We start from the raw sequence: 57,671 nt of genomic DNA on the forward strand, positions 1-57,671 counted from the left end.
GAAGGCGCCCTTGACGCACACCGCCCCGACTAGCACCATCACGCAGCGGAGACCGCGAAACCACGACCCGTCTCCCCCCCAAAACCAACCCGCTCCCAAACCACCGGCAGAACCTCACGCACGAGATCAGGGGGCAGTCGTACGGCGGTGGGCGGCGATGGCTCGGTGGGCCTCGTGCCACCAGAGCAACAACGTGGTGAAGGAGGCGGCGGCGAGGCCCCAAGCGGCGCCTTCAGGGCCGGACAGGTAGGCGCCGCCTACGCCGCAGACGATGAGGATGACTGAGGAGATCAGGCGGACGCGGAGGCCGCGGGTGGCGGCGGCTAGGGCTCGCATGATGGCGAAGGCGCCGGCGTTGGAGGCGCCGAAGGCCTGGAGCAGGATGACCGGGACCATGACGGTGCTGGCCTGCGCCCATACGCCCGGGCCGAGGAGTTGCTCCCCGACGACCTCGGGCAGCAGCAGGAAGACCGCTCCCCACGCCAGCGCACCCGCTCCCACTCCAAGCGAGATCGCCAGACCGACCAGCCACAGCCTGCGATACGAATGCCGCAGCGCCCGCGCCGCTTCCGGGACGGAGATCATCCGGATGCCCTGGTTGAGTACGTTGACCGGGCCGAGCAGGACCTGCGCACCCCGGATACCCGCGGTCGCGGCCAGACCAGCGGCGGCCGTGATGCCAAGCATGTACACCTGGATCGTGCCCGACACCGCGAGCATCTCCCCCATGTACTTCGGGGTCAGATCCCAATGCGTCCGCACCCACTCGCGGATCAACTGCCGCCGTGGTGACACCCCCGCCTGGAACCGCCCGGCCACGGCAGCGATCACCGCGCCGAGTCCCCATCCGAGCGTCAGCGTGAACGCGGACGCCGCCCCGGTGAGATAGAGCCCGCCGAAGATCGCGAGCATGGCGACCAGCCAGATCAGGTCGTTGACGAACGCTCGATGTCCTTCACCAACGACGAAGAACGCCCACCGCCAAGCGTCCTGCAGCAGCAACCCGGGCATCGTCACCGCGAACGCGATCAGCACACCCCTCGACGGCACCCCCGGTACGGCCGCGATCGCGAGGCCGATCAGTAGCCCGACGAAGCCCATCAGCAGTGCGGTCGCCGTACTGGCGCGAACTGCTCGTTGCCACGCCGGACTGCGCTCACCCGAGTACCGGACAGCCAGTGGCTCGGTGGAGACGGCCCGGGAGACGTTGAGGGCGATCGTGTAGCCGCCGAAGGCGAGGGCGTAGACACCGAAGTCAGCGACCGTACTGGAGCGCGCGACGACCACGCCGACAGCGAGGTTGCTCAGACTGGACAGGGCCTGGTCGGCCATCCCCCAGCCCGCCCGGCCGGCCGGTCCGGCCAGTCGCCGGAGCTTCGGCCGCCGGGGGAACTTCACCGCAGCACTCTAGACGGGCCTCGGCGGATTGCGGAGGATGCCGAACAGGAAGCGCGGGATTCCCAGCACGTACCGGCGCCACAGCCGCCGGGGCTCCTTGTAGAGCCGGTAGCTCCACTCCAGCCCGGACCGCTGCATCCACAGCGGGGCCCGGTCCAGGCGCCCGGTGTGGAAGTCGAACGCGGCGCCGACACCGATCAGGATCGCGGCGTCCAGCCGGTCGCGGTGCTCGGCCATCCAGCGCTCCTGCTTCGGAGCGCCGAGGCCGATCCAGATGATGTCCGCCTTGGACGCGTTCATCCGCGCCACCACCTCGGCGTCCTCGGCCTCGGTCAGCGGGCGGTACGGCGGGCATTCGACACCGTTGACCTTCAACGCGGGGTGGCGTTCCTGGAAGGTGTCGCGCAGCTCCTCGGCGACCGTCTCGGCCCCGCCGTAGAAGTACTGCGTCCAGCCACGCTCAGCCGCCTCGGCCATGACACGCTCGAGCAGGTCCGGCCCGGCGACCCGGCCCATCCGGTCGAACCCGGCCCGCTTCCCAGCCCACACCAACGGCATGCCGTCGGGCACGGTCAGACCGGAGGTGTTGAAGACCTCGGTGAGCTTCTCGTCGGCGCGAGCGTGCAGCAGCGAGTTCATGTCGGTCACGCAGACCAGGTGCCGCTCGCCGCGGTCGATCCAGCGCACGAACGTCTCGACCGTGTCGTCCAGGTCGGTCACGCTGACATGGATGCCCAGCACATCGACCCGGTCGGCCGTGCTGGTCCCGCGGGTCGTCTCCACCTGCATGTCGGTCATCCGTCAGTCTTCTGGGGTCAGCGCGGCCAGATCCGCGTCGACCATGATCCGGACCAGCTCGGGCACGTGAACCTGGGCCTTCCAGCCGAGCTCGGTATTGGCTTTGGACGCGTCCCCGATCAGCGAGTCCACCTCGGTCGGACGCTCGTACCGCTGGTCGTAATCGACGTACTCCTCCCAGTCCAGCCCGACGTGGTCGAAGGCCAGCGCGACGAAATCCTTCACCGAGTACGACGTCCCGGTCGCGATCACGTAGTCCGACGGGGTGTCGTGCTGCAGCATCCGCCACATCCCCTCGACGTACTCCGGCGCATAACCCCAGTCCCGGCAGGCATCCAGATTCCCCAGATACAGCCGCTGGTCCAGGCCGAGCTTGATCCGGGCCACCGCACGGGTGACCTTGCGCGTCACGAACGTCTCACCACGCCGCGGACTCTCGTGGTTGAACAAGATCCCGTTCACCGCGAACATGTCGTACGCCTCGCGGTAATTCCGCGTCATCCAATACCCATAGAGCTTCGCCGCGCCGTACGGCGACCGCGGATAGAACGGGGTCTCTTCGTTCTGCGGCGGCGGTGTCGCACCGAACATCTCCGACGACGACGCCTGGTAGAACCGGCAGTCCAGCCCGATCATCCGGATCGCCTCGAGCAACCGCGTCGTACCCATCCCGGTCGTGTCACCGGTGTACTCCGGTTCATCAAAGCTGACCCGCACATGCGATTGCGCTGCCAGGTGATACACCTCAGCCGGCTGGATCGACGCCAGCAACGTCACCAGCCGCGACCCATCGGTCAGGTCCCCGTAATGCAGGAACAACCGCTTGTCCTCAGCCTGCGGACCCTCGTACAGATGATCGATCCGGCGGGTGTTGAACGTCGACGCACGGCGGATCAGGCCGTGCACCTCGTATCCCTTGGCCAGCAGCAACTCGGCCAGGTACGAACCGTCCTGGCCGGTGATCCCGGTGACGAACGCCTTCTTCATGAGACATGCTCCAGGTACCAGGCGTACGTGGCGGCGACACCGTCTTCGAGGGACACCGACGGCTTCCACCCCAGCGCGTTCAACCGGCTCACGTCGAGCAGCTTGCGCGGGGTCCCGTCCGGCTTGGACAAATCGTTGCTGATGGCACCGGTATAGCCGACGACGCGAGCGACCAGCTCGGCCAGCTCACGGATCGTCACGTCCGCCCCGACACCGACGTTGATCGGCTCCGGCGCGTCGTAGTGGTCCAGCAAGTGCAGGCACGCGTCGGCCAGATCGTCCACGTGCAGGAACTCGCGCCGCGGCGTACCGCTCCCCCACAGCACAACGTCAGAAGCCCCGGTACGGCGAGCTTCGTGGAACCGGCGGATCAACGCCGGCAGCACGTGGGAGCTCGTGGCATCGAAATTGTCGTTCGGACCGTACAGGTTCGTCGGCATCGCCGAGATCCACCGCAGCCCGTACTGCCGCCGGACCGCCTGGACCTGCATGATGCCGGCGATCTTGGCGATCGCGTACGCGTCGTTGGTCGGCTCCAGCTCACCGGTCAGCAGACTCGACTCGCGGATCGGCTGCTCGGCGTACTTCGGGTAGATGCAGGACGACCCCAGGAACAGCAGCCGCGGCGTGCGGACCTCCAGCGCGGCATCCATCAGGTTCACCTGGATGCGCAGGTTGTCGCTGAGGAACTCGGTCGGATGGTCCCGGTTCGCCAGGATGCCGCCGACTCGGGCCGCCGCATCGATCACCACGGCCGGCCGGTGCTCGCGCAGGAACGCGAACGTCGACGCGCGGTCCCGAAGGTCCAGCTCGGACGACGACGCACCGATCAGGTGCTGGTAACCGGCCGCCTCGAGCCGACGCCAGATCGCCGAACCGACCAGGCCACGATGGCCGGCCACGTAGACGGGTGCATGAAGGTCCATCAGTACGCTCCCGCACCGTAGATCACCGCGCGCACGGTCTTCCAGAGGATCAAAAGGTCCAGCGTCATCGACCAGTTGTCGACGTACCGCAGGTCCAGCCGGACCGACTCGTCCCAGGACAGGTCGCTGCGGCCGCTCACCTGCCACAGGCCGGTGATCCCGGGCTTGACCAGCATCCGCCGGGAGTCGTCCGCGGCGTACAGGGCGACCTCTTCCGACAGCGGCGGACGCGGGCCGACCAGGGACATGTCACCGCGCAGCACGTTGAACAGCTGCGGCAGCTCGTCGAGCGAGAAGCGGCGGATCCACCGGCCGAGCGGGGTCATCCGCGGGTCGTCGCGCATCTTGAAGATGACGCCATTGCCGTCGCTCAGCGCGTACAGATCACCGAGCCGCTGCTCGGCGTCGGCGTACATGCTGCGGAACTTCAGCATGGTGAACTCGGCACCCGCGCGCCCGACCCGTTGCTGCCGGAAGAGCACCGGCCCGGGGCTGGACAGCCGGACGGCGATGGCCAGGCCGATCAGCAGCGGCGACAGCAGGGTGATGAGACCGAGCGCGACGACCCGGTCGAAGACGGCCTTCATCAGGTGCGGCCCGCCGCTGACCGACGGCCGCTCCAGGTGCAGCAGGGACAGGCCGGCCACCGGGCGGACGGAGATCCGCGGGCCGGCGACCTCGATGATGCCCGGCGACACGATCAGCTCGATACCGCGCTGCTCCAGCGCCCAGGACAACCGGCGCAGCGACTGCCCGGCCAGCTCGGGATCGGTGGCGATGGCAACCACTTCCACCGCGTGCCGGTCGGCGGCGGCCAGGATGTCCGGCTCGTCCAGCTCCTCCGGCTGGATCGGCCCGGTCGAGTGACCGTCGCCGCGCGGCCGGCAGGTCGCCACCACCCGGAACCCGTCCGTCGGCCGGCTCTCGAGGTGCTCACACAAGGTCGCGGCCGGGCCACTACGCCCGACCACGAGAACCCTGTGCATACAGCGACCTCGGACCCGATGCCGATGCAAGTCCTTTCGGAGCGCATAACGCAGCACCAGCGCCGATCCCACCATCACCGGAATCGCCAGTACGACGAAGCCGCGAGCGATCTCGGTCTTGGTCACGTACGACGCCATCGCGACGGCGGCCGTGAGACCGACACCGGAGCGCAGCAGCGACCGGAACTCGTCCGGACCGGCGCCGAAGTAGCGGGTGTCGTACCCCTTCGAGAGGGCGACCGCACCCACCCAGGCCAGCGGAAGCACACTGCTGACGAGCAGATAGCTGCTACCGACGTGGTAGCCGAACCGGGTCAGGAGAGCGATCGAGACACCGAGCATCGCGGCCAGCAGGTCGCCACCGACGGCGGCCCAGCGGTAGACGCCGACCCAGTGCGGCTCGGTCGACCGCGACGGCAGCGGAACGATCGCGGGCACCTCGTGCGGCACCACCCAGAGCGGCCGGCGGCCATCGACCGCGTCAGGCGCCTCTGCTCCGCTCACTCCGACCTCTCGTCTCGCGCTGCGACAACCTGGACACGGTGCGTGTCCGGCGCAGTCTGCAGTCTTCCTGTCTCTACTGTCAAACGGTGATCGCCACGCAAGGTGACGGCAAAATCATGCCTGCCCCACAATCCCCAGAGTTCACCCGCGCGTCGGCGACAAGACATCGCAGATTACTACGCGGGCAGGGTCGCGGCGAGCGACGACCCGAATACCTTGTGGAGAACTTGCACAGGCCGGTGACCGACTGGTCAGACCAGCGACTTCTCGGTCCGGATCCCGGTCTGCCGGAGGAAGCTCAGCAGCCGCCGGCCGACCACGTCGGCGGCGAAATCGTGCTCGAACCGGGCCCGTGCGGCGACCGCCATCCGGGCCTGCCGCTCCGGGTCTTCCATCAGCTCGATCAGCACCCCGGCCGCGGCCTCGACGTCATCCAGCGTCCAGAAGAGTCCCTCAGTCCCGGGCTGCACCACGTCGGGCACTCCACCGACGGCCCCGGTGATCACGGGCAGGCCTTCGGCCATCGCCTCGACCAGCACGATGCCGAAGCTCTCCATCGTCGAGGTGTGGCAGTAGACCCGGTGCTCCCGCATCAACGGCCGTGGCTCCGGCTGGTACCCGAGGAAGCGGACCTGGTTCGTGATGCTCAACTCGGCAGCAAGTGCTTTCAGCGACTGGCGCTCAGGCCCGTCGCCCACGATCGAGAGCGTGTAGCGGTGACCGCGATCAGCGACGGCGCCGAGGACCCTCAGCAGATAGTTGTGGTTCTTCCGCGGTTCCAGCCCGCCGACGGTGATCAGATCCGCGACCGGCTCCGGCCGCTCCCCCACAGCCCCACTCTCAGGCACCGGGTTGGGTACGACGGCATTCGGCACGTCTCGCAATGCCGGGATCCGCTCCTCCAGCTCGGTCTTGTTGAACCCGGAGACGTAGACGATCCCGTCGAGCTCGCTGAGCACGCTCTCCTCGAACGACCGGATCGACCGGAACAGAGCGCCGTACCGCGGGATCTCGCCCTTGTCGGCCCACTCGTCGGCCTGGGAGATGTTCAGGTGGGCCACCATCACCACTGGCTGGGTGGTGCGGACCCGCAACGCGACCGCAGTGGAGATCGGGCACTGGGTGTAGATGACGGCGTCGGGTCGCCCGGCGAGGTGCCGGCGCAGTGCGTGCTCGAGGTAGTGGGCGTGCCAGTGCTGGTGCCACCACACTCCGGCCGGCCGGTTGACGCGGCGGATGCCGACCCGGGCGGCGAACATCGGCAGTACGAACGGCGAGCGGGCAGAGAACGGGCTGACGATGCTGACCGGCTCGGACGCCGACCGCAGGTACTCGTCGAACGTCCGGACATGGCTCTGCAGCCCCGACGGCCCGTGCAGCTTCATCAGCGTCGCGATGACTACCTCGTTCACGCCACTGCCTCCTCGTGATGAGCGAAGTGCTCGTGCTGGGCCTTCCGCAGCCGGCTCCACCAGATCCAGATGCCGACCACGGAGGCGATCGCTGTGCCCCAGACAGCGCCCTGCGCGTCGAGGAGGATCGCTCCGACCGCGGCCAGTCCGACGAACAGTCCGGTCACGGTGAGCTGGCACTGCATGGTCAGGTCGGCCCGGCCGAGAGCACGCAGACCCGCGGACGGTCCGACGTGCATGCAGCCCGCCGCGTAGCTGACGATCACGCCGAAGGTGAGCACGCGCGCATCCGGCCAGACAGTCCCGAGCACCAGCTCGCCAGGTCCGAACGGGAAGATCACGACCACCACGAGGCCCCAGGCCACGCCCATTAGCGCCAGGCCACCGCTCAGCGCGAGGCAGAGCCGCGCCAGCGGCCGCCGCCCGCGGGTGAGTGCCCGGGCCGCCTCCGGTACGGCGACCTGCCCGACCCCCATCAACAGCGCGGCCACCGGACCGATGAGCATCTCGGCACCGCGGATCGCACCCGCGGCCGCCAGACCGCCGGTCGCCGCGACCACGAGGGCCCGGATTTGACCGCCCGCACCGAGGACGACGTTCTCGATCAGGAACCGGACGCCGAGATCGCGATGGCTGTGCAGCCAGCTGAGCGCATGGGCCGGTCGCGGCAGGATCCGCGCCTGCCAGGCACCGAAGACCCCGGCCACGGTCGCCGTTCCGCCGAACACCAGTACGGCGAAGGTGATGCCACCACCAAGGTCGGCGGCAGCACCCAGCGCCAGGAGGCTGATCAGCAACACGGTCCACACGGTGTCATTGACGAATGTCTTCGCACCCTCGCCCGCCGCGAAGAAGGCCGACCGCCAACTGTCCTGCAGCATCAGGCCAGGCAGAACGATGCCGAGCGCAATGAACGCCTTGGCCGCGTCGGAGCCCGGCGAGTGGTGTTGCCAGACCAGACCGGCCGCCACACAGAGGGCACCGCCGACCGCGCCGACCAGCAGCGCGACACCGGTCGCGGCCGCCACCGCACTCCGCCAGCTCTCCTTGCCGGCGGCACTGAAGCGAACCATCACCGCGTCGGTGGCCAGCGCCCGCGAACAGTTCAACGCGATCGCATAGGCAACGAAAGCCAGTCCGAGCGCGCCAAGGCTGGTGGCGCCGAGCAACCTGGCCACGAACACACCGAGCAGGAAGTTCCCCAGGCTCGACACCGCCTGGTCGGCGATTCCCCAGCTCAGCCGGCGAGCGATCTGCCGCCGGATCCCCGCAGCGTGGTGCGGCCTCGGTCCGGCGTGCTGGGCCCCCAGTGCAGCGTGCCGGCCGGTCATCGGGTTCTCGCCGGGTGGGCCTCGAACAGTACGGCGGTCAGCTCGGCGAACTGCTCGTGGAGCCGGTCCCGATTCACCTGGTTCCTCTCGGCCAACGTCTGAGTGATCTCGTCGCGGTCGGTCCAGAGGGCGGCGAACTGCTGCTCGAGCAGGTCCACGTCGAGTTCCTGGATCTGCTGGATCCGGTCGCCGACACCCATCAGCTCCATCAGGGCGACATGCTTTTGGCCGTAGCAGATCGCGACCGTGGGCTTGCCGAGCTTCAGCGCCACCTGCACGGTGTGGTACCGCGTGCCGATCACCGACTCGACCGTGCTGAGTTGCTGCATCAGTTCGTCGACGGACGAGAACGATTCGTACACCACCGGTGCCTCGCCCGGCCCGGACCAGTGCGCCCGCGCGTCCGCGAGGACCTCGAGGGCAACCGGTTCGTCATCCTCGTCACCGATCAGCAGCCGGACCCGATGGCCGTCATCGAGCAGCCGGCGGACGAACAGGCTCATCTTGTCCGTGTACTCGGCCTGGATCTCTTCGGCTCGGGCCCGGTCGTCCGGCGCACCGGAGTACGCCATCACGCCGACGCCCACGGCCCCGGTCGCTCGCGGCGTACCGGGTGGGGACGGCAGCGCGAAGACGAGGTCGGGATAGACGTGGTCGTTGGCACCGGCCATGCCCATCTCGCGGGCCGCCTCCAGGGACGCCTCGTCGCGGAAGGATCGGTAGTAGGCCAGCTTCGCCGACTTCGCCAGCAACCAGCCGGTCAGCCGTTGCCGGACGACCGTCGCGCCCGCACCGACGAACGCGACCTTCGTGCCGAACACCCGGCCCGCCAACGACATCAGGAACTGCGAGTACGGCAGCTCCCAGGGCCGCTGCGGCAGGCTCGACTCCAGCACGCCCATTCCGGGCACGATCACCACGTCGTGGCGTCGTACCCAGGCAGGGATCCGCCAGGTGTCGATCAGCACGCCGAGGCCGATCCGCGCGGCCGTCAGGCCGACGTTCAGCAGGCGCGACCGCGCCGGTTGCCGCGGTCCGTGCAGCCAGTTCAGCTGGGCGGCCGGCAGACCGTAGCGCTCGGTCACTCGCTCGGGTCCGGAACACAGGCTGTCCAGCACCGCCTCAGGCCGCTCCGCCTTCAGGTAGGCGAGCACGGCCTCGAGGGTCGCGTCGTTGCCGATGTTGCCGGAACCGAGCCGCCCGAACAGGCCGACCCGCGGCGGGTGATCCGCCACCTCAACTCCCTTCCTGGCCGGCGACCACAGCGCGCACCGACAAGGCGTCGACGGCGCCGAAGTCCTCGATGGGCGATGGGCCGGAGCGGCCGGGGAGACGCCGGGTGATCCGGCTCGCCAGCCAGCTGCGGATCTGGCGGTTGCACGCGCGCCGCTCGGCCGCCGACAGCGGAGCCCGACGTACGGCGGCGAAGTAGCCCCAGATGTATTCGGCGACGAGCCGCGCGGGCGGGTGGATCAGCTTGTTGGACCGCCGTGGGTCGAGGTTCCGCGACCAGCTGCTGATGGTCGGGTTGGCCTGCAGCGCGCGGCCGTCGTGGTGGCGGCGGAAGTACAGCCAGTCCGGCACCTCCAGGAACCTGCCGTGCAGCACGAGCTCGGCCATGAACACCTGGTCCGCGTGGTAGAAGCTGTCGTGCGGCTTCACCCGGCGCAGCACGTCCGCGCGCATCACGCCGTAGAAGTCGTCGGCCCGGATCGCGCCGGGCAGATCGCCGTCGAAGAGCATGCTGCGGAGTCGCTCGGAGGCATCCGGCGCGTCGGTCGCGAGCGGGTACTCCAGGGCCTGGATGACGTTGTCCTCGCCGTCGATCGCGGCGGTCCACGTGTGCGCCAGGATCGCGTCCGGATTCTCGTCCAGCAAGGCGATGCAGCGGGCCACCAGGTCGCGCGCCCAGAGGTCGTCGCCGGAGGCCCACTTGAACAGCTCGCCGTGACTCTTGCGGAAGACGAAGTCGTGGTGCGGCGCCGCACCGATGTTCCGCTCCTGCCGGTAGAACGTGATCCGCGGGTCCTGCTTCGCGTACTCGCGGCAGATGTCGTCGGTGCCGTCGGTGGACGCGTTGCTGGACAGGATCAGCTCGAAGTCGGTGTAAGTCTGGCCGAGGACCGCGTCCAGCGACTGCGCCAGGTACTCCTCGCCGTTGTAGACCGGCAGCCCGATGCTGAGTCTTGGGTGAGTGGTCATGTCGGACTCCCAACTGAATCGACTGCCGTAGGTCGGCCGGTCCGGTGCACCGGGCCGAGGAAGTATGGAGAGCTCGCCAGGACGACGACCGGCACGGCCAGCAACCCGCCGCTGACCACGTCGGTGAACCAGTGCATCGACAACAGCAGCAGCGACAGGCCCATGGTCAGCTCGGTCAGCACGACCAGGAGCCAGGCCCAGACCGGCGGGTGCTCGCTGAGCACCAGCAGAGCGCCGCCGAGCGAGATCAGCAGGACGACCATGTGCCCGGACGGAAAAGCACCGCCCAGCGAGCTGGTGTCGCCATGCGGGTCAGGGCGCTGGATGACCGCTTTGGACACCACGGTGAGCAGTACGGCGATCGCGCCGAGCACCGCGACGAACCAGAGCGGACGCCACCGGCGCCGCCGGATCGCGGCGTACAGGCCGGCCGCCCCGAGCAGGGCTAGTGCGACCGGCGGCATCAGGCCGTCGACCACGTTGCCGAAGATCAGTTGCCAAATGCCCCAGACATCGTTGGGACGGAACACCTGGCGGAGTTCGGAGTCCATCCGAGCGGTGGTGTCGTCCGTGACGAGAACGGCGAGCACCAAGAAGGCCACCGTGCTGACCACTGCCAGCAGATGTGCCCACGTGAACCTCCTGAACAGCACAGGCTCCCTCTCAGGCGTACTTGCGGAAGACGGGCTGCACCGGGCGACCGGGCAGGAACGCCGTCACGTCCTGGGCGTCGAGTGCCTTCCGGTAGACAGTGCAGGCCTGGGCGACCACCTCGACCGTGCGGTCGATGTCGGTCTCGGTCAGGGCACTGCTCACCACGAAGGACGGGCCGATGACACCGCCGAGGATCAGCTCTCGGAGGAAGAGCGTGCGGTAGGGCTGCGACGGGGCGAAGTTCTCGTCGAGCGTGGCGAACACGAGGTTGCTGGCCCGGCCCCGGACGACGACGTGCTCGTCGACGCCGGCCGCCGCGGCGACCTCCCGGACGCCCGCGGCCAACCGGTCACCCAACCGGTTCAGCCGGTCGGTGATGCCTTCTTCCGCGTAGACGTCCATCACCGCGATGGCCGCGGCGAGTGCGTGCGTCTCGGCGCCGTGCGTGGTGGACAACAGGAACACGCGCTCCCGGGTGTCCCGCAGGCCGCCGAGTTCCATCAGGTCGCGCCGGCCGGCCAGTGCCGACACCGCGAAACCGTTGCCCAATGCCTTGCCGAACGTGGAGAGGTCGGGCGTCACGCCGTACAGGCCCTGGGCGCCGGCTGCCGACCAGCGGAAGCCCGTGATCATCTCGTCGAAGATCAGCAGTGCGCCGTACCGGTGGGCCAGGTCGCGCAGGCCTTCCAGGTAGCCCTCCGGCGGGTCGTGCTGCGTTGCCGCCTCGAGGATGAGGCAGGCGACCTCACCGTTGTAGCGGCACAGCATCTCCTCGGTCGCGGCCAGATCGCCGTACGGGAAGGCCACTGTCAGGTCGCCGATCTCGTCCGGGATGCCCGCGGACATCGGCGTCCGGGCGATGAACCAGTCGTCGATCGAGAAGAACGCGTGGTCGGAGCAGATCGCCACCAGCGGCCGGCCAGTGACGGCCCTCGCCAGCTTCACCGCCGCGGTGGTGGCGTCAGAGCCGTTCTTGGCGAACTTCACCATCTCCGCGGTCGGCACCGAGGTCAGGAACCGCTCGGCGGCCTCCAGCTCGACGATGCTCGGCCGGACGAAGTTGCTGCCCCGGTCGATCTCCCGCCGGACCGCCTCGAGCACCCTCGGGTGCGCATGGCCGAGGCTGACCGCGCGCAGGCCGGAGCCGTACTCGATGTACTCGTTGCCGTCGACATCCCAGACGTGGGCACCCTCGCCGCGGGCGATCACCGGGGCCATGTCGGCCGGGTACTGGTCCTCACCCTTGGCGTAGGTGTGCGCCCCGCCGGGGATCAGGTCGTGCAGCCGCTTGTTGGCCGCGACGGAGTTACGGAACGACTTGGTCATGAGAGCCTCGCGGTGGCCAGGGCCAGTGATGGTGCCGCCTTGTCCCGGTCGGACATCAGGCTGACCGGCAGCGGCCACGGGATGTCGAGGTCCGGATCGTCGTACGCGATCGAGACGTCCTCGGAGGGGTCGTGCGCCCGGTCGATCCGGTACGACACGTCGGCCGGCTCGGTCAGCGCCTGGAACCCGTGCGCGCAGCCGGCCGGTACGTAGACCGTCACCTGGTTCTCCCCGGTGAGGTCGAAGAACTCACGGTTCCGGTACGTCGGCGAGTCGGGCCGCAGATCGACGACGACGTCGAAGACCGCGCCGTACGAGCAACGCACCAGCTTAGCCTCGCCCGCCCCGGACCGGACGTGCATGCCGCGGACGACACCCTGCCGCGACCGCGAGATGCTGTCCTGCACGAAGGCGTCCGGGTCGAGCCCGGCCGCCTTCACCACCTCGCGGTCGAAGGTCCGGGAGAAGAACCCGCGCTCGTCGGCGTGCGGGGTCGGGCGGAACAACAGCGCTCCCGCGATCCCCGGTACCTCGACGACGTCCATGCTCACCGCCCCATCTCGTGCGGCTCGGGCAGCGGAACCAGGTACGTCGCACCCCAGCCGCCATCGGCCTCGAGCTGCGAGATCACCTCGTCGGCGATGTCCCAGGTGAGCACCAGTACGACGTCCGGCCGCGCGGCCCGGAGTTCGTCGATCGGCCGGATCGGGACCATGCAGCCGCCAGGGATCCGGCGGCCGTGCTTGCCGGGCGCCATGTCCACGGTGAACGGCAGCAGGTCCGTGGTGACCTTGCTGAGGTCCAGGAGCACAGGTGCTTTCGAGGGAGCGCCGTACCCGAGGACTGTCCGGCCGGCGGCCTTGTGGCGAGTGAGCTCGTCGTGCAGCGCGCCGGCCGCGTGCCAGGCGGCCTCTTGCAGGCTGGCCAACTGGACCTCGTCGGCGATGCCTGCGGCGTCCTCGTCCTCGAGCAGCACATCGACCGACGCATCCGGTACGGCGTCCGCGGTGTGCCGGAGCATCACCATCAGGCTGCCGCCGAACATGTCGACCTGCTTGACCGACTCGACCGTCAGGCCGTGGAGCGCGCCGAGCCGCTGCACCGCCCGGAGCGACAGGTAGGACCAGTGGCCGTGCCGGATGGTGTCGAACTGGTTGCCGATGAACAACGGCAGCAGGTGGTGGAACTCCATCACCAGCAGCCCATCGGGCGCGAGCCGCTCGGCCCGCACCTTCAGCAACTCCCCGATCGCGGGCTCGTGCACGATGCCGTGGACATCCACCACCAGATCGGCTTTCTCGCCGTCACCGGCCAGCCGGCACCCGGCGGCGTACAAGTGCTCGAGCCACGATCCGCCGTGGTGGCTGGCGAACTCGAAGACGACACTGCCGCTGAGCTCCGGGTAGTCGCGCAGAATCTCCTTCACCGAGGACTCCGCGTGCGCGATGCTCGTCGCGGACTCGACCGCCAGCGGCTCCTCGGGCAACTGCGCCTCGACCGGGCCGAGCTGGACCAGCGTGCAGTCGCGGCACAGCCACAGCTCCAGGGGCCAGCGCGGATCGGGACCTGGGGTGTCGGCCGTCGGGAAGTAGTCGGCACACGGCTGCGCACCGATGTCCACCACGGGTACGACGTTCTCGCCCGCGCACCCACGACACTTGAAGATCACTTGTTCCCCCTCGGTCACCATGTCAACGTCGCTTTGGCCGTGGTGAACGCTTCGGCGTACTGAGCCCGGCATTCCATCCCGCGCAGCCTGGCCAGCCCGGCGAACACCTCTTCGTCGAACCAGTCGTGCGGGACCTGGGACGGGAAGGCCTTGTGCAGCCGCGCGATCTTCTCCCGCAGCAGCTCCTCGGTCAGGTCGACGTACAGCCACGGCCGGCTGATGTCGCCGTCCCACTTGGGGATCTCGTAGTGCAGCACCAAGTGGTTGCGCCACACCGTCGGCGCCAGCTCGGCGATCAGCCGGTGGTCCTGGTGCGCGTCGGTCCGGCTCGGTGCGAACACCAGGTCAGGCTTCCGGTCCCCCCGGGCCGTTGCCTCGAGCAACTCTTTGGTCTCGTTCCAGTACGACGGCAGCCAGCCGTCCGGCAGCTCGGCCGAGGTGACGGTCACCTCGCACTCCGGCAGGAACAGCTCCGCGGCGCGGCGGGCCTCGTCGAGCCGGTGCGGACTGCCCGTCGCGATGACGAACTCGGCGGTCAGCTCCGGGACCGACTCGGCCAGCTTGAGCAGCGTGCCGCCGCAACCGATCTCGATGTCGTCCGGATGAGCGCCCAAGGCCACCAGGTGGACCGGACGCTCGATCAGACCGAGCTGGAACGGGAGCATCAGATCGCCACCACCATGGGCGCGTCGTCGCCCTGGAGCTCGAACGGCTTCTCCAGCACCTGCGTGCGCTGCTCGCGGCTCTCGTGGCTCCACAGCGCCCACGGCTTCTTGCCGGAGCGGTACAGCTCCTCGAGCTGGCTGCGCTCCTTGAGTGTGTCCATCGGAGCCCAGAACCCGTGGTGCGGGATCGCCTCCAGCCGGCGCATCGCGGCCAGCCGGGGGAACGCGTCGCCGACCAGATCCTCGTCCTCGTGCAGGACGTCGAAGATCTCCTTCTTGATCACGAAGTACCCGCCGTTGATCCACACGTTCAGGTCGGCCGCCGACCGCAGCCCGGTGATCCGGGAGTCGGTTCCGAACTCGACCACGTGGAAGGACGCCTGCGGCGGCACCGCGAGCAGGCTGGCGGTGATGTCGCTGGTCATCACGTGGTCGACGATCTTGTCCATCGGCGCGTCGGTCAGCACGTCGCCGTAGTTGGCCAGGAACGCGTCGTCGTCCTCCAGGTACGGCCGGACCCGGCGCAACCGCTCACCGATCGAGGTGTCGATCCCGGTGTCGACGAAGGTGATCTTCCACTCGCTGATGTCGGAGTCGAGCAGCTCGATCCGCTGCCCGCCCTTGGTCATCACGAAGTCGTTGGAGACCGTCTCCTCGTAGCGCAGGAAGTACTCCTTGACCGCGGATCCCCCGAACCCGAGACAGAGAATGAACTCGGTGTGCCCGAAGTGTGCGTAGTAGCGCATCACGTGCCACAGGACCGGCCGGTCGCCGATCGTCATCATCGGTTTCGGTGCGGAGTCCACCCCGCTGCGCATCCGCAGCCCGAACCCCCCACAGAAGATCACGACCTTCATTGACTTTTCCCCTCCCCCACAACGAACGCTGTCGTGTTCAGATCACTTCGAGGCGCGGGATGGGTACGACGAACTTCGCGCCCCACTCCCGTGCGTAGCCGAGCTGGTGCACGATCTCCTCGCGCAGGTTCCACGGCAGGATGACGATGTAGTCCGGGCGCACCTCGGCCAGCCGCTCCGGTGCGTAGATCGGGATGTGCGTGCCGGGCAGGAACATGCCGTGCTTGTGCGGGCTGCGGTCGACCGTGAACGGCAGCAGGTCCTCGCGGATACCGCAGTGGTTGAGCAACGTGTTGCCCTTGCCCGGAGCGCCGTACCCGGCGACCGTCTTGCCGTCGCGCTGGGCCTGGATCAGGAACTCGACCAGTTCGGCCTTGATGGTGAAGACCTCGCGCGCGAAGCCCTCGTGTCCCTCGACCGTGTGCAGCCCGGCGTCTGCTTCGTCCTTCAGGACCTTGAGCACCAGCTCCGACGGCTCCCCCGCCGTCTCCACCGGCTGCGACATCAGGCGCAGCGACCCGCCGTGGCTGGCCAGTTCCTGTACGTCGACCACCTTCAGGCCGGCCTTCTCCAGCGCGAGCGCGGCGGTCCTGAGGGTCAGGTACTGGTAGTGCTCGTGGTAGATCGTGTCGTACTGACGACGCTCGATCAGCCGGAGCAGATGCGGGAACTCCAGCGACACCAGGCCGTCGTCCTTCACCAGTGCCCGCAGGCCCTTGGCGAAGTCGACGATGTCCGGGACGTGCGCGAACACGTTGTTGCCGACGACAAGGTCCGCCTTGCCGTGCCGGGCGGCCGCGTCGGTGCCGGTCTCCTCGCCGAGGAAGTAGCTCTCGGTCCGGATGCCCTTCTCGTTGGCGATCTCGGCGATGTTCGCGGCCGGCTCGATGCCGAGCACCGGGATGCCGAGGGCCACCGCGTGCTGCAGCAGGTAGCCGTCGTTGCTGGCCGCCTCGACGATCAGGCTCTCGGCACCGAGGTCCAGCCGCTCCTGCATGTCCACCACGAACCGGCGGGCGTGCTCCACCCAGCTGGTCGAGTACGACGAGAAGTACAGGTAGTCGCTGAACACGTCGTCGGCCGCGACGTACGCCGGCAGCTGGACGAGCAGGCAGTTGTCACAGATCCGGACGTTCAGCGGGTAGAACGTCTCACCGCTGTCCAACTGGTCGGCCCGCAGGTAGCTCTCGCACGGCGGCGACATCCCCAAGTCGACGAACGTACGGGTCAAAGGCTCGCCGCACAGGCGACAGCCGAGAGATTCCCCCATCAGTGCTTCCCCTCGAAAACAGATGCCCCCGGTCCCGGGAACTGGTCATCGGTCTGCCGGCGCAACTGGTCGTCCACCAGTCCCGCCGACAGGAGCTGCTGGATCCGGCGCAACCGGACGAACTGCGCCGAGTCGAAGTCCTGCTGCGTCAGGCCGTGCCGCTCGTACGCGGCGGCCAGCTCGTCGACGCCCTTGCGCACCGTCCACTGCAGCTGCAGGTCCGGGAAGGTGTCGTTGAGCTTGGCGAAGTCGACCTTGTAGTTGCGCAGGTCCGGGCCGGCCCCCTCGGCGATCGACAGCGTCGACCCGGGGACGGCGTCGCGGACCATCTCGGCGATGTCGCGGACCTGGACCACGTCCTCTGACCGGCCGACGTTGAACGCCTGGTCGTGGATCACCTCGCGCGGGGACTCCAGCACCTTCAGGAACGCCCGGCTGATGTCCTCGATGTGCACCAGCGGCCGCCACGGGGTCCCGTCGCTCTCCAGCCGGACCTGGCCGCTGGTCATCGCGATCGCGGTCAGGTTGTTCACCACGATGTCCAGCCGCAGCCGGGTGGAGGCGCCGTACGCGGTGGCGTTGCGCAGGTAGGTGGGGCTGAAGGTGTCGTCGGCGAGCTTGGCCAGTTCCTGCTCGGCCAGCGCCTTGGTCTCGCCGTACGGCGTGACCGGGAACATCTCGGCGTCCTCGGCGACCGCTTCGGAGCCGGCCGCGCCGTACAGGCTGCAGGAGGAGGCGAACAGGAACCGCTCGACCCCGGCGTCCTTGGCCGCCTGGGCCACCTTGAGCGTGCCGTCCAGGTTGACCGAGTACGTCGCCTCGCGGTTCAGGTGACCGAGCGGGTCGTTCGAGAGCGCGGCCAGACAGACGACGGCGTCGTACCCCTCGAGCTCGGCCGGGCCGACGTCGCGCATGTCGCGCGGCCGGCGGTTGCCGATCGGATCCGGACCACCGAGCAGGTCACAGCCCTCGTAGAGCCCGGTGTCCAGCCCGTCCACCTGGTGCCCGGCGTTCCGCAGGAACGGCACCATCACCGCACCGATGTACCCGCGATCCCCGGTGACCAGAACTCTCATCCGCCCGCTCCTCCGCTCGGCTCTGTCGTCGCTACAACAGATCACCGAGCCGGGCGCCTGATACATCGCGCGCGGATCGGATTCCGGCCAATTCGGTGTATCAGCGTCGGGCCGTCGCTGCTCCATAGAGGGCTGAAGCAAGCACCGGGGGCCATATCAAGAGCAGGGCCACGCTCAATTGGGGGGCGTTATGAAGGTTGCCGTATTCGGCCTGGGCTACGTGGGGTCGGTGACGGCCGCGTGCCTGGCCGCCAACGGCCACGACGTCTGGGGGGTCGATGTCGACACTGCGAAGGTCGGTCCGATCACGGAGGGCCACAGCCCAGTGGTCGAGCCTGGTCTGGACGAGTTGGTGGCGGCGGGGGTCACCGCGGGCAGATTGCACGCGACCACCGACCCGCGACTGGCGCTGGACGGAGCGGACGTCTCGCTGATCTGTGTGGGCACGCCGTCCACCGCCAGCGGCAGTACCGATCTCACCTACATCCGGCGCGCGGTCCGTGACATCGCGGAGGCGGCCAGTGTGGTCGCACCGCCGTCGTCGGGCTTCCACAGCATCGTCGTCCGCAGCACCGTGCCGCCGGGCACCGTCGACGAGGTCGTCGAGCAGGTCCTGCGTGACGTGCCCGACTCGGGCGACTTCACCTTCGGTACGGCGATGTGCCCGGAGTTCCTGCGGGAGGGATCCGGACTGGCCGACTTCTACGACCCGCCGTTCGTCGTGGTCGGCACCAGGAACCCGAGAGTCGGTACCGCTCTGACCGACTTGTTCAGCTTCCTGCCGGTTGAGGTGCAGGTGGTCGACGTGCGGACCGCGGAGGCGCTGAAGTACGCCTGTAACGCGTTCCACGCGACCAAGGTCTCGTTCGCGAACGAGATGGGGCGGATCTTTCGGTACTACGGCGTGGACTCGCGCGAGGTCATGCGGATCTTCGTCCAGGACACCACCCTCAACATCTCGCCGTACTACCTGCGGCCGGGCTTCGCGTTCGGCGGATCGTGTCTGCCGAAGGACCTGCGGTCGGTCCTCCACCTGGCCCGCCTCAACGACACCGACCTGCCGCTGCTCGCCGGCACGCTCACGACCAACGAGCTGACCGTCCGCGACGTCGTCGACCGGGTCGTGGCCGGACCGGGCCGCGAGATCGCGCTGCTCGGCCTCAGCTTCAAGACCGCGACCGACGACCTGCGCGAGAGCCCGAGTGTCGAGCTGGCCGAGCGGCTGATCGGCAAGGGGTACAACCTGCGCATCTACGACTCGATCGTGAACCCGAGCCGCCTGGTCGGCGCCAACCTGCGGCACGTGCGGTCCAAGCTTCCGCACCTGCAGCGGGTACTGACCGCCGACCCGGTCGAGGCGCTCCGCGGCGCCGACCTGGCGCTGGTCTCGGCCACCGACACCGCGGCCATCAGCGCCCTGCTCACCACCCCGCCGGCCCGGACCATCGACCTGAGCGGCCGGCTCGGCGCCGAGGTCGAGGCGCTGCCCGGATACGAAGGAGTCGGCTGGTGAGTGGTCCGCGCGTCCTGATCATCATCCAGAACCTGTGGGTCCCGTTCGACCGCCGGGTCTGGCTGGAGTGCCAGGCCCTGGCGGCGTCCGGGTACGACGTGACCGTCGTGTGCCCCAAAGGTCCGGGCGATCCGTCGTACCAGGTGATCGACGGGGTCACCGTGCACCAGTACAAGGCGTACGCACCCGGCGGCAGCAAGATCGGGTTCGTCGCGGAGTACGTGTACTCGTTCCTGATGACGCTGCGGCTGGTACTGCGGGCCCGCAAGGCCGGCCGGTTCCAGGTCATGCAGGCCTGCAACCCGCCGGACATCTTCTGGCCGATCGCGATGCTGCTGCGCCGGCTCGACCGGACCCGGTTCGTGTTCGACCACCACGACCTGTGCCCCGAGCTGTTCCAGTCCCGCTTCGGCGGTACGACGAGCCCGGCGTACAAAGGACTGCGCTGGCTGGAGCGACGGACGCACCGTACGGCGGATCACGTCATCTCGACCAACGACTCGTACCGCCACATCGCGATCACCCGCAGCGGCAAGGCCAACCACGACGTGACCGTCGTCCGCACCGGGCCCGACCCGGAGAAGCTGCGCCGGGGCACGGCCGACGAGTCGGTCCGTCGCGGCCACCGCTACCTGGTCACGTACATCGGCGTGATGGGTCCGCAGGACGGTGTCGACATCGTCGTCCGCGCGGCCGACGTGATCGTCAACAAGCTGGGCCGCAAGGACATCGCGTTCACGCTGATGGGCGGCGGTGACGCATTCGACGAGGTGGTCGCGCTCCGGGACGAGCTCGGCCTGGCCGAGCACGTCGAGTTCACCGGCCGGGTGCCGGACGAGACGGTCCGCACGGTGATGTCGACGGCCGACCTCGGGCTCTCGCCAGACCCGAAGAATCCGCTCAACGACGTCTCCACGATGAACAAGACGATGGAGTACATGGCGTTCGAACTGCCGGTCGTCGCCTTCGACCTGATCGAGACGAACGTGTCGGCCGCCGAGGCCGCCGTGTACGTGGAGCCGAACGACGTGGCGCAGTACGGCCAGGCGATCGTCTCCCTGCTGGACGACGAGGTACGCCGCCGCCGGATGGGCAGGTTCGGTCGCGAACGGGTCGAGCAGGTGCTCGCCTGGAAGCACCAGCAGAAGGCCTACCTCGAGGTGTACGACCGGCTCACCGGTCACTCCAGCGTGCTCCGCGACTTCCGCCAGGCTGCGGGGTCCTGACGTGTGTGGCATCGCCGGCTGCTACCAGCAGCACGACGGTCTCGCCCTGGCCGAGACGATGAGCGACCGGATCGCGCACCGCGGTCCGGACGCCGACGGTGTGTACCGGTTCGAGGACGGTGACATCCGGGCTTACCTGGCGCACCGCCGGTTGTCGATCATCGACCTGTCCTCGGGTGCGGACCAGCCGTTCACCAAGCGCGGCCTGACGATCAGCTACAACGGTGAGCTCTACAACTACAAGGAACTGCGCGCCGAGCTGGCCAGGTCCGGTGTCTCGTTCCGGACCAGCTCCGACACCGAGGTGGTGCTGGAGGCCTGGCGCCGTTGGGGTCCGGCGGCGCTGACGCGGTTCCGCGGCATGTTCGCGTTCGCGATGCTGGACGAGGACAGCGGCAGCCTGTTCCTGGCCCGCGACCCGCTCGGCATCAAGCCGCTCTACTTCCGCCGCCGGCACGGCGGCGTCATCTTCGCGTCCGAGCTGAAGGCACTGGTCGCCGCGATCGGCCCCGAGCTGCGGACCGATCCCGGCGCGCTGATCGCGTCGATGCTCTACTACTGGCTGCCCGAACAGCAGTGCGCGATCGAGGGTGTGGACAAGCTGCCACCGGGTTCGTGGGCCGAGTTCCGCCCCGACGGCAGCAGCCGGCACGAGACGTACTGGCGGGTGACCGACGTCGCCACCGAAGCGGCCGCCGGGCCGCCGGCCGACCTGCGGTCGGTGATCGAGGAATCGGTCGCCGCCCACTTGGTCGCCGATGTCGGGGTGTCGACGTTCCTCAGCGGTGGTCTCGACTCCAGCCTGGTCACGGTGCTGGCCAAGCGCCTCGACCCGGGCATCGACTCGTACACGATCACCTTCCGCGCGCAGGACCAGCGGCTGGAGGCGATGCCGGACGACGCGATCTACGCCCGCAAGGTGGCCCAGCAGTTCGGCATCGACCTGCACGAGATCGAGATCGCCCCGGACGTGGTCGAACTGCTCCCCCGGATCGTCGACATCCTGGACGAGCCGATCGGCGACCCGGCCGCGATCAACACGCTGCTGATGTGCGACACCGCCCGCGACGCCGGCGTCAAGGTGCTGCTGTCCGGGATGGGCGCCGACGAGTTGTTCGGCGGCTACCGCAAACACCTCGCCTGTGTGATGGGAGCGCAGTACCAGCGGCTTCCCGGCGTACTGCGCAACGGTCTGGTCGGTCCCGCCGTCCGGCGGCTGCCGGTCACCGCGAACGGACGCGGCCTGCGGTACGCGCGCTGGGCGAAGCGGTTCCTCACCTTCGCGGACCTGCCCGAGGAGACCGCGTTCCGACGCAGCTACACGATGTACGACGCCGATCAACTGGCCGGCCTGTTGAGTCCGGACCTGGAGCCGTACGTCGGGAAGCTGATCTCCGAGCACAGCGACATCTACCACGACACCACGCTCGACGACCACGTGAACCGGATGTGCCTGGCCGACGCGCGGATGTTCCTGCCCGGCCTGAACCTGGCCTACACCGACCGGTCCAGCATGGCCGCGTCGACCGAGGTCCGGACGCCGTTCGTGGACCCGATCGTCGCGCGGGCGGCGTTCTCCATCCCGGGCAGCGAGAAGATCCACCGGCGGACGAGCAAGCTCGCGCTGAAGAAGGCGGCCGAGGCGTGGTTGCCGAAGGAGATCATCTACCGGCCGAAGGCGTCGTTCAGCGCGCCGCTGCGGGCCTGGGTCCGCAACGACCTGCGCGAACTGGTGGACGACACCCTGCTGCGCGGCGACCTGGTCGGCAGCGGCTTCCTGCAGCAGTCGGCGGTCCAAGGGCTGGTCGACGACGAGCGGGCCGGGCGTGAGGACTACTCCAAGCAGATCTGGCAGCTGCTCACCCTCGAGACCTGGACCCGGCACATGCGCTCCCTGGGCGTCACCATCACCTCCCTCTGAAGGCTTCGCTCTCTCCGAAGGACTGGCATGAAACAGGTTGCACAGAACTACAAGTCCGGTGAGCTGGCGGTGCTCGACGTACCGCCGCCGAGCTGCGCGCCCGGAGGCGTACTGGTCCGCTCGCTCTACTCGCTGATCTCGACCGGGACCGAGCTGATGAAGGTGGGCGAGGCCAAGCTGTCCATGCTCGGCAAGGCCCGGGCCCGGCCGGACCAGGTGAAGAAGGTGCTGGACTCGGTCGCCCAGCAGGGTGCGCTCAACACCTACAAGAAGGTGATGAACAAGCTCGACTCCTACACCCCGCTGGGCTACTCGCTGTGCGGTGTGGTGGTCGAGGTCGGCGCCGGTGCCGAGGAGTTCAGCGTCGGCCAGCTGGTCGCTGCCGCGGGCAACGAGTTCGCTCTGCACGCGGAGTACAACTGGGTGCCCGTCAACCTGTGCGTTCCGGTGCCGGACGGCGTACGGCCGGAGCTGGCCGCCTTCTCGACGGTCGGCGCGATCGCGATGCACGGCGTACGGCAGGCGGAGGTACAGCTCGGCGACACCGCGGTGGTGATCGGGCTCGGTCTGGTCGGTCAACTGGTGGTCCGGCTGCTGGCCGCGGCCGGGGTCCGGGTGTTCGGGATCGACACGGTCGAGGACCGGTGCCGGATGGCGGAGAAGGCCGGCGCACTGCACTGCTCGTCGGCCGACGAGGCAGGGATCGCCGCGTTGGAGCGGTCGTTGCTGAATGCGTCGAACGGTCTGGGCGCCGACCACATCCTGCTCGCGGCCGGTGGTCACTCGAACGGTCCGGTCGAGACAGCGGCACGGCTGGCGCGGGACAAGGCGCGGGTGGTCGACATCGGCAAGACCAAGCTCGACCTGCCCTGGAACGCGTACTACGACAAGGAACTGGACGTCCGCTTCTCCCGCTCCTACGGCCCCGGCCGGTACGACGACCGCTACGAACTCGAAGGCATCGACTACCCCGCCGGCTACGTCCGCTGGACCGAACGCCGCAACCTGGAATGCTTCATCGACCTCATCGCCCGCGAACAGATCGACGTAGGCAGCCTGGTCGCCCGCATCTTCCCCATCGCCGACGCCACCGAGGTCTACCAGCAACTCAGCACCAACACCTTCCCCGGCGTCGGCTTCCTCTTCGAGTACCCGGACATTCCGGTGGAAGAGAAGAAGGAAACGACGAGGGTCGCAAGCACGGCTCAGAGCACTGCTGGTGCGCCGCGACTCGGATTCATCGGTGCGGGTAACTACGCGTCGTCCATGCTTCTTCCGCACCTGCAGAAGAACGAAGACGCAGTTCTCGCACACGTCGCCACCAACAAGTCGTTGTCGGCGGCGAACGCACAACGACGGTTCGGGTTCGAGCAGATCTCGACCGACGCCAACGAGGTGCTGACCAACGAAAGCCTGGACGCGATCTTCGTAGTCACCCGGCACAGCACACACGCCGAGCTCGCCTGCCGCGCCCTGGAAACGGGCAAAGCCGTCTTCGTCGAGAAGCCGCTTGCGTTGAACGACGAGGACCTCGATCGCATCGTCGCCACCGCGGATGCCACCGGCAACGACCGGCTGATGGTCGGCTTCAACCGCCGGTTCGCCCCGCTCCTGACCGACCTGCGCGACCGCTTCGGCACCCCCGGCGGCGGCTCCTCACTGCGCTACCTGGTGAACGCCGGCCGCCTCGACCCGTCCAGTTGGTACCTCGACCAGGACAAGGAAGGCAGCCGCTTCGCCGGCGAGGGCGGCCACTTCATCGACACCCTGAGTTGGTGGCTCGACAGCCTGCCCACCGAGGTGTACGCCGTACCCGGACCGGATGCCGGCGACGTGATCGTCAGCCTGCGGTTCGCGAACGGCTCGGTCGGCACGATCAGCTACGTCGGCGGCGGCAACGCGCGGTTCCCGAAGGAGACGCTGGACATCACCGGCGGCGGCCGCAACGGCCGGCTGGACAACTTCCAGAGCGCCTCGGTCTGGACCGGCCGGAAGCCGTCCGCCCGCAAGGCCCGCGGCACCGACAAGGGTCAGCGGGTCGAGCTGGAGCGGTTCGTCGCGGCGGTGAAGTCCGGCGGCCCGATGCCGATCTCGTTCGACTCCCTGATCGCCACCACCCGCGCGACCATCGCCGTGGACAAGAGCCTCGCGAGCGGGAGGCCGGAGAGCGTATGAGCCGTCAGCCCCTTGGCTGGTATGTCCGCCGCCTGCGCCGGATGTCCCCCACCGAGCTGGTCTGGCGCACGCGCGACCATGCACGACGTACTGCCTGGGCCTACCAGCAGGTCCGGCCCGGGCAGGACGCGACGACTCAGCTGCCGCTGCGCAAAGAGCTGACCTTCGCGGCGACCCTGCCTCCGCATGCGGCAGACGCCGTACCTGAGGAGGCGCGTACGGCGATCATCGCGACGGCCGACGCGATCATGGCCGGGAAGCTGGAGGTCCTCGGCGTCGACCGGACCGATCTGGTGTCGCCGGACTGGTTCCGTGATCCGATCACCGGCCGGCGATCGGATCCCGCGGAGTACACGTTCAAGCTCAATCATCGCAACGAGGCGCTGGTCGGGAACGTCAAGCAGGTCTGGGAGTTGTCCCGGCACCACCACCTGACCCAGCTGGCCGCGGCCTGGTACCTGACCCATGACGACACGTACGCCGATCGCGTCGCCGACCACCTGAACGACTGGTGGCGGTCGAACCCGTTCTTGTCCGGTGTCCACTGGGCCAGCGGGATCGAGATCGGGATCCGGCTGATCAGCTGGACCTGGATCCGGCGGCTGCTCGAGGACTGGCCCGAGGTCACCGATCTCTTCGAGCACAACGAACTGGCGTTGCGGCAGCTCTACTGGCACCAGCGCTACCTGGCGGCGTTCCAGAGCCGTGGTTCGTCGGCGAACAACCACGTGATCGCTGAGGCGGCCGGCCAGTTGGTTGGAGCTTGTGCGTTCCCCTGGTTCGCGCAGAGCGACAAGTGGCGCGCGGACGCGGCCGCACTGCTGGAGCGAGAGCTGGACGCCAACACGTTCCCGTCCGGCGTGAACCGCGAGCTCGCGACCGACTACCACCGCTTCGTCTCCGAGCTCGGCCTGTACGCCGCTCTGGAAGCGGACAACGCCGGCCATCCGCTGAGTCAGCAGACCTGGTCACTGCTGACTCGCACGTTCGACGTGGCCGCGGCGATTGTCGACGAGACCCTGCGGCCACCACGTCAAGGCGATGACGACGAAGGCATGGTGCTCGTCCTCGATCCGCCCGATGTGCACAGCTGGTCGGCGTTCCTGTCGCTCGGTGGAGCGGTGCTCGGCCGCCCCTCGTGGTGGCCGTCGAGTCCGTTGACGGCGACCGCCGTACTGGCCGGAAGTCTGGTCAACGGTCCGCAGCCGCATCGTCCGGCGGAGCGTCCGAACCACTTCGCGGACGCCGGGATCACGATTCTGCGCAGCCGCGACGCCGGGCCGGACATCTGGTGCCGCGCCGATGCCGGACCGCACGGGTTCCTGTCCATCGCGGCGCACGCCCACTGCGACGCGCTCTCGCTCGAGGTCCGGGTCGGCGGCGTCGACATCCTGGCCGATCCGGGCACGTACTGCTACCACGGCGAGGAGGAGTGGCGGAACTACTTCCGCTCCACCATCGCCCACAACACCGTCGAGGTCGCGGGGGCCGAGCAGTCCGTCTGGGGTGGCCCGTTCCTGTGGCTGCGCGGCGCGACCGGACGCGTACGGCGCTACGCCGCCGAAGGTGACGTGGTGACCTGGGATGCCGAGCACGACGGGTACCAGTCCGGCGACGTACCGATCACTCACCGGCGGACCGCCGTACTCGATGACGGCGTGCTGCGAGTGGAGGACAGGCTGGACCGGACGGCCGACATACGCATCGCGTGGCATCTCGGGCCGGAGGTGACGGTCGAGCTGGACGGCGCGGCCGGGCGGCTGAAGTGGCCGAACGGCTCCGCGGTCGTCGAGTTGCCGGCCGGGCTGAGCTGGACGGCGTACTGCGGCGGCGACGATCCGTTGCTGGGCTGGTACTCACCGCGATTCGGTCGCAAGGTGCCGATCACGACCCTGGTCGGCTCCGGCGTGCTCGAGCCGGACTCCCCCGCGATCAGCACATTTCAATTCCGGTCCTGACCGGAGCCTGCTGTATCAGCGTCAATTCCCAGCCCTCTATTACTGCGAACCGATTGAGGCGCTCCACTGGAGGGGTCTGTGAGTGCACAGCAGCTCGACGTCAAGAAGTCCTGGCGGGCTATCCGCCGGGACCGCTTCCTGATTGTCGCGATCGCGTCGATCGGCCTGGTCGCCGGCATCGCCTACGCGTTCGCGGCACCGCCGATGCACACGGCCACATCGATGGTGGTCCTGCCACCGCCGCCGTCGGCCGACCCGGAGAAGGCGACCGGTACGCAGAGTATCGAGACGCAGGTCTTCATCGCCGAAAGTGCTCCGGTGCTCCGCAGCGCCGGCCAGAACCTGTCGCCCGCGCTGTCCACCGAAGTGGTGCGCAGCCGCGTCAAAGTCACCGCGGTCACCGACGACGTGATCCGGATCGACGCCAAGGGCACCTCGTCCGGGCAGGCGGTCCGGCTGGCCAACGCCGTCGCCGAGGTCTATCTGGTCTTCGTCACCACCGACCAGAAGCTGCCCGGCGACCTCGGCAAGAAGGTCGGCGCCCGGGTCCTGGAGCAAGCCACCGCCGCGCGCGGCGGCAGCATGGTCGTCCACTCCGGTATCTACGGCGGGCTGGGAGCAGTGCTGGCCGCCATCGCGGCCGCGATCGGCGTGCTGATCCGGGCTCGCGGCGACCGTCGGCTCCGGCTGCGCGACGAGGTTGCCGACGCCGTCGGTCTGCCGGTGCTCGCGTCCGTGTCGTCGTACCGCGCGACCGATCCGTCCGACTGGGCCCAGCTGCTCGAGCGCTACACGCCGACGGCCGTGGACGCCTGGAGTCTGCGCAAGATCCTGCATCACCTGAACCTGGACCTGAAGGGTGGCTCGCCGGTCTCGCTGACCGTCATCTCGTTCGCCGACGATGACAAGGCGCGCCCGCTCGGCCCGCAGCTGGCCGCGTTCGCCACCTCGATCGGCATCTCCACCTCGATGGTGGTCGGCAACCACACCGAGCAGCCGCCCGGCCCCGTCGCCCTCTACATCCATCTGGTCCTGGTCGACCGGGAGCACCCGCACCTGACCGACACCAGCCGGACCAACAGCACGATCGTGGCCCTGTCGGCCGGCACCGTGACGGCCGAGGAACTCGCCCGGCTCGCCGTCGCCGCGGCCGCGGACGATCGCACCATCGACGGCCTGGTCGTCACCGATCCCGACCCGTTCGACCGCACCATCGGCCGGGTCTCGCAGTCGCAGCGCCGGTCCAGCTCGCGGCTGCCCACGCTACTCACCGGCACAGCGAGGCGAACCCGATGAGCAACCAACCATATTCCGAACTGCCGGACGCGGCCGCGGGCTGGATCGACGATGACGACGACCTGTACGCCGACGAGTCGTCGACCGCGTTCCCGCCGGACTCGCTCGTCACCTTCCGCTTCCTCCGGGACGCGGTCCGGCGGCACATCCGGATCTGGCTGGTGCTCGCGCTGATCGGCCTGGCCGGCGGTCTCGCGACGTCCGTCGTACTCCCGCCGGCGCACACCTCGTCGGCCCGCATGCTGATCACCACCCGGGAAGGCGAGGACCCGACCAAGGCGATGGCGACCGAGGTCAGCCTGGCGACCACCCGGACCGTGGCCGAGCGGACCATCGCGCTGCTGCAGCTTCCGGACACGCCGGACCAGATGCTGGAGCGGTACACCGCGACCGCGCTGACCGACCGAGTAATGGAAATCAAGGCGAGCGCCAAGACCAGCGAGCAGGCGACCAAGCTGGCCACGGTGGTGGCGCAGACGTACCTGATCTTCCGCAAGGAGCAGATCGCACTGCAGTCGGCGCCGCTGACGCGGGACCTCGCCGCCGCCCAGTCCGAGATGACCGTCGCCGAGCAGGCGGTCCGGTCGACCGGGGACAACCCGGACGAGTTGCAGCGACCGAGCAGTCCGGAGGCGCTCAAGTACATCGCCGCCCGGGACAAGTGGATGTTCGTCCGGCAGCAGGTGCTGGACCAGAACGTCTCGGCCTCGAAGATGAACAGCAGCCGGATGCTCGACGCGCCCTCACCGGTGCTGACCTCGGCGAAGCGGATGCTGGCGATCCAGGCCGGCACCGGGTTGCTGGTCGGTCTGTTCCTCGGCATCGGTTTCGTCATCGTCCGGGCTCTGATCTCCGACCGGCTGTGGCGGCGGCAGGACATCGCTCAGTCGCTGGGTGCCCGGGTCCGGCTCAGCACCGGCCGGCCGCCGCGCTGGCAGTGGATCCCGTTCGCGCACCGGCTGCGTAAGCACCAGCAGCACCATCCCGAGATCGAACTGCTGGTCCGCCACCTCGACCAGCGCATCATCTGGGCGAAGCGGCCGACACCGGCGCTGGCCGTGGTCAGCGTCGACGACGTCCGGTCCTGCGCGATCGCCGTGGCCTCGCTGGCCTACGCACTGGCCGAGGACGGCAAGAACGTCCTGGTCGCCGACCTGACCGACAGCGGCATCCTTGCCGCCAAGCTGGGCGTGCGGGAGATCGGCACCCGGGACTCGCAGTTCAGCGAGCCGACCCGGCGGATCACCGTGCATCTGCCCGATCCCGAAGCCGGTCCGGCCGAGGGCTGCTACCTGCGGCTGGGCGACAACAACCGGCCGGGCGGCTCCGGTGACATCTCGCTCGACGCCGCCTGGGACGTCGCGGACGTCGTACTGAGCCTGGCCACCCTGACGCCGGCTCTCGGCGCCGACCACCTGGGCAGCTGGGCCTCCCGGGCGGCCGTCGTGGTGACGGCCGGACGGTCGTCGCTGACCAAGGTCCGGGCCACCGGCGAGATGGTCCGGCTGGCCGGCCTGGAGATCGACACGGCCGTGGTGCTGAACGCGGACAAGACCGACGAGGGTGTCGGCGTCACCGAGGCGGAGAGCTCGGCCCGGACCCTCGACGTGGAGATGTTCGGCCGATGAGTGCTATCCGGGCGCTTGCTCCGCGGCTCGGTGATCGGCCGGGCCGCCGGGTCGTGTCGCCCGAGCAGCGCCGGCGGCATCGGGTCCAGCTGGTCTGGGGCTGCCTGCTGCTGAACGTGCTGACGTTCTTCCCCGAGGCGCCGCACATCATCCCCATCCCCGGCGCGCTCGGCAAGCTGATCGCGCAGGGATCGCTGGTCGTCGCCGCGATGCTGGTGCTGACGGTGAACCGTCCGGTCAAGGTCCGGGCCTCGGTCTTCATCTTCCTCGCCACGCTGCTGGCGACGGAGGCTCTGCTGTCCAGCCTGCGGGCCGAGTTCCTGCTCGGTGCGCTGTACCGGTCGGGGAGGCTGTTCGCCTTCGTGATGGTGCTCTGGCTGCTGACTCCGTGGTGGCCGAGACGCGATCTCCTGCTGGTGCGAACCCACTTGATGTACCTGTGGATCATCCTGGGCTCGGCCGTCGTCGGCCTGCTCGTCGCACCCGGACTGGCGATGACCGAGGACCGGTTGTACGGCGTCCTGTGGCCGATCCCGCCGACTCAGGTCGGTCACTACGCGGCCGTCGCGATCGGTCTGACCACGATCTTGTGGATGTCCGGCCTGCTCCGCCGCGAGGTGGCGCTGGTCAGTGTTGCCGGATCCGTTCCGGTCCTGCTCCTGACCCACACGCGTACGGCGCTGATCGCCCTGCTGATCGGTGTCGTGATCGCCGGGCTGAGCCTGTTCACCGCCCGCACACGGGTTCGTCGGGCCTTCGCCGTCGGCCTGGTGCTCTTCTCGGTCGGGGCACTCACCCTCGGCTCGGTGGTGACCACCTGGCTCGCCCGTGGCCAGGACACCACCCAGGTCACCGAGCTCACCGGCCGGACGCGGGTGTGGGACGCGATCCTGGCCCAGCCGCGGTCGGTGTTCGAGACGCTGTTCGGCTTCGGCCTGTCCAACAAGTCCTTCAACGGCCTGCCGATCGACAGCAACTGGCTCGGCACGTACTACGACATCGGCCTGGTCGGGATGGCGATCAACATCGCCATGGTGCTGTTCGTCCTGGTGATGGCGCTGTTCTTCCAGCCGCAGGGCCCGCGCCGGGCGATGGCGCTGTTCCTGGTCGCGTACTGCGTGGTGGCGTCCTTCACCGAGAGCGGGCTGAGCGAGGCGTCGCCGTACCTGCTCGAACTGACCCTGGCCGCGTCGCTGGTGTACTCGCGAGTTCCCCGAGAGGGTGTGCGATGAAGATCCTGCTGGTGCACAACAGGTACCGGTCCACCGCGCCGAGCGGTGAGAACCGGGTGGTCGACCAGGAGGGCGAGGCGCTGGCCGAGCTCGGGCACGAGGTCGAGACCTTCGAGCGGCACAGTGACGAGATCGAGGACTGGCCGGCCTGGAAGAAGGCCACGCTGCCGGCCCGGGTGGTCTGGAACCCGGCCGCCAAACGCGACCTGGCCGAGACGCTGCAGCGGTTCCGGCCGGACGTCGTCCATGTCCACAACACCTTCCCGGTGCTGAGCCCGTCGGTGCTGTACGCGTGCCGCGACGCCGGCGTGCCGGTCGTCATCACCCTGCACAACTACAAGCTGCTGTGCGCCAGCGGTGACTTCTTCCGCGCCGGCGAGCTCTGTCACGACTGCGCCGGCGGCAACCCGGTGTCCGGGGTGATCCACCGTTGCTACCGCGGGTCCACACTGGCCACTGCGACCACGGTGCTGAACACCAGGACCCATCGGCGGAGCTGGCGCGACCTGGTGTCGGCGTACATCTTCGTCTCCGAGTCACAGCGCGCACTGCTGACCGGGATGGCCTTCGACCCGGACCGCAGCTTCGTCCGCTACAACTACGTGCCGTACGACGGCCCGATCGGTGACAGCCCCAAGCAGCGGCAGGTGACGTACGTCGGCCGGCTCGACGCGGCCAAGGGCGCACCGCTGCTGATGAAGGGCTGGGACGCGTACCGCGCTCTCGCCGGGGACGACGCGCTCCGGCTCGTCATCGCGGGCGGTGGTCCGATGCTGGACGAGGTGACCGCGTGGGCCGCCGAACGGCCGTCGGTCGAGCTGCTCGGCCTGATGAGCAAGCAGGAGGTCTTCGAGCTGATCGGCCGGTCCCGGGCCGTCGTACTGCCGTCGGAATGGGAGGAGACGTTCGGCCTGGTGGTGGTCGAGGCGATGGCGGTCGGCGTACCGTTGCTGGCCTCCGGACACGGATCCTTCCCCGAACTCGTAACCGACGGCGTCGACGGTGCGTTGTTCGAACCGGGGCGGCCGGACGCACTGGCCAAGCTGCTTCTCGACGTCGACACGTCGCCCGATCGCTATGCGGAACTGGGGCGCCAAGCCCGGGCGACGTACGAGAAGAAGCACGATCCCCGACGCAATCTCGAGCAACTGCTCGACATCTACCGCTTCGCTGTCGGCCGGCCTGTCACCCGCCGCTAGCCGATACCTACGTGCCCCCAGAAGGAAGTGTGATGGAACAACGCGAGCCGTCCCCTCCGGCCACCGGCCGGAGTGGTGCGTGGTACCGCAGCCGACGCGTGCTGTTCGCGGCTGTCGCGATCGTGGTCGCGTGCGCGCTGGCGGTGGTCACCTACGTTCTCACCGCGGATGGCCAGCCACTGTCGCGGCCGCAGGCGACGCCGACCGCGGCGCCCAGCTCGGCGCCCGTCAAGGCTCCCACCGCGCCGCCGGCCAAGGTCTGCGGGAACGCCGCGGCACTGTCCGGGCCCAAGACCGCACCGGCCGGCGCCGTCGTCGTCAGCCCGACCCAGAACCTCGAGGACCTCAGCTCGAAGAGCCCGGCCGGTACGACGTTCTACCTGACCGCGGGTACGCACAAACTCGGCGGCGGCGCGTTCACCCAGGTGATCCCCAAGCCGGGCAACCGCTACATCGGCGCACCCGGCGCGGTCATCGACGGCGGCAACAGCAACCGCTACGCGTTCACCGGGTACGCGACCGACGTACAGATCAAGAACCTGACCATCCAGAACTTCGGCACCCCGCGCAGCACCAACGACGAGGGCGTGGTGAACCACAACGCCGCGGCGAGCTGGACGATCGAGGGCAACACGATCCGCAACAACTCCGGCGCCGGCCTGATGGTCGGCAGCAAGAACGTCGTCCGCGGCAACTGCCTGCAGAGCAACGGCCAGTACGGCTTCAGCGCCTACAACCCGAGCAAGGTCGGCAGCATCGTGATCGAGCGCAACGAGATCACCGGGAACAACACCGACGACTGGGAGGTGCTCAAGCCGGGCTGCGGCTGCACCGGCGGCGGCAAGTTCTGGGCGGTGTCCGGCGCGGTGGTGCGCGGCAACTGGATCCACGACAACAACGGACCGGGGATGTGGGCCGACACCAACAACACCGGGTTCGCGATCGAGGGCAACTACATCTCCGGCAACTTCGCCGAGGGCATCGTCTACGAGACCAGCTACAACGCCTCGATCCGGGGCAACACGTTCATCCGCAACGGACTCGGCAAGGGCCCGCTGAACCAGGGCTTCCCGACACCCGCGGTGTACATCTCCGAGTCCGGTAGCGACAAGCGGGTCGCGGGCATGTTCAACCAGGTCTTCGAGGTCAGCGGGAACGTGTTCACCGACAACTGGGCCGGCGTGATCCTGTGGGAGAACGCGGACCGGTTCTCCGGCTCGCCGGCCAACACCAGTTCGGGCTCCGGCACCTTGGTGAACCCGACGGTGGCCACCATCGAGACCTGCAACGCGGCCAACATCCGCAACCAGCCGTACCTGAACGACTGCCGGTGGAAGACCCAGAACGTGCACGTCCACGACAACGTGTTCAGTCTCGACCCGAGCAAGCTCGGCAAGACGTGTGCGTCCCGCAGCGGCTGCGGCTACAACGGGATCTTCGCCAACTGGGGCACCTACCCCGACTGGTCGCCGTACAAGGAGCGGACGGTCCAGGACGCGATCACCTTCAAGCAGGGCAACAAGTTCTCCACCAACACCTATCGCGGGCCGTGGAACTTCATCGTGCACGAGCAGGGCAGCAGCGTGAACTGGGCCAACTGGCAGGGCGCGCCGTACGGGCAGGACCAGGACAGCGTGATCAGGGTCCAAGGGGAGCGCTGACAGCGATGATCGGGCCTCCGGAGCGTGCCGTCGGCGAGCAGATCGCACTGCTGCGCTCGGTGGGTTACGCCGCGTTCGGGCGGCACGAGCGGAACCTCGACGTCCTCGACCTGGTCTTCGACAGCCTGGTCGACGCGCCGGAGACCTGCCGTGGCGACGTGCGGCGACTGCGGTTCGCCGGACACGGCATCGCACTGGACGTCGACGTACGGGGCCAGGGCGACCTGACCGTGGAACTGCGTGTCTCCCCCAGTGGTCCGGTGGTGGTCGAATCGCGTGGCGCCGAAGGCGATGGGCCGACCGACGCACGACTGGTCAGCTTCCTGCTGCGCTGGCCGGGCACAACGCAGCGGCCGGTCCGGACCGCCTGGGTCATGCTCTGACCCGGACGTCGAGACCGGCCGCCGGCTACTGCTTCAGGAGGCAAGCAGCAGTCTGAGTTTCTCCAGGCACCGACCCCGGATCGGGCCGATGCTGCCGATCGGGATACCGATCGTCGCGGAGATTTCCGCATACGGCGCGGGCGGATCGGCCATCAGCATGCCCATCAGCTGCTGCCACCGATCCGGCAGGCTTTCCAGCGCCCGCCGTACGTCGACCGCCCGCTCGTCGGCGAGCAGGTCGGCGTCCAGCTCCGGCGTGTCGCCGGGTACTCCTTCGAACGCGGCCGACTCGTAGGTCAGCAGCACCCGCTTGCGGAACGCCAGCACCCGCAGGCATTCCCGGCGGGTCGTCACCACCAGCCAGGCGCCGACCCGCTCGGGGTCGACCCGGTGGATGTGCTCGAGCAACCGCAGCCAGACCATCTGGGAGACGTCGGCGGCATCGCTGTCGCTGAGCCGGAAACTGCGGGTGACGGCCCAGACCAGCCGGGCATAGTGATCGACCAGCCGGCTCCAGGCCCCCTGGTCGCCGGACGCGGCCTGGATCACCAGGGTCGCGGCCTCGGACCGGACCGGCCCGTCGTCGGTTATCGATTCGTCAGTGCCTGCCGGGGCACTGAGTTCCTGCAACATTGGATTCCCCCCTCGGGAACGCACCCCTGTCGTACTCGGATCAGTGGTGCTCTATCTGCGCGCCGCCGGCCGGGCAGATGGCCGGCGGCGGGATTTTCAGTAGGCGCCGTCGCGTCCGAAGACGGCGCGGGCGGTCTTCCACAAAATGAGCAGGTCCAACGCGATCGACCAGTTGTCGGCGTACCGAAGGTCGAGCCGCATGGACTCTTCCCAGGTGAGATCGCTGCGCCCGCTGACCTGCCAGAGGCCGGTCAGTCCGGGTTTCACGAGCATCCGCCGCGCGTCGTCGATGGCGTAGCGCGCCACCTCGGCCGGTAGCGGCGGCCTGGGCCCGACCAGTGACATGTCCCCCCGGAGCACGTTCACCAGTTGAGGTAGTTCGTCGATCGAGAACCGCCGCAGGTACTTGCCGATCTTGGTCACCCGCGGGTCGTCCCGGAGTTTGAACAGCACCCCGTTGCCCTCGTTCAGCGCCTGCAGCTCCGCCTTGCGGGCCTCGGCGTCGACCACCATGGTGCGGAACTTCAGCATCTGGAACCGTTCGCCGCCGCGACCCACCCGGGTCTGCCGGAACAGCACCGGGCCACGGCTGGTGAGCTTCACCAGCAGCGCGGTGACGGCCAGGACCGGCGCGATGCCGATCAGCAGCAGGCAGCCGACCACCCGGTCGAAGATGCTCTTCAGCAGGTGCGGTCCGCCGCTCACCGACGGCCGCTCCAGGTGCAGCAGCGACAGGCCGGCGACCGGGCGGATCGAGATCCGCGGACCGGCGACCTCGACGATGCCCGGCGAGACGATCAGGTCGACACCGCGCTGTTCGAGCGCCCAGGACAGCTTGCGCAGCGAGTGCCCGGTCAGTTCCGGGTCGGCCGCGATCGCGACCACCTCGACGTCGAACTGGTCGACCGCGGCCAGGATGTCCATCTCGGTCCGGCCCAGCCGGTCCGACTCGGGCTCCTCGAACGCGTCACCGCGGGGCAGGCAGCTGGCCACCACGATGTACCCGTCGGCCTTCCGCTCCTCCAGGTGCCGCCGCAGCGTGGTCACCTGATCGTTGCGTCCGACAACGAGTACCCGGCGCATGCACCGGTTGAGGAACCGCCGCCGGGAGATGCTGCGGTGCAGCACCCAGCGGGCGAACATCGCCGCCAGACAGGTCATCGGCACGGCCAGGACGACGAAACCGCGAGCGACCTCGAGTTTGATCGCGTACGACGTGATCGCGACCAGCGCGGTCAGTGCCACCGCGGCCCGGATGATGGAGCGGAACTCCTCCGGACCGGTACCGAAGTACCGGGTCTCATAGCCCCGCTCGAGCGCCACACACGCCAACCAGGCGATCGGCAGGACGGCGCCGAGCAGGAAATAGCCGAGGTTGATCTGGGCACCGAACCGGGCGACCAGTGCCAGCGAGCCACCGATCACGGCCGCGGCCAAGTCACCGGCGAGCGCTGCCCACCGGTACTTCGCCACCCACCGCGCCTCGGTGAACCGTGCCGCCCTCGGCACGATCGCCGGAACCTCGTCCGGTACCACCCAGACCGGCCGACGTCGTTCCCCCGACGGCGCCGGCCGAAGATCAGCCGATTCGGCCAACCCCTCGGACATGACAAATTCAGTCACGCACAGTCACCCCCCACAGGTGAATGCGAACCCCGTGACCAACCCACACCCCGTCACGGACTTCGATGAACGCCGCCCCCACAACGGCGTGAACCCGACAGTACTACGTCAGAGCCGGGTAAGACAGTACTGACCGGCAGTGTTTACCGGGGCGCAATCAGAAGACCCCCGGGACCCATTTTGCGGGTCCCGAGGGTCTCGTTTTGGCTACTTCAGGTGACCGGCCGCCGGGTCGGGGCGCCGATCGGGGGTGATCAGCCGGCGATCAGGCCGTCGCCGCTGATCAGCTCGCGCATCTCGGCCAGCGAGCTGTCGCTCGGCGGCAGGATCGCGTCGGAATCGTGCAGCTCGTCGTCGGGCAACTTGTCACCCGAGCGGACGAACTCCAGCAACGCGGTGAACGCGGCCTTGAAGGCCTCCTCGTCGCCGGCCGAAACGGCCTGCTCCAGCTCGCCGTCGACCTTGTTGAGGTCGTCCAGCTTCTCGTCGGCCAGTCGCCACTGGCCTTCACTCATGATGCGAACGATCATCGAGCGTCTCCGTCCTGAGGTCTCACCGGCTCCGCGGCCGGCTGCTGCGTGGGCTGCTGTGCCTGGGCGGTTCCTTGGGCGTTGTCGCCGGACAGCTCCTTGGGGGCGCTGCCACCGGAGATCTGGGCCTTCATCGCGGCCAGCTCGTTCTCCACGTCGGAGCCGGACGACATCCGCTCCAGCTCCAGGGTGATGCTGTCCTTGCTCGACCCGGAGGCGTCGTCGAGCGCGCCGGAGGCGAGCAGCTCGTCGATCGCGCCGGCCCGGGCCTGCATCTGCTGGGTCTTGTCCTCGGCCCGCTGGACCGCCAGGCCGACGTCGCTCATCTCCTCGGAGATGCCGGAGAAGGCCTCGTTGATCCGGGTCTGCGCCTCGGCCGCGGTGTAGGTGGCCTTGATGGTCTCCTTGCGCGTCCGGAAGGACTCGACCTTGGCCTGCAGCCGCTGGGAGGCGAGCGTCAGCTTCTCCTCCTCACCCTGCAGCTGCGCGTGCTGGGTCTGCAGGTCCTCGATCTGGCCCTGCAGGGCCGACTTGCGGGTCAGGGCCTCGCGCGCCAGGTCCTCACGGCCCATCGAGAGCGCCTTCTGGGCCTGGTCCTGCAGCTTCTGCGACTGGGACTGCAGCTGGGAGGCCTGCAACTCCACCCGCTTCCTGCTGGTGGCCACGTCGGCCACGCCCCGCCGTACCTTCTGCAGCAGTTCCAGCTGCTTCTGATACGAGTAGTCAAGGGTTTCGCGAGGATCTTCGGCCTTGTCCAGGGCGGTGTTCGCCTTGGCCTTGAAGATCGTCGACATCCGCTTGAAGATGCTCATCGATATCCGTACCCCTTCTGTGCCGGCGAGTCGACCCGGCGTGCGTCAACCACCCTATGTCCACACGGGTCACCACACCATCAGGACCGGCCCCGATAAAGTAGGGGTGAGGTCCGGGGACCACCCCGAGTCGCGACCAGCCCTGCCGAATGAGGTTCAGACCCCGTGTTCCGTCGTACCAAGTCTGAGACAGCTACCACCGTACCCGCCGAGCCCCAGGGCAAGCCGGGTGGTAAGGGACGCCCCACGCCGAGCCGCCGGGAGGCCGAGGCCGCCCGGAAGGCCGCGCTGAAGAAGCCGCGCAACCGCAAGGAGGCGGCGGCGTACCGGCGGGAGAAGGTCCGGACCGAGCGGGCCAAGATGCAGGACGCGATGCGCACCGGCGACGACCGGTACCTGCCGGCCGCCGACAAGGGCCCGGTCCGGCGGTTCGCCCGCGACTACGTGGACGCCCGCTACTCGGTGATGGAGTTCGCGCTGCCGATCCTGCTGGTGGTGTCGCTGCTCGGCGTGGTCTTCTCGCCCGCCTTCCCGTGGCTGGCCGGGACGGTCAACCTGCTCTTCCTGGCGATGATCCTGCTGATCGCCGGCGACTGGTTCCTGCTCACTGCCGGACTGAAGAAGGCGGTCGGGGTGAAGTTCCCGAACGAGTCGGCCAAGGGGATCGGCTTCTACGCGGTCCGCCGGACCATGCAGATGCGCCGCTGGCGGCTGCCCAAGCCGATGGTGAAGCGCGGCGAGAAGCCGAGCTGAGACTCTCCGCCGGCTCGCGGGCCGCGGGCAGTAGGGTCGGGGTATGGACTTCCGCTATCTCGGCAACAGTGGTTTGAAGGTCAGTGAGATCTCGTACGGGAACTGGCTGACGCACGGTTCCCAGGTGGAGAACGATCAGGCCAAGGCGTGTGTGCGAGCGGCGCTGGACGCCGGTATCACCACGTTCGACACGGCCGACGTCTACGCCAACACCAAGGCCGAGTCGGTGCTCGGCGAGGCGCTGGAGGGTGAGCGGCGCGAGTCGCTGGAGATCTTCACGAAGGTCTACTGGCCGACCGGCCCGGGCGGACCGAACGACGTCGGCCTGTCCCGCAAGCACATCCACGAATCGATCAACGCGTCGCTGACGCGGCTCAAGACCGACTACGTCGACCTCTACCAGGCGCACCGGTACGACACCGAGACGCCGCTGGAGGAGACGATGGAGGCCTTCGCCGACGTCGTCCGGTCCGGCAAGGCGCTCTACATCGGCGTGTCGGAGTGGACCGCGGAGCAGTTGCAGGAGGGCCACCGGCTGGCCCGCGAGCTGCGCATCCCGTTCGTCTCCAACCAGCCGCAGTACAGCATGCTCTGGCGGGTGATCGAGGCCGAGGTGGTGCCGGCCTCGGAGGAGCTCGGCATCGGCCAGGTGGTGTTCTCCCCGATCGCGCAGGGTGTGCTGACGGGTAAGTACCTGCCCGGACAGCAGCCGCCGGAGGGCTCCCGGGCCACCGACGCCAACGGCGCGAACATGATCAAGCGCTTCCTCAACGACGACGTGCTCACCCGGGTGCAGGAGCTCAAGCCGGTCGCGGACGAGGCGGGCCTGTCGCTCTCCCAGCTGGCCATCGCCTGGGTGCTGCAGAACCCGAACGTCTCCTCGGCGATCATCGGCGCCTCCCGGCCCGAGCAGGTCGTGGAGAACGTGAAGGCGTCCGGGGTGAGGCTCGAGGAGAGCGTGCTGAAGCGGATCGACGAGGTCCTCGGCAGCATCGTCGAGCGCGACCCGGCCAAGACCGTGCAGAACTCGCCGCAGACCCGGCCGGGCTCATGAGCTGGAGCTGGCGGTTCGAGACCGCGTCCGGCGCCGTCGTCGACCCGAGCGAGGTCGGCGGGGCCGAGTTCTCCGCTCAAGGCGACGCGGAGAGCTGGCTCGGCGAGAGCTGGCGCGAGCTGGCCGAGCAGGGCGTCGGCCAGGTGTTCCTGCTCGAGGACGGCCGTGAGGTCTACGGCCCGATGAGCCTCGCGGCGCCCGAGTAGTTCTTCCCGCGGAACCCGTACGACGTCCTGCGCGGCGTCGTACGGGTTCTTGCTTGTTAAGCTGCGGCTGAACCACTCCTGTGTCACAGGGAAGCCGGTCCAAGTCCGGCGCTGACCCGCAACCGTAGGCCACTTCTGGTGGCGAGCCGGAACACTGTGACGCAGGCAGACAGGCTCAACTACCCGCCGTGGTCCGCGGGTGGAGCCCTACCCTGCCGGTGCAGGCGGGACCTCCTCCACCGGGCCGCGGCCCGATCGAGGACACGAGATGACTGCACAACGGACCGCACGACTGGTCCTCAGCCTGCTGGCGGGTCTCCTGCTGGCGGGGACCGTCGCCACCACCGCACAAGCCGAGGACGGCTACCGCTTCTGGGGCTACTACCAGTGGAGCGGAGGCCAGTGGGCCTTCGCACAGAAGGGCGCCGACGGCGTCGTACCGGCCGATGGGGCCGTGGAGGGCTGGCGGTACGCCCTCGGCGGCTCCAAGCCCCGAGTGCCGCGCGCAGCGGGTGACTTCGAGGCGGTCTGCGGCAAGACCCCGGCGGAGACCGGCAAGAAGCGGGTGGCTCTGGTGGTCGACCCGGGTACACCGGCCGACGCGCTCAGCGGCGAGACTCCGGGGCCGGCGACCGGCACCTGCGTGGTGACGGACGTGCAGGCGACTGGCGCGAAGATCCTGGCCGCCGTTGCGCCGGTGCGGATCGAGAAGGGTCTGACCTGCGGGATCGCGGGCTACCCGGCCAAGGGCTGTGGTGACCAGGTGAAGAACATCAACGTCCCGGCGACGGACGAGCCGGTGACCCTGGAGATCAAGGCGGCAGTCGGGTCCACTGTTGCTCCGGCCGCTTCGGAATCCGACGAGGGCGGGGCCCCGTGGACCGGCATCATCATCGCCGTGGTGGCGGTCGGCGTACTGGGTAGTGGCGGTCTGGTGCTGAGCCGGCGGCGGTCGAGCCAGTAAGTGCGTACTGTCCATCACCTGACGCTCCCCCGGGCTCTCCACCCGGGGGCCTGGTGGTTGTGGGCACTGGGCATGGCCGTGGCCGCCAGCAGGACACGCAACCCGGTGCTGCTGGTGCTGATCCTCGCGGTGACCGGCTTCGTGGTTGGGGCCCGGCGGAGCGACGCTCCTTGGGCCCACAGCTACGCCGCGTTCCTCAAGCTCGGCCTGATGGTCATCGGCATCCGTGTGGTGTTGCAGGCGCTCCTGTCCACTCGCTCGCAGGGCAACATGGTGCTGTTCACGCTGCCCCAGATTCCCTTGCCTGACTGGGCAAACGGCGTCAAGCTCGGCGGGGAAGTCACTCTCGAGGCCTTGCTGACTGCTCTCTACGACGGTGCCCAGCTAGCCGTGATGCTGTGCTGCATCGGCGCGGCCAACGCGCTCGCCAGTCCGCGGCGCCTCCTCAAGTCGTTGCCTGGGGCCCTATACGAGATGGGTGTCGCCTGCGTGGTCGCACTGACGTTCGCACCACAGCTGGTCACCGACGCCCGTCGTATCCGCGCCGCCCGCCGACTCCGGGGCCGCACCCGCGGCTCCTTCCGTACGACGGCCATGCCCGTGCTGGAGGGTGCACTGGACAGATCGGTGGAGCTGGCCGCGGCGATGGACTCACGCGGCTACGGCCGTACGGCGCAGGTCCCACGACGTCAGCGCCGGATCACCGGGGTGTGCGTGCTGCTGGGGTTGCTGGGGATTCTGCTCGGCGTCTACGCGTTGCTGACCGACTCCATGGCCTTTCCCTTTGCCGCAGGCGCGTTGGCGGTTGGACTGCTACTGGCTGTGAGTGCCATGGCTATCGGCCGTCAGCGGGTGACGCGGACGCGTTATCGACCGGACCCGTGGGCTTTGCCCGAATGGCTGGTCGTCGGCTCTGGTGCGTTGGCTGCCGCGGCGATGATCACCGCAGCCGTGCGTGGTGTCGAGGGTCTGCTGCTGGCGGGTCCGCTCGTCGTACCACCGGTGCCGGTGCTGCCAGTGATCGGCATCCTGATCGGACTGGCTCCCGCGGTCGCTGCACCGCCTTTGCAGGCTCGGCGACGTGAGCTGGTGGTCGCATGATCGAGTTCGACCGGGTGACAGTCACGTACGACGGTGCCTCGGCGCCCGCACTGCGGGATGTGAGCTTCACAGTGCCGGAGGGTGAGTTGGCGCTCGTGATCGGGCGGACCGGCTCCGGCAAGTCCACACTGCTGCGAGCGATCAACGGTCTGGTGCCGCACTTCACCGGAGGCACGTTGGCCGGGCGGGTACTCGTCAATGGGCGGGACACTCAGAAGTACCGGCCACGTGATCTGGCCGATGTGGTCGGCATGGTCGGCCAGGACCCGATGGCCGGCTTCGTCACCGACACGGTAGAGGACGAGCTCGCGTACAGCATGGAGTCGCTCGGAGTGGCTCCGGACGTGATGCGTCGCCGGGTCGAGGAGACTCTGGATCTGCTGGGGCTGGCCGACGTACGATACCGGGCTTTGACGTCACTGTCCGGCGGCCAGCGGCAGCGGACGGCTATCGGGGCGGCACTCACGTCCCACCCGGCTGTGCTCGTACTGGACGAGCCGACGTCGGCACTGGATCCGCAGGCGGCTGAGGAGGTGCTGGCCGCGTTGCAGCGGCTCGTGCACGACCTGGGCGTCACTGTGGTGATGGCCGAGCACCGGCTCGAGCGGGTGATCCAGTACGCCGACCGCGTGATCGAAGTACCGGGCGGCTCGGCTGCAGTGTCGACTGGGCTTCCGGCCGAGCGCATGGTCACCGCACCGGTCGCACCGCCGGTGGTGGAGCTCGGCCGCCTAGCGGGCTGGTCGCCTCTCCCCCTGTCTGTGCGGGACGCCCGGCGGGCCGCAGTCTCGTTGCGCAGCCGGTTGGGTGAGGTGGCGCCGCTGCGGCCCGTTGCTGCAACAGGTGCTGAGCTGGCGCGGTGCAGAGACCTGGTGGTCGGCTATGGCAACGTCACTGCGCTGCGCGGCGTGTCACTGAGCATCAAGGCCGGTGAGGTCGTCGCACTGATGGGTCGCAACGGTGCCGGCAAGTCCACCCTGCTCAACGCACTTGTCGGGATCGTCACGCCACGGTCCGGTACGGCGACCGCAGCCGGAGCGGACCCACGTCGTACGCGTCCGTCCAAGCTGGTGAAGGCTGTAGGACTGGTTCCTCAGGAGCCTGCGGACCTGTTGTACGCGGCCACGGTGGCTGACGAGTGCGCGGGAGCAGACTCCGACTTCCGGATGCCTGCGGGTAGTTGCCGGGCGCTACTGAACCGGTTGGCACCCGACATCGATCAAGCGATGCATCCGCGTGATCTGTCCGAGGGACAACGGCTGTGCCTGGCGCTGGCCGTCGTACTGTGTGGTGCTCCGCCGCTGTTGCTTCTGGACGAGCCGACGCGTGGGTTGGACTACGGCGCCAAGCGGCGGTTGGTGGAGATCCTGCGAGAGCTCACTGCGGCGGGTCATGCCGTGGTGCTGTCGACCCACGACGTGGAGATGGTGGCTGAGGTTGCCACGCGGGTGCTGGTGCTTGCTGACGGCGAACTGGTGAGTGATGGTGAGACGGCGACGGTGATCGCGGGGTCTCCGGCGTTTGCGCCGCAGGTGGCGAAGATCCTTGCGCCGCTGCCTTTCCTGACTGTGGGAGAGGTCGCCACCGCTTTGGAACGTGCCTCGTGAAGCTGGTCCGGTTGAAGCCGCGGAGTACCGCGACGCTTGTGGTTGCCTCCCTGGTTGGGGTGCTGGCGTTCGGGTGGCCGTTGCTGTGGCAGACCGAGCAGGCGGGTGAGTCGGCGATCGGACACACGACCGACGCGCCTTGGCTGTTCGTGTTGTTGCTGCCGCTGCTAGTGGCCGTCGTACTGGCTGAGCTGTCCGAGTCGGGGATCGACGCCAAGGTGATCTCACTGCTGGGGATGCTGGCGGCTGTCGGTGCTGCACTGCGTGCGCTCGGCCCTGGTACGGCTGGGCTGGAGCCCGGGTTCTTCCTGCTGGTGCTGGCGGGTAGAGCGTTCGGAGCCGGGTTCGGGTTCGTGCTGGGGGCCGTGTCGCTGCTGGGTGGGGCGATGATCAGTGGTGGGGTTGGGCCGTGGATGCCGTTCCAGATGTTCGCCTGTGCGTGGGTGGGCTGCTTGGCCGGTCTGCTGCCCCGGGTGGGCGGTCGGCTGGAGTTGCTGGTGCTGGCGGCGTACTCACTCGTGTCGGGGGTGTTGTACGGCGTGGTGATGAACCTGTGGTTCTGGCCGTACGCGACGTTCGGTAGCGACTTCTCGTTCATCCCGGGCGATTCGCTGGCCGATAACCTGCACAGGTACTTCCTGTTCGTGGTGGCGACGTCGCTGGCGTGGGACATTCCGCGTGGCGTGCTGTGCGCCGTACTGGTGCTGGTGCTGGGCCGACCGGTGCTGACGGCCTTCCGTCGTACGGCGCGGAAGGCTGCTTTCGACGTACCAGTGGTGTTCGAGTCGAGGAGGGCCGATGGCTGAACAGCGCACGTTGATCCTGGGCGGTGCCCGGTCCGGCAAGTCGGTCGCCGCCGAGCGACTGCTGGCCCCCGAGCCCGAGGTCCTGTACGTCGCTACCGGCGGAGACGGCTCGTCCGACCCGGAGTGGGCCGAGCGGATCGCCAAGCACCGCGCTCGCCGACCGGCGAGGTGGGGCCTCGCGGAGACGATCGATCTGGTCCCGCTGCTCGACTCCCCCGGGCCACCGCTCCTGATCGACTGCCTGACGCTCTGGCTGTCCCGCACGATGGACGCGCTCGACATCTGGCCCGACCTGACCCGCGCCGGCCTGGTGGACGAGGAGATCGACCGGCTGGCCGAGGCCTGGTCCCGGACCCCTCGCCTGGTAGTTGCTGTGAGCAATGACGTCGGCTCCGGCGTCGTCCCGGCCGACGCCGGCACCCGCCTCTTCCGCGACCTGATGGGCCGGCTGAACACCACGATCTCCCTCCGCTCCGACACAGTCCTCTGGACCATCGCCGGCCGAACCCTCCCCCTCACATGACCACTGGGACACCGCTTCCGCGGCGCAGCGGGTGGGTTGATGGGCTGTGGCTGGCGGTCGGAACTTTGACTGTGCTGCCTACACCGATGCCCTCGCGGGTTGATCGGGTGGTGGGTGGTCGGGCGATGGTTCTTGCGCCTGTGGTCGGGGCGTTGCTCGGTGGGATCTCGGCCGGAGTTGTCGCGCTTGTTCACCTCGTGCGGCCGGGTGCACCTCTGCTCGCGGCCGTACTCGGCGTACTGGTTCTCGTGGTGCTCTCCGGGGCGCTGCACCTGGACGGGCTGGCCGACTTCGCGGATGCGCTCGGCAGTCGCCGGGATCGCGAGACCATGCTTCGAATCATGAAGCAGAGCGACATCGGCCCGTTCGGTGTCGTCTCGATCACGGCCGTCCTGCTCCTCGACGTGGCGGCACTCACGGCATGCATCCAGTCAGGCTTCGGCTGGCAGGCCGCTCTCATCGCCACCACGGCCAGCCGGCTCACCCTCCCCTGGACCTGCCGCACCACGGTGCCCTCAGCCCGCCCCGACGGCCTCGGCGCCACCGTCGCCGCCACCGTCCGCCCGCTCACCGCCGCCCTCACGACCATCGCCGTACTGGCCGCCGCCGTGGCCCTCACCTGGCTCACCACACCAACACCCCTAGCCGGCACCACAGCCGCCGTACTCCTGGCTGTAGCAGTCAGCCTCCTCACCACCCGCCGAGCCCGAACCACCCTCGGCGGCACCACCGGCGACGTCCTCGGCGCCACCATCGAACTCGCGCTCCCAGTCACCCTCCTAGCCCTCGCGCTAACCACCTGACCCACCACCCCACCGCCTCCCGGCCATTTCAGTGGCTAACCCTCGAACTGAACCCTTCTCCCGCCATATTTCGAGGCAAGAAGGGGCGATTTGAGGGGATCTCCCCTCAAATGCCCGCGGGGCGGGGGCGGTTGGGCGGGGGCGGGGTGGGGCGGGTGAGTTGGGTGGAGTGGGGGCGGGGTGGGGCGGGTGGGTTGGGTGGAGTGGGGGCGGGGTGGGGTGGTTGGGCGGGTCTGGTGCTGGTGTGGTTCGTGGTGCATTACTGTCGCCGGAGACGGTCGGGGGTACGGCGTACCAGTGAGGTCGGATGGCGATGTTCAGGGTTGATCAGCGGTGTTGGGCGGCGAAGGCCTCGCGATCCGTTATGTTTATGTAATGAACGCAACCCGCCCGGCGCCCGGGTCGCAGGCTTCGCTGCGCGAAGCCAACCGCGAGCGCGTTCTGGGAGTCGTCCGGCAGCACGGCCCACTGACCCAGGTCGAGATCGCCGCCGCCTCCGGCCTGTCCGCCGCGACCGTGTCGAACATGGTCCGCGAACTCGACCAGGCCGGCATGGTCGGCCTGTCCCGCAGCATCCGCAACGGCCGCCGCGCCGTCCTCGTCTCGCTCGCGTCCGGCGGCGGCCTGCTCGCCGGGGTCGCGTTCGGCGAGCGTGACGTCCGGGTCGCGATCGCCGACGAGTCCCGCCAGATCCTGGCCCAGCAGCTGATGCCGCTGCAGGCCGACCACGTCGCCGACGACGGGATGGAACGCGCCGCCCGGCTGCTCGCCGACCTGGCCGAGACGGTCAGTTCCGGGGTCGAGGACATCTCCGCGATCGGCTTCGGCCTGCCCGCGCCGGTCGACTCGGTCAGCGGCGAGGCCGGCTCGGACGCCGTACTGCCGGGCTGGCGCGGCGTCAACGTCGCCGAGGCGATGGCCGGTCACCTGCGCGCGCCGGTCGCGCTCGACAACACCGCCAACCTGGCCGCGCTCGGCGAGCTCCGTAACGGCGCGCTGCGCGGCGTCCGGCACGGCTGCTACCTGAAGTTCTCGTACGGCGTCGGCGCCGGCATCGTGCTGGACGGCGAGGTGTTCCGCGGCTCAGCCGGTACGGCGGGTGAGATCGGGCACGTCACGATCGACGAGAACGGGCCGATCTGCCGCTGTGGGAACAGGGGCTGCCTGGACACCTTCGTCGGATCCCGGGCGCTGATCAACAGCCTGGCCGCGTCGCACGGCCCGCTCCGGCTGAAGGACATCGTCCATCGCGCCCTGCAGGACGACCTCGGCTGCCGCCGGGTGATCGAGGACGCCGGCCGCCGGGTCGGGGTCGCGGTGGCCGGGCTGGTGAACCTGCTCAACCCCGAGGTGATCGTCGTCGGCGGCCTGATGGCCGAAGCCGGCGACCTGATCATGGACCCGCTCCGCGAGGCCCTCGACCGCTGCGCCATCCCAAGCGCCGCCGCCACCGTCGAACTCCGCCGCGCCGAGCTGGGCGACGAGGCCGACATCCTCGGCGCGATCCACCTCGCTTCGATCCTCAGCCACTCCGCGGCGACACGATCCGTCACCACTCCAGCCTGATCCCTTCACACCCAAAGCCCTCGCCGGAAACCTGGCGAGGGCTTTCCCGCCCCAGCACGACCGATTTGTCACGCGAATATGTCTATTTCTTGAATTCAAGTCTTGACGTCAAGGCCTGGCGCCGCTTGACTTCGGTCAGGTCTACTCGGGCCATCACGTCAAGGAGCCGCCACATGTTCGTCTCTCCCTCTCGTCTCGTCGGCTTGGGTCTCACCGTCTCGGCCCTCGCCCTGTCCCTGGTGGCCTGCGGGTCGGACGAACCCGCCGCCGGAGGCTCCGGTGAAGCGAAGAAGGTCGCGCTGCTGCTCCCCGAGTCGAAGACGACCCGCTACGAGGCGCTCGACCGGCCGCTGTTCACCGAGGCGCTCAAGGCGGCCTGCGCCAACTGCGAGCTGATCTACAGCAACGCCGACCAGGACGCGGCCAAGCAGCAACAGCAGGCCGAGGCGGCGCTCACCCAGGGCGCGAACGTGCTGGTGCTCGACCCGGTCGACGGCAAGGCCGCCGCCGCGGTGGTTGCCTCCGCCAAGGGCCAGAACGTCCCGGTGATCGCCTACGACCGGTTCATCGAGAACGCCGACTACTACGTCTCGTTCGAGAACGAGGCGGTCGGCAAACTGCAGGCGCAGACCCTGGTCGACGCGCTGAAGGCGGCCGGCAAGACCTCCGGCAACCTGGCCATGATCAACGGCTCGCCGACCGACCCGAACGCGGCCGACTTCAAGAAGGGTGCGCACAGCGTGCTCGACGCCAGCGGCTTCAAGGTCGCCGCCGAGTTCGACACCCCGGACTGGAGCCCGGACAAGGCGCAGGCCTGGATGGAGGGCCAGCTCAGCGCGATCAAGAACGGCCTGGTCGGTGTGTACGCCGCCAACGACGGTACGGCGGGTGGCGCGATCGCAGCCCTCAAGGGTGGTGGCGTGACCCCGCTGCCGCCGGTCACCGGTCAAGACTCCGAACTGGCCGCGATCCAGCGGATCGTCGCCGGCGACCAGGCTATGACCATCTACAAGGCGGTCAAGCCGCAGGCCGAGGCGGCCGCCAAGGCTGCGGTGGCGCTGGCGAACGGTGACAAGCCGGAGTCGACCACCGACAAGAGCGGCGTACCGTCGACGATCCTCGACCCAGTCGCCGTCACCAAGGCCAACATCAAGGACACCGTGGTGAAGGACAACATCTACAAGGTGACCGACATCTGCACCGCGTCGTTCGCCGCCGCCTGCACCGCCGCCGGCCTCAGCTGACCCGCCCCCTGGCGTTGCCCCCCGCAGTGAGGTGTGGGGGGCAACGCCGGGTCAGCTCCAGTACGACGCCAGCCGGTAGAGCCCAAGCGGCTGGTTCCGGAACCGGAAAGGGTGTCCCGGCCGCCGGATCGCCGGGATCATGGCCTGAAGACAAAGCCTCAGGAGGCTGATCGAGTGACTGTCACCCCCACCCCGGCCCCGGTCGGCACCAAGACGGTGCTGACATTGCGGGGCATCTCCAAGCGCTTCGGCGCGGTGCAGGCCCTGAAGAACATCGAGCTGGACGTCCGGGCCGGTGAGGTACTGGCCCTGGTCGGCGACAACGGCGCCGGCAAGTCGACGCTGGTGAAGGCGATCGCCGGTGTCTACACCGCCGACGACGGCACGATGGTCTTCGACGGCCAGGAGGTGCGGGTCGGCAGTCCGGCCGAGGCGCAGCAGCTCGGCATCGCCACGGTCTTCCAGGACCTGGCCCTGTGCGACAACCTCGACGTGGTCGCGAACCTGTACCTCGGCCGCGAGCTGCGCAAGGGCCGGGCCCTCGACGAGGTCGAGATGGAACGCTCGTCGTGGGAGCTGCTCCGCCAGCTGTCGGCGAAGATCCCGTCGGTCCGGATCCCGGTGGCCAGCCTGTCCGGCGGCCAGCGGCAGACCGTCGCGATCGCCCGCTCACTGCTCGGCCAGCCCAAGGTCGTGATGCTGGACGAGCCGACCGCGGCTCTCGGCGTGGCTCAGACCGCCGAGGTCCTCAACCTGGTCGAGCGGCTCCGCGAGCGAGGTCTCGCGGTGATCCTGATCAGTCACAACATGGCCGACGTGATGGCGGTCGCCGACCGGGTCGCCGTCCTGCGGCTGGGCCGCAACAACGGCGTCTTCGTGGTCAGCGAGACCAAGACGCAGGACATCATCGCCGCCATCACCGGGGCGACGGACAACGCGGTCTCCGAGCGCGCAGCGCGCCGGACCCGTGAGGAGGGGACCGCATCATGACGCTGCACGGATCAGAGATCCGGCCGCAGGACGCGCCGCGACCGGCAGCGTCCAACGGGAACGGCGCGAACACCGAGCTGCCGGCCGATCTCCAGGACGAGCGGCTGATCGCCAGCCACGGCATCAGCGGCGCCGTCTCGGCCTTCACCGCCCGGCTCCGCTCCGGCGACCTCGGCTCGGTGCCGGTAGTGGTCGGACTGATCATCATCTGGGCGGTCTTCCAGATCGCGAACAGCTCGTTCCTGTCCAGCCGCAACCTGGTCAACCTGACCCTGCAGACCACCTCGGTCGGAGTGATTGCCATCGGCATCGTCCTGGTCCTGCTGCTGGGTGAGATCGACCTGTCCGTCGGCTCGGTCAGCGGGCTGTCGGCCGCCGTACTCGGGGTGACGTTCGTCAACCAGGGCTGGCCGTTGGTGCTGTCGTTGCTGACCGGTGTCGCGCTCGGCGTCGTGATCGGCCTGTTCTACGGCGCGTTGTACACCAGGTTCGGCGTACCGAGTTTCGTGATCACGTTGGCCGGCCTGCTCGGCTTCCTCGGTCTCCAACTACTTGTGCTCGGCAAGGAGGGGACGCTCAACCTCCCCTACGATTCCGCGCTCGTCGGGTTCGCCACCCGCAGTTTCCTCTCCCCCGCGCTGGCGTACGGGCTGGTCGCGGTCGTCGTCGCGGTGTACGTGCTGACCCGGATGCGCGGCAGAGGTGCGCGGTTGGCGGCCGGGTTGTCGGCGGCACCCACCTCGATGATCGGGATCAAGGCCGGCGCACTCGCCGTCGTCCTGCTCATCCCGGTGATCGTCCTGAACGGCGACCGCGGTGTGTCCTCGATGTTCCTGCTCTTCCTCGCACTGGTGGTCGCGACCGATCTCGCCGTACGGCGGACGCGCTGGGGCCGCTCGGTCGTCGCGGTCGGTGGCAATGTCGAGGCGGCCCGGCGGGCCGGTATCAACGTCCGGATGATCTACCTGTCCGTGTTCGCGGCCTGCTCCACCTTCGCCGCCGTCGGCGGTCTGCTGGCCGCCGCCCGGCTGGTCGCGGTGAACCAGAGCAGCGGCGGCGCCGACACCAACCTGAACGCGATCGCCGCCGCGGTGATCGGTGGCACCAGCCTGTTCGGCGGCCGTGGTTCGGCGTACTCCGCGCTCCTCGGCGCCCTGGTGATCATGTCGATCTCCAACGGCCTCGCCCTGCTCAGTCTCGACTCCAGCGTCCGCTACATGGTGACCGCCGGCGTCCTGCTGATCGCCGTCACCATCGACTCCCTCAGCCGCCGCAGCCGCCAGGCCCACGGCCGGGCCTAGAGCACGGTGGGCTCTCTTCTGACCCTGACCAGGCGGGAGCCCACCGTTTCCAATCCTGCAACCTGATCGGGTGGCAGGATGTGGCCCATGACGTCCAGAAGGCCCATCCGGGCGGCGAAAACCAGTGAGAACCATGCGGTCACGACACTGGAGTTGTTCTTCGATCTGGTGTTCGTGTTCGCACTGACGCAGATCACCGCGCTGATGGCGCACGACCTCAATTGGCATGGCGTACTGCGGGGGATCCTGCTGACCGGACTGCTCTGGTGGAGCTGGATCGGCTTCTCCTGGTTGTGCAACCTGGTCAGGGCCGACGAGGGATCGGTTCGCGGCGTGATCCTGCTGTCGATGGCGGCGATGTTCATGATCGCGCTTGCCATTCCCGAAGCGTTCCACGACCTGCCCGGCGGGCTCCCCGGTCCGGTCGTGATCGTATGCGCGTACTTCGCCTTCCGAGCCTTGCATCTGGTGTTGTTCTGGCTGATCGCCGACGGCGACCCGGTGCTGCGCCGGACACTGCTCCGGTTCGCGCCGTCGATGCTCGGTGCGACCGCGCTGCTGCTGGTCGCGTCGCAGTACCACGGCACCACCCAGACGCTGCTCTGGGCCGGGGCGCTGGCGGTCGACTACGGCGGCACGTACCTGATCGACGCGCGGGGCTGGCGGTTCCGTTCGGCGAGGCACTTCGCCGAGCGGCACGGACTGATCGTCATCATCGCGCTCGGCGAGTCGATCGTGGCGATCGGCGTCGGCGTCACCGACCTGCCGATCTCCTGGCCGATCATCATCGCATCGCTGCTCGGCCTCGCCGTGGCGGCCGCGCTCTGGTGGATCTACTTCGACGCCACCGTGCACTACGGCGAGCACGCGTTGGCGGCCGAGCCCGCGGAGACCCGCCCGAAGCTCGCCCGCGACGCCTACACGTTCCTGCACTTCCCGATGGTGACCGGCATCGTGCTGCTCGCACTCGGGCTCAAGAAGGTGCTCGAGTACGTCGGTGACACCGAGCATCACCACCTCGACGACCCGCTGAAGGGCATCGGCCTGTTCGCGCTGTTCGGTGGTGTGGTGATCTACCTGCTCGGCCATGTCGGGTTCAAGTGGCGGACCATGCACCGGGTCGGGGTGTCCCGGCTGATCACGGCTGGCCTTGCGCTGGTCGCCGTACCGCTGGTGGCGAAGGTGCCGGCGTTGGGGCAGCTCGGCGTACTGACTGCGCTGCTAGCCGGGCTGGTGGCGTTCGAGTCGGTCCGGTTCGCAGTGGAACGGGACCAACTGAAGCACGGCGAACACCACGCATGAGAAAAGCCCCCGCTGAGCGGGGGCTTTCTCAAGAGCAGGTGCCTCAGGCGGTGGCGGCGGTCAGGTCGACCTTGGGCTCCGCGAAGTGGCAGGCGGCCGCGTGGCCGGTGCCGGACTGGGGCTTGGCCTCGAGCGGCGGCTCGTGGGTCGCGCAGATGTCCTCCGCCTTCCAGCAGCGGGTCCGGAACCGGCAGCCACTCGGCGGGTCGATCGGCGAGGGTACATCGCCGACCAGCCGGATCCGCTCCTTCGGCGGCACGCCCCGGATGGTGCCCAGGTCGGGAGCGGCGGACAGCAGCGCCTGCGTGTACGGGTGCTGCGGAGCGCCGTAGATCTGGTCCCGCGGGCCCTGCTCGACGATCTTGCCCAGGTACATCACCGCGACCCGGTCACAGAAGTGCCGGACCACGCCGAGGTCGTGGGCAATGAAGACGAACGCGATACCGAGGTCGCGGCGCAGGTCCTCCAGCAGGTTCATCACCTGGGCCTGGATGGACACGTCCAGCGCGGACACCGGCTCGTCGGCGATGATCACCTCGGGCTCCACCGCGAGCGCCCGGGCGATACCGATGCGCTGCCGCTGGCCGCCGGAGAACTCGCTCGGATACCGGTTGTGGTGCTCGGGGTTGAGGCCGACCCGCTCCAGCAGCTCCTGGACCCGGTCGAGTTCCTTGCCCTTCTTGACCAGGTTGTGCACGCGCAGCGGCGTACTGATGATGTTGCTGACCGTCTGCCGCGGGTTCAGCGAGCTGTACGGGTCCTGGAAGACGATCTGCAGCTCCCGGCGGAACGGGCGCAGGTCCCGCTCCTTCAGCTGCGCGATGTCCGTGCCCTTGAAGATGATCTGCCCCGCGGTCGGGGTCAGCAGCCGGGTGATCATCCGGCCGGTGGTCGACTTGCCGCAGCCGGACTCGCCGACCAGGCCCAGGCTCTCGCCGGCGGACAGGTCGAAGCTGACGCCGTCGACGGCCTGGACGACCTTCTTGGTCCGGCCCAGACCGGCCGCTTCCTTGATCGGGAAGTGCATCTTCAGATCGCGGACCTGCAGCAGCGGGGTAGCCGCGCCGGAGCCCGGGACGCTGTCGACCTTGCGCACTGTCTTGCTCATCTCTCTCATCAGCCCCTGTCAGCCCAGTCTCGGCGCGACCTCGGCCTCGTAGATCGAGGCCTTGTCGTGCAGGTGACAACGGGACGTGTGGGCACCGGCACCGTCGACCGGCAGCAGCTCCGGCAGATCGGTGATGCAACGCTCGCCCTTCACCCGCTCCTTGTACGGGCAGCGCGGGTTGAAGGAGCAGCCGGTGGGCAGGCTCAGCAGGCTCGGCGGCAGGCCCTTGATCGGGCGCAGCTTCTCACTCGCGGCCGAGACGGTCGGGATCGACTCGAGCAGACCCCAGGTGTACGGCATCCGCGGCCGGGCCAGCACGTCCTCGGCGGTGCCGTACTCGACGCAGCGGCCGGCGTACATCACCAGGACGTCGTCGGCCATCTCGGCGACCACACCCAGGTCGTGGGTGATCAGCACGATCGCGGAGCCGAACTCCTTCTGCAGGTTGTTCAGCAGGTCCAGGATCTGCGCCTGGACGGTCACGTCGAGGGCGGTGGTCGGCTCGTCGGCGATGACCAGCTTCGGGTCGTTGACCAGGCCCATCGCGATCATCGCGCGCTGCCGCATACCGCCGGAGAACTCGTGCGGGTACTGCGAGAAGCGGCGCTGCGGGTTCGGGATGCCGACCAGGTCGAGCATCTCCAGGGCGCGCTTCTTCGCGACGTCCTTGGACACCTTGTGGTGCACCCGGTACGCCTCGACGATCTGGTTGCCGACCGTGTAGAGCGGGTGCAGCGAGGACTGCGGGTCCTGGAACACCATCGCCACCGCGTCGCCGCGGACCTTCATCAGCTCGTTCTCCGGCAGGCCGACGATCTCGTCGCCGCCGAGCCGGATCGAACCGGTGATCCTGGTCCGCTTGCGGTCGTGCAGGCCCATCACGGCCATGCTGGACACCGACTTGCCGGAGCCGGACTCGCCGACGATCGCCAGCGTACGGCCGAGCGGGACCGAGTAGCTCAGCCCGTTCACCGCGCTGACCAGGCCGTCGGCGGTCGGGAACTTGACGGTCAGGTCCTCGACCACCAGGTACGGCGTCTCGCCGCTGGGGTTGATCGCACCCTGCCGGCGCTCACGGGTGGCGACCGCCGGGCCTCGCTTGGCCTCGGCCGGCGTCTCCGGCTGGTCGGCTGCGCTCTCGACCATGGTGTCCTTCCGGTCCTCAGAGGCGGGTTTGCTCACGAAAGCCTCACCCGCGGGTCGATCAGGCTGTAACCGATGTCCACCAGGAAATTCATCACGACGATCATCACCGACGCGACCAGTACTGTGCCCATGATGACGGGCAGGTCATAGGTGTTCAAGCTGTCCAGGACGAGCACGCCGAGGCCGGGCAGGTCGAAGATCCGCTCGGTGAAGATCGCGCCGGCCAGGCTGGTGGCGACGTCCAGACCGAAGATCGTGATCACCGGGATCATGCCGGAGCGCAACGCGTGCTTGTAGGTGACCCTCCGGTCCGACAGGCCCTTGGCCCGGGCGGTCCGGATGAAGTCCTCGCTCAGCGTCTCGACCATCGAGCCACGGGAGTACCGAGCGTAGGAAACACAGTTGTAGACGCCGAGCACCAGCCAGGGTGTCAGCAGACCCGCCACCCACTTGCCGACGTTCTCCGACGGCGGCGTCCAGGACCCGCGCGGGAGGATCGGGTAGAGGACGGTCAGGTAGAGGGAAATCATCAGGGCGACGATGTAGTACGGCACCGAGCTGAGCACCAGCGTGCTGGTCATCAGCGCCCGGTCGCCCACCGTGCCACGTCTCTTCGCCGCCATCGAGCCGACGAAGACGCCGACGGTGAGGACGATCACGGCGTACCCCATCACCAGCGAGAGCGTCACCGGGAACCGCGAGGTGAGCATCTCGAGGACGGGACGGTCGTTCTTGAACGAGTACCCCAGGCAGGGCGCGTCACAGCGCCGCGTCACGCCGGAGGTGGTGAAGTCGCGGCCGGCGAAGATCCCCGCGGTGTACTCCGCGAACTGCTGCACTTTCGGCTTGTCCAGGTGCAGGTTCGCCTTGATCTCGTTGTAGCGCTGGGGGGTGCAGTTGCGCTCACCACAGATCGCGCCGGCCGGGTCAGTCGGCGCGATGAAGAACAGCGCGAAGGTCGCGATCAGCGTGACCAACACGACACTGAGCGCGCTGACCAGTCGGCGCGCCACGAAATAGAGCACGGGGGTTGTCTCCTCACCGATCGGAGTGGTGCCCGGACGGGTCCGGGCACCACTCCACCGTTCAGATCAGTAATGCCATCTCAGTTACGAGCTACTGATCAGGGCTGCTTCAGGTACATCGACGTGAACTCGGGCATGCCCTGGGTCACGTCGTTGATGGCGTGACCGATGTTCTTGCCGACCGGGGAGTTGGTCGCGCTGTAGTACAGCGGCAAGGCCGGGAGGTACTTCTCCAGGATCTCCTTGTCGATGACCTTCCATTCCTTCAGCTGCTCGTCCGGAGTCTTCGCCGCGACTGCGTCGATCTTGGCGTCCAGCGCCTTGTCCTGGAGCTGACCGATGCTGTTGCCCAGGGCAATCGCGTCGGACTTGAACAGGACCGGGAACCAGCTCGTACCGCTGGGCCAGTCGGAGCACCAGCCGGCCGGGGTCTTGCCGATGTTGACCGGCGCGTCCTGGTCGCCCACGAACGTGCGGTACTTCGCCTTCGGAACACCGATCGCCTTGACCTTGAACCCGGCCTTCTCGTAGACCTGCTTGCGCAGCTGGGTCACCTGGGTCGAGATCTTGTCGTCGATCTGGTAGTACCAGCTGAGCTCGAAGTTGGCCTTGCCGAGCTTGGCCAGCTCCGCCTTGATCTCGGCGGCGACGGCGTCGTCCTCGGCACCCTTACCGGTTCCGGTCAGACCCGGGAGCTCGTACTTCTCGAAGCCCGGGACAGCCGGCGGCAGGATGGTCGAGGCCGGCGGCGCGTCGTTCGGGTTCAGGCCGGCGACCTTGCGCCACGAGTCGTACGGGTGCGCCTTGGCGATCAGCTTGCGGATCTCCAGCGGGATCTTCCGGGTGTCCATCGGGTACGTGATGGTGCACGGGGAGTCACCCTTCACCAGCTGGCTCTGGTCCTTGACCTCGGGCAGCAGGCTGACGTCCAGGTTGGTGTAGCTCAGCGCGTTCGCGTCCGGACCCGCGCTGGCCAGCACCTGACGCTGGGCCTTGATCAGGTCCTGGCTGAACTTGAAGTCCCAGGCGTCGACGTACTGGTGCCGGACCGGGTCGGTGTTCGGGTCCCAGTTCGGGTTCTTCTTCAGCTTGAGCTGCGTACCCGGGGTGTACGAGTCGACCTGGTACGGGCCGGTCGCCATCGGGCGCTGCTCGTAGTTCTTCTGGGTGTCCTTGGCCTGCGGGATCGGCGTGAACATCGGGAACGCCGCGTAGAACGGCAGATCGTCGAACTTCTTCGCCAGCTTGATGACCAGGGTGCTCTCGTCCGGCGTCTCGACACCGGCGTAGTTGGCGCCGTTCGGGCCGTACGGACCCTTGTACTTGTCGCCGTCCTTGAAGAACTGCAACTGGTACGTCGGTCCGGCGTCGTACAGGTCGTGCGCGAAGGACCGCTTGATCGCGTACGCGTAGTCGGCCGCCTTGACCGGCGTGCCGTCCATGTACTTGATGCCCTGCTTGAGCTTGAACGTCCAGGTCAGGCCGTCGGCCGACTTGGTGCCCAGGTCCTCGGCCAGGTCCGGCACGAGCACCGGCTTGCCGGTCCCCTCCTCCAGCCGGTACTGGGTCAGCGCCCGGTACATCAGCTTGCCGATCTGGTTGCCGTCGACGTAGTAGATGTTCGTCGGGTCGAAGGTGTCCGGCGTGACGTCGGACAGCACGGTGATCGTGCCACCCTTCTTCGCGCCGTCGACCTCCTTGGCCGGCCCCTTGGCAGTCGGGTCAGTGGCCTTTTCCTGAGCGGCACCGCTGCCGGTTCCGCCACCACCGCCGGAGTCATTGTTCGACGACGGGCTGCCACAAGCCACGGCGGCCAGCATGACCGTCGCCGCGACTGCGGTGATCCGTTTCCACTGCATGGTCGTGTTTCTCCTTTTCTGCCGCTGGGGCAATCGCCGCACTACCGGCGAGTCTTGGGGTCGAAGGCGTCGCGGACGGCGTCGCCGAGGAGGGCCAGTGCGAGCACCAGCATGGTGATACCGATCACCGGCAGCCACAGGAACAAGGGGTAGGCCTTGAACCAGTTGGTGGCCACGGCGATCGTCTGGCCCCAGGACGGGATCGGCTCAACCAAACCGACACCGAGGAAGGACAGACCTGCCTCTGCTGTCACGTACGCGGGCAACGACAGCGAGGCGGAGATGACGATCGGGGCCACCAGGTTCGGCAGCAGTTCCTTGAACAGGACCTGCCGGGTGGGGACGCCGATCGCCTTGGCGGCCAGGACGAACTCGCGTTCCCGCAGCGACAGCACTTCGCCGCGGATGATGCGCGCAAGACCGGCCCAGCCGAAGAACGAAAGGACAAATATGAGTACGTAG

Annotated in this window: 51 protein-coding genes (1 of these 51 running past the window's edge); 25 read left to right on the forward strand and 26 right to left on the reverse strand. The window is 68.5% G+C overall.

The window, feature by feature from the left end:
• Positions 1-126: 126 nt before the first annotated feature.
• The 17 genes from V9K99_RS39245 to V9K99_RS39325 all read right to left on the reverse strand — a co-directional run bounded on the left by V9K99_RS39245 (position 127) and on the right by V9K99_RS39325 (position 18,061).
• Entirely contained in the window at positions 127-1,398 is a 1,272-nt protein-coding gene (locus tag V9K99_RS39245; protein WP_337009619.1) for a hypothetical protein, read from the reverse strand.
• 9 nt (positions 1,399-1,407) lie between these two features.
• Complete coding sequence (locus V9K99_RS39250; protein ID WP_337009621.1) at positions 1,408-2,196, reverse strand: WecB/TagA/CpsF family glycosyltransferase; 789 nt, start codon at positions 2,194-2,196, stop codon at positions 1,408-1,410.
• A gap of 3 nt (positions 2,197-2,199) precedes the next feature.
• Positions 2,200-3,183, reverse strand: coding sequence for a GDP-mannose 4,6-dehydratase (gmd, locus tag V9K99_RS39255; protein ID WP_337009622.1), 984 nt, complete (start codon positions 3,181-3,183; stop codon positions 2,200-2,202).
• Positions 3,180-4,109, reverse strand: a complete 930-nt coding sequence (locus V9K99_RS39260; RefSeq protein WP_337009624.1) for a GDP-L-fucose synthase family protein — start codon at positions 4,107-4,109, stop codon at positions 3,180-3,182. The genes gmd and V9K99_RS39260 overlap by 4 nt, the downstream gene beginning before the upstream one ends.
• Positions 4,109-5,599 carry a sugar transferase gene (locus tag V9K99_RS39265; RefSeq protein WP_337009626.1) on the reverse strand — a complete coding sequence of 497 codons (1,491 nt, stop codon included), beginning with the start codon at positions 5,597-5,599 and terminating at the stop codon, positions 4,109-4,111. The genes V9K99_RS39260 and V9K99_RS39265 overlap by 1 nt, the downstream gene beginning before the upstream one ends.
• A gap of 251 nt (positions 5,600-5,850) precedes the next feature.
• Complete coding sequence (locus V9K99_RS39270; protein ID WP_337009628.1) at positions 5,851-7,011, reverse strand: glycosyltransferase family 4 protein; 1,161 nt, start codon at positions 7,009-7,011, stop codon at positions 5,851-5,853.
• The gene (locus tag V9K99_RS39275) at positions 7,008-8,342 is read right to left on the reverse strand and encodes a hypothetical protein (protein WP_337009630.1); all 1,335 of its coding nucleotides are present in this window, start codon (positions 8,340-8,342) and stop codon (positions 7,008-7,010) included. Before V9K99_RS39275 ends, V9K99_RS39270 begins: the two co-directional genes overlap by 4 nt.
• A complete protein-coding gene (locus V9K99_RS39280; protein WP_337009632.1) occupies positions 8,339-9,577 on the reverse strand; it encodes a polysaccharide pyruvyl transferase family protein in 1,239 nt (412 codons plus the stop codon). The genes V9K99_RS39275 and V9K99_RS39280 overlap by 4 nt, the downstream gene beginning before the upstream one ends.
• Position 9,578: 1 nt before the next feature.
• Positions 9,579-10,544, reverse strand: a complete 966-nt coding sequence (locus V9K99_RS39285) for a glycosyltransferase family 2 protein (RefSeq protein WP_337009634.1) — start codon at positions 10,542-10,544, stop codon at positions 9,579-9,581.
• Positions 10,541-11,197 carry a phosphatase PAP2 family protein gene (locus V9K99_RS39290; RefSeq protein WP_337009636.1) on the reverse strand — a complete coding sequence of 219 codons (657 nt, stop codon included), beginning with the start codon at positions 11,195-11,197 and terminating at the stop codon, positions 10,541-10,543. Before V9K99_RS39290 ends, V9K99_RS39285 begins: the two co-directional genes overlap by 4 nt.
• Before the next feature lie 10 nt (positions 11,198-11,207).
• Positions 11,208-12,524 (reverse strand): glutamate-1-semialdehyde 2,1-aminomutase, encoded by a 1,317-nt coding sequence (locus tag V9K99_RS39295; RefSeq protein ID WP_337009638.1) that lies wholly within the window; start codon positions 12,522-12,524, stop codon positions 11,208-11,210.
• Positions 12,521-13,069, reverse strand: coding sequence for a dTDP-4-dehydrorhamnose 3,5-epimerase family protein (locus tag V9K99_RS39300; protein ID WP_337009640.1), 549 nt, complete (start codon positions 13,067-13,069; stop codon positions 12,521-12,523). Before V9K99_RS39300 ends, V9K99_RS39295 begins: the two co-directional genes overlap by 4 nt.
• A gap of 2 nt (positions 13,070-13,071) precedes the next feature.
• Positions 13,072-14,193 carry a class I SAM-dependent methyltransferase gene (locus tag V9K99_RS39305; RefSeq protein WP_337009642.1) on the reverse strand — a complete coding sequence of 374 codons (1,122 nt, stop codon included), beginning with the start codon at positions 14,191-14,193 and terminating at the stop codon, positions 13,072-13,074.
• 14 nt (positions 14,194-14,207) lie between these two features.
• On the reverse strand, positions 14,208-14,858 hold the full coding sequence (locus V9K99_RS39310) for a PIG-L deacetylase family protein (RefSeq protein ID WP_337009644.1): 651 nt from the start codon (positions 14,856-14,858) through the stop codon (positions 14,208-14,210).
• The gene (locus V9K99_RS39315) at positions 14,858-15,715 is read right to left on the reverse strand and encodes a glucose-1-phosphate cytidylyltransferase (protein WP_337009646.1); all 858 of its coding nucleotides are present in this window, start codon (positions 15,713-15,715) and stop codon (positions 14,858-14,860) included. The genes V9K99_RS39310 and V9K99_RS39315 overlap by 1 nt, the downstream gene beginning before the upstream one ends.
• 37 nt (positions 15,716-15,752) lie before the next feature.
• On the reverse strand, positions 15,753-16,985 hold the full coding sequence (locus tag V9K99_RS39320; RefSeq protein WP_337009648.1) for a class I SAM-dependent methyltransferase: 1,233 nt from the start codon (positions 16,983-16,985) through the stop codon (positions 15,753-15,755).
• A complete protein-coding gene (locus V9K99_RS39325; RefSeq protein WP_337009650.1) occupies positions 16,985-18,061 on the reverse strand; it encodes an NAD-dependent epimerase/dehydratase family protein in 1,077 nt (358 codons plus the stop codon). The genes V9K99_RS39320 and V9K99_RS39325 overlap by 1 nt, the downstream gene beginning before the upstream one ends.
• A 190-nt stretch (positions 18,062-18,251) precedes the next feature.
• Here V9K99_RS39325 and V9K99_RS39330 point away from each other — a divergent pair, with 190 nt between their 5' ends.
• The 11 genes from V9K99_RS39330 (at position 18,252) to V9K99_RS39380 (ending at position 34,253) form a co-directional block, all read left to right on the forward strand.
• Positions 18,252-19,574: a UDP-glucose dehydrogenase family protein gene (locus tag V9K99_RS39330; RefSeq protein WP_337009652.1), complete on the forward strand. Its 1,323-nt coding sequence runs from the start codon at positions 18,252-18,254 to the stop codon at positions 19,572-19,574.
• Positions 19,571-20,800, forward strand: coding sequence for a glycosyltransferase family 4 protein (locus tag V9K99_RS39335; RefSeq protein WP_337009655.1), 1,230 nt, complete (start codon positions 19,571-19,573; stop codon positions 20,798-20,800). Before V9K99_RS39330 ends, V9K99_RS39335 begins: the two co-directional genes overlap by 4 nt.
• Position 20,801: 1 nt before the next feature.
• Complete coding sequence (gene asnB / locus V9K99_RS39340) at positions 20,802-22,721, forward strand: asparagine synthase (glutamine-hydrolyzing) (protein WP_337009657.1); 1,920 nt, start codon at positions 20,802-20,804, stop codon at positions 22,719-22,721.
• Positions 22,722-22,748: 27 nt separating this feature from the next.
• A complete protein-coding gene (locus V9K99_RS39345; protein WP_337009659.1) occupies positions 22,749-24,896 on the forward strand; it encodes a bi-domain-containing oxidoreductase in 2,148 nt (715 codons plus the stop codon).
• Positions 24,893-26,854 carry a heparinase II/III family protein gene (locus tag V9K99_RS39350; protein ID WP_337009661.1) on the forward strand — a complete coding sequence of 654 codons (1,962 nt, stop codon included), beginning with the start codon at positions 24,893-24,895 and terminating at the stop codon, positions 26,852-26,854. The genes V9K99_RS39345 and V9K99_RS39350 overlap by 4 nt, the downstream gene beginning before the upstream one ends.
• Before the next feature lie 78 nt (positions 26,855-26,932).
• Complete coding sequence (locus V9K99_RS39355; protein ID WP_337009663.1) at positions 26,933-28,150, forward strand: Wzz/FepE/Etk N-terminal domain-containing protein; 1,218 nt, start codon at positions 26,933-26,935, stop codon at positions 28,148-28,150.
• Positions 28,147-29,778 (forward strand): YveK family protein, encoded by a 1,632-nt coding sequence (locus V9K99_RS39360; RefSeq protein WP_337009665.1) that lies wholly within the window; start codon positions 28,147-28,149, stop codon positions 29,776-29,778. The genes V9K99_RS39355 and V9K99_RS39360 overlap by 4 nt, the downstream gene beginning before the upstream one ends.
• Positions 29,775-31,010, forward strand: a complete 1,236-nt coding sequence (locus V9K99_RS39365) for an O-antigen ligase family protein (protein WP_337009667.1) — start codon at positions 29,775-29,777, stop codon at positions 31,008-31,010. The genes V9K99_RS39360 and V9K99_RS39365 overlap by 4 nt, the downstream gene beginning before the upstream one ends.
• Complete coding sequence (locus V9K99_RS39370; RefSeq protein WP_337009669.1) at positions 31,007-32,209, forward strand: glycosyltransferase; 1,203 nt, start codon at positions 31,007-31,009, stop codon at positions 32,207-32,209. Before V9K99_RS39365 ends, V9K99_RS39370 begins: the two co-directional genes overlap by 4 nt.
• A 32-nt stretch (positions 32,210-32,241) precedes the next feature.
• Positions 32,242-33,870 carry a right-handed parallel beta-helix repeat-containing protein gene (locus tag V9K99_RS39375; RefSeq protein ID WP_337009671.1) on the forward strand — a complete coding sequence of 543 codons (1,629 nt, stop codon included), beginning with the start codon at positions 32,242-32,244 and terminating at the stop codon, positions 33,868-33,870.
• A 5-nt stretch (positions 33,871-33,875) separates the two neighbouring features.
• Positions 33,876-34,253: a hypothetical protein gene (locus V9K99_RS39380; protein WP_337009673.1), complete on the forward strand. Its 378-nt coding sequence runs from the start codon at positions 33,876-33,878 to the stop codon at positions 34,251-34,253.
• A 33-nt stretch (positions 34,254-34,286) separates the two neighbouring features.
• On the opposite strand, the gene V9K99_RS39385 is transcribed toward V9K99_RS39380, so the two are convergent.
• The 4 genes from V9K99_RS39385 to V9K99_RS39400 form a co-directional block, all read right to left on the reverse strand.
• Positions 34,287-34,886, reverse strand: a complete 600-nt coding sequence (locus tag V9K99_RS39385; protein ID WP_337009675.1) for an RNA polymerase sigma factor — start codon at positions 34,884-34,886, stop codon at positions 34,287-34,289.
• Between the two features lie 96 nt (positions 34,887-34,982).
• Positions 34,983-36,509 (reverse strand): sugar transferase, encoded by a 1,527-nt coding sequence (locus V9K99_RS39390; protein WP_337009677.1) that lies wholly within the window; start codon positions 36,507-36,509, stop codon positions 34,983-34,985.
• Between the two features lie 254 nt (positions 36,510-36,763).
• A complete protein-coding gene (gene pspAA, locus V9K99_RS39395) occupies positions 36,764-37,039 on the reverse strand; it encodes a PspA-associated protein PspAA (protein WP_337009679.1) in 276 nt (91 codons plus the stop codon).
• Positions 37,036-37,851 (reverse strand): PspA/IM30 family protein, encoded by an 816-nt coding sequence (locus tag V9K99_RS39400; RefSeq protein ID WP_337009681.1) that lies wholly within the window; start codon positions 37,849-37,851, stop codon positions 37,036-37,038. The genes pspAA and V9K99_RS39400 overlap by 4 nt, the downstream gene beginning before the upstream one ends.
• Positions 37,852-38,016: 165 nt before the next feature.
• Between V9K99_RS39400 and V9K99_RS39405 the strand changes: the two genes are divergently transcribed.
• From V9K99_RS39405 to V9K99_RS39470, 14 genes are all read left to right on the forward strand, one after another.
• Entirely contained in the window at positions 38,017-38,604 is a 588-nt protein-coding gene (locus tag V9K99_RS39405) for a DUF3043 domain-containing protein (protein WP_337009683.1), read from the forward strand.
• Positions 38,605-38,647: 43 nt separating this feature from the next.
• Positions 38,648-39,658 (forward strand): aldo/keto reductase family protein, encoded by a 1,011-nt coding sequence (locus V9K99_RS39410; RefSeq protein WP_337009685.1) that lies wholly within the window; start codon positions 38,648-38,650, stop codon positions 39,656-39,658.
• A complete protein-coding gene (locus V9K99_RS39415; protein WP_337009687.1) occupies positions 39,655-39,864 on the forward strand; it encodes a hypothetical protein in 210 nt (69 codons plus the stop codon). The genes V9K99_RS39410 and V9K99_RS39415 overlap by 4 nt, the downstream gene beginning before the upstream one ends.
• 268 nt (positions 39,865-40,132) lie before the next feature.
• On the forward strand, positions 40,133-40,828 hold the full coding sequence (locus V9K99_RS39420) for an SCO2322 family protein (protein ID WP_337009689.1): 696 nt from the start codon (positions 40,133-40,135) through the stop codon (positions 40,826-40,828).
• Complete coding sequence (locus tag V9K99_RS39425) at positions 40,829-41,929, forward strand: CbiQ family ECF transporter T component (protein WP_337009691.1); 1,101 nt, start codon at positions 40,829-40,831, stop codon at positions 41,927-41,929.
• Positions 41,926-43,536 carry an ABC transporter ATP-binding protein gene (locus tag V9K99_RS39430; protein WP_337009693.1) on the forward strand — a complete coding sequence of 537 codons (1,611 nt, stop codon included), beginning with the start codon at positions 41,926-41,928 and terminating at the stop codon, positions 43,534-43,536. The genes V9K99_RS39425 and V9K99_RS39430 overlap by 4 nt, the downstream gene beginning before the upstream one ends.
• Before the next feature lie 11 nt (positions 43,537-43,547).
• Positions 43,548-44,342, forward strand: a complete 795-nt coding sequence (locus V9K99_RS39435; protein WP_337009695.1) for an ECF transporter S component — start codon at positions 43,548-43,550, stop codon at positions 44,340-44,342.
• Positions 44,335-44,865: a bifunctional adenosylcobinamide kinase/adenosylcobinamide-phosphate guanylyltransferase gene (locus V9K99_RS39440; protein WP_337009697.1), complete on the forward strand. Its 531-nt coding sequence runs from the start codon at positions 44,335-44,337 to the stop codon at positions 44,863-44,865. The genes V9K99_RS39435 and V9K99_RS39440 overlap by 8 nt, the downstream gene beginning before the upstream one ends.
• Positions 44,862-45,668: an adenosylcobinamide-GDP ribazoletransferase gene (gene cobS / locus V9K99_RS39445; protein ID WP_337009699.1), complete on the forward strand. Its 807-nt coding sequence runs from the start codon at positions 44,862-44,864 to the stop codon at positions 45,666-45,668. The genes V9K99_RS39440 and cobS overlap by 4 nt, the downstream gene beginning before the upstream one ends.
• Before the next feature lie 375 nt (positions 45,669-46,043).
• Positions 46,044-47,234, forward strand: a complete 1,191-nt coding sequence (locus V9K99_RS39450) for an ROK family transcriptional regulator (protein ID WP_337009701.1) — start codon at positions 46,044-46,046, stop codon at positions 47,232-47,234.
• A 173-nt stretch (positions 47,235-47,407) separates the two neighbouring features.
• Positions 47,408-48,478, forward strand: a complete 1,071-nt coding sequence (locus V9K99_RS39455; protein WP_337009703.1) for a substrate-binding domain-containing protein — start codon at positions 47,408-47,410, stop codon at positions 48,476-48,478.
• 174 nt (positions 48,479-48,652) lie between these two features.
• Entirely contained in the window at positions 48,653-49,468 is an 816-nt protein-coding gene (locus V9K99_RS39460; RefSeq protein ID WP_337009705.1) for an ATP-binding cassette domain-containing protein, read from the forward strand.
• Entirely contained in the window at positions 49,465-50,769 is a 1,305-nt protein-coding gene (locus V9K99_RS39465) for a sugar ABC transporter permease (protein WP_337009707.1), read from the forward strand. Before V9K99_RS39460 ends, V9K99_RS39465 begins: the two co-directional genes overlap by 4 nt.
• An 87-nt stretch (positions 50,770-50,856) precedes the next feature.
• Positions 50,857-52,071, forward strand: a complete 1,215-nt coding sequence (locus V9K99_RS39470) for a low temperature requirement protein A (protein ID WP_337009709.1) — start codon at positions 50,857-50,859, stop codon at positions 52,069-52,071.
• A 43-nt stretch (positions 52,072-52,114) separates the two neighbouring features.
• Here the strand turns inward: V9K99_RS39470 and V9K99_RS39475 are convergent, their stop codons facing one another.
• The 5 genes from V9K99_RS39475 to V9K99_RS39495 form a co-directional block, all read right to left on the reverse strand.
• Positions 52,115-53,179 (reverse strand): ABC transporter ATP-binding protein, encoded by a 1,065-nt coding sequence (locus V9K99_RS39475; RefSeq protein WP_337009711.1) that lies wholly within the window; start codon positions 53,177-53,179, stop codon positions 52,115-52,117.
• A gap of 18 nt (positions 53,180-53,197) precedes the next feature.
• A complete protein-coding gene (locus V9K99_RS39480) occupies positions 53,198-54,325 on the reverse strand; it encodes an ABC transporter ATP-binding protein (RefSeq protein WP_442914765.1) in 1,128 nt (375 codons plus the stop codon).
• Between the two features lie 32 nt (positions 54,326-54,357).
• The gene (locus tag V9K99_RS39485; RefSeq protein ID WP_337009714.1) at positions 54,358-55,350 is read right to left on the reverse strand and encodes an ABC transporter permease; all 993 of its coding nucleotides are present in this window, start codon (positions 55,348-55,350) and stop codon (positions 54,358-54,360) included.
• A 98-nt stretch (positions 55,351-55,448) separates the two neighbouring features.
• Positions 55,449-57,209, reverse strand: coding sequence for an ABC transporter substrate-binding protein (locus V9K99_RS39490; protein ID WP_337009716.1), 1,761 nt, complete (start codon positions 57,207-57,209; stop codon positions 55,449-55,451).
• A 41-nt stretch (positions 57,210-57,250) separates the two neighbouring features.
• Positions 57,251-57,671, reverse strand: partial view of an ABC transporter permease gene (locus V9K99_RS39495; RefSeq protein ID WP_337009718.1) — the final stretch only. 587 nt of this gene lie beyond the right edge of the window; the window shows 421 of its 1,008 coding nt (coding positions 588-1,008); its start codon lies off the right edge, out of view; its stop codon occupies positions 57,251-57,253.

The sequence above is a fragment of the Kribbella sp. CCNWLW201 genome (assembly GCF_037203805.1).
Taxonomy (GTDB): domain Bacteria; phylum Actinomycetota; class Actinomycetes; order Propionibacteriales; family Kribbellaceae; genus Kribbella.

Excerpts from the sequence above, each read along its gene's own strand:
- V9K99_RS39455 (WP_337009703.1), top strand. The coding sequence starts at position 47,408 with ATGTTCGTCTCTCCCTCTCGTCTCGTCGGCTTGGGTCTCACCGTCTCG.
- gmd (WP_337009622.1), bottom strand. The coding sequence starts at position 3,183 with ATGAAGAAGGCGTTCGTCACCGGGATCACCGGCCAGGACGGTTCGTAC.
- V9K99_RS39370 (WP_337009669.1), top strand. The coding sequence starts at position 31,007 with ATGAAGATCCTGCTGGTGCACAACAGGTACCGGTCCACCGCGCCGAGC.
- V9K99_RS39345 (WP_337009659.1), top strand. The coding sequence starts at position 22,749 with ATGAAACAGGTTGCACAGAACTACAAGTCCGGTGAGCTGGCGGTGCTC.
- V9K99_RS39320 (WP_337009648.1), bottom strand. The coding sequence starts at position 16,985 with ATGGGGGAATCTCTCGGCTGTCGCCTGTGCGGCGAGCCTTTGACCCGT.
- V9K99_RS39300 (WP_337009640.1), bottom strand. The coding sequence starts at position 13,069 with ATGGACGTCGTCGAGGTACCGGGGATCGCGGGAGCGCTGTTGTTCCGC.
- V9K99_RS39450 (WP_337009701.1), top strand. The coding sequence starts at position 46,044 with ATGAACGCAACCCGCCCGGCGCCCGGGTCGCAGGCTTCGCTGCGCGAA.
- V9K99_RS39430 (WP_337009693.1), top strand. The coding sequence starts at position 41,926 with ATGATCGAGTTCGACCGGGTGACAGTCACGTACGACGGTGCCTCGGCG.
- V9K99_RS39400 (WP_337009681.1), bottom strand. The coding sequence starts at position 37,851 with ATGAGCATCTTCAAGCGGATGTCGACGATCTTCAAGGCCAAGGCGAAC.
- V9K99_RS39375 (WP_337009671.1), top strand. The coding sequence starts at position 32,242 with ATGGAACAACGCGAGCCGTCCCCTCCGGCCACCGGCCGGAGTGGTGCG.
- V9K99_RS39470 (WP_337009709.1), top strand. The coding sequence starts at position 50,857 with ATGACGTCCAGAAGGCCCATCCGGGCGGCGAAAACCAGTGAGAACCAT.
- V9K99_RS39310 (WP_337009644.1), bottom strand. The coding sequence starts at position 14,858 with ATGCTCCCGTTCCAGCTCGGTCTGATCGAGCGTCCGGTCCACCTGGTG.
- V9K99_RS39330 (WP_337009652.1), top strand. The coding sequence starts at position 18,252 with ATGAAGGTTGCCGTATTCGGCCTGGGCTACGTGGGGTCGGTGACGGCC.
- V9K99_RS39350 (WP_337009661.1), top strand. The coding sequence starts at position 24,893 with ATGAGCCGTCAGCCCCTTGGCTGGTATGTCCGCCGCCTGCGCCGGATG.
- V9K99_RS39480 (WP_442914765.1), bottom strand. The coding sequence starts at position 54,325 with ATGGTCGAGAGCGCAGCCGACCAGCCGGAGACGCCGGCCGAGGCCAAG.
- V9K99_RS39295 (WP_337009638.1), bottom strand. The coding sequence starts at position 12,524 with ATGACCAAGTCGTTCCGTAACTCCGTCGCGGCCAACAAGCGGCTGCAC.
- V9K99_RS39275 (WP_337009630.1), bottom strand. The coding sequence starts at position 8,342 with ATGACCGGCCGGCACGCTGCACTGGGGGCCCAGCACGCCGGACCGAGG.
- V9K99_RS39250 (WP_337009621.1), bottom strand. The coding sequence starts at position 2,196 with ATGACCGACATGCAGGTGGAGACGACCCGCGGGACCAGCACGGCCGAC.
- V9K99_RS39440 (WP_337009697.1), top strand. The coding sequence starts at position 44,335 with ATGGCTGAACAGCGCACGTTGATCCTGGGCGGTGCCCGGTCCGGCAAG.
- V9K99_RS39325 (WP_337009650.1), bottom strand. The coding sequence starts at position 18,061 with ATGAGAGTTCTGGTCACCGGGGATCGCGGGTACATCGGTGCGGTGATG.
- V9K99_RS39385 (WP_337009675.1), bottom strand. The coding sequence starts at position 34,886 with ATGTTGCAGGAACTCAGTGCCCCGGCAGGCACTGACGAATCGATAACC.
- V9K99_RS39465 (WP_337009707.1), top strand. The coding sequence starts at position 49,465 with ATGACGCTGCACGGATCAGAGATCCGGCCGCAGGACGCGCCGCGACCG.
- V9K99_RS39285 (WP_337009634.1), bottom strand. The coding sequence starts at position 10,544 with ATGACCACTCACCCAAGACTCAGCATCGGGCTGCCGGTCTACAACGGC.
- V9K99_RS39260 (WP_337009624.1), bottom strand. The coding sequence starts at position 4,109 with ATGGACCTTCATGCACCCGTCTACGTGGCCGGCCATCGTGGCCTGGTC.
- V9K99_RS39380 (WP_337009673.1), top strand. The coding sequence starts at position 33,876 with ATGATCGGGCCTCCGGAGCGTGCCGTCGGCGAGCAGATCGCACTGCTG.
- V9K99_RS39490 (WP_337009716.1), bottom strand. The coding sequence starts at position 57,209 with ATGCAGTGGAAACGGATCACCGCAGTCGCGGCGACGGTCATGCTGGCC.
- V9K99_RS39315 (WP_337009646.1), bottom strand. The coding sequence starts at position 15,715 with ATGAAGGTCGTGATCTTCTGTGGGGGGTTCGGGCTGCGGATGCGCAGC.
- V9K99_RS39415 (WP_337009687.1), top strand. The coding sequence starts at position 39,655 with ATGAGCTGGAGCTGGCGGTTCGAGACCGCGTCCGGCGCCGTCGTCGAC.
- pspAA (WP_337009679.1), bottom strand. The coding sequence starts at position 37,039 with ATGATCGTTCGCATCATGAGTGAAGGCCAGTGGCGACTGGCCGACGAG.
- V9K99_RS39365 (WP_337009667.1), top strand. The coding sequence starts at position 29,775 with ATGAGTGCTATCCGGGCGCTTGCTCCGCGGCTCGGTGATCGGCCGGGC.
- V9K99_RS39410 (WP_337009685.1), top strand. The coding sequence starts at position 38,648 with ATGGACTTCCGCTATCTCGGCAACAGTGGTTTGAAGGTCAGTGAGATC.
- V9K99_RS39475 (WP_337009711.1), bottom strand. The coding sequence starts at position 53,179 with ATGAGCAAGACAGTGCGCAAGGTCGACAGCGTCCCGGGCTCCGGCGCG.
- cobS (WP_337009699.1), top strand. The coding sequence starts at position 44,862 with ATGACCACTGGGACACCGCTTCCGCGGCGCAGCGGGTGGGTTGATGGG.
- V9K99_RS39360 (WP_337009665.1), top strand. The coding sequence starts at position 28,147 with ATGAGCAACCAACCATATTCCGAACTGCCGGACGCGGCCGCGGGCTGG.
- V9K99_RS39420 (WP_337009689.1), top strand. The coding sequence starts at position 40,133 with ATGACTGCACAACGGACCGCACGACTGGTCCTCAGCCTGCTGGCGGGT.